The sequence below is a fragment of the Kribbella lupini genome (genome assembly GCF_039529595.1).
GTDB classification, from domain to species: domain Bacteria; phylum Actinomycetota; class Actinomycetes; order Propionibacteriales; family Kribbellaceae; genus Kribbella; species Kribbella lupini.
Genome location: NZ_BAAANC010000003.1, coordinates 1,112,532 through 1,169,129, shown reverse-complemented (window position 1 = coordinate 1,169,129; position 56,598 = coordinate 1,112,532). Strand labels below are relative to the sequence as shown.

Here is a 56,598-nt window from a genome sequence, read left to right as displayed (position 1 = left end):
CCGTCGAGATCGTCCGCCGTACGCGGGAACGGGTCGGGCCGTCGTTCCTGATCATCTACCGGCTCTCGATGGCCGATCTGGTCGAGGGCGGCCAGACCTGGGCCGAGGTGATTGCTCTGGGCAAGGAGATCGAAGCCGCCGGCGCGTCGATCATCAACACCGGCATCGGCTGGCACGAAGCGCGCGTCCCGACGATCGTCACGTCGGTCCCGCGGGCCGCCTTCACCCCCGTCACCGCCGCCTTCCGGCCGTACGTGAACATCCCGGTCGTCACCTCGAACCGGATCAACCTGCCGCAGGTCGCCGAGGAGGTCCTCGCCCGCGGCGACGCCGACCTGGTCAGCCTGGCCCGGCCTTTCCTGGCCGACCCGGAATGGGTGCTCAAGGCAACGCAGTCTCGCGCCGACGAGATCAACGTGTGCATCGCCTGCAACCAGGCCTGCCTGGACCACGTCTTCGCGAAGAAGCCGGCCAGCTGCATGGTCAACCCCCGCGCGGCCCGCGAGACTGAGCTGGTGCTGCTGCCAACCCGGCGTACGAAGAAGATCGCGGTCGTCGGCGCGGGCCCCGCGGGACTGTCGGCTGCCGTCACGGCCGCCGAGCGCGGGCACGCCGTCGAACTCTTCGAAGCCGACGACGAGATCGGCGGCCAGTTCGGCATCGCCCGCCGCATCCCCGGCAAGGAGGAGTTCGCCGAGACGATCCGCTACTACCGCCGCCGCCTCGACCTCACCGGCGTCAAACTCCACCTCGGCCACCGAGCCACCCCCGAAGACCTCGCAGGCTTCGACGAGGTGATCATCGCCACCGGCGTGGTCCCGCGCATCCCGGCGATCCCCGGCATCGACCACCCCAGCGTCCTCTCGTACGCCGAACTGGTCCGCGGCCAACGCCCGGTAGGCCGCTCGGTCGCCGTCATCGGCGCCGGCGGCATCGGCGTCGACGTCACCGAATTCCTCACCACGGACGCCTCACCCACCCTCGACCTGGCCCTGTGGAAGTCCGAGTGGGGCGTAGGCAACCCCGTCGAAGACCGAGCCGGCCTGATTGAAGCCCACCCCGACCCCTCGCCCCGAGAGGTCTACCTCCTCCAACGCAAACCCGGCAAGATCGGCACCGGCCTCGGCAAGACCACCGGCTGGGTCCACCGAGCCGCCCTGAAGAACAAACAGGTCACCCAACTCCGAGCCGTCAACTACGAACGCATCGACGACGAGGGCCTCCACATCACCTTCGGCCCCAAACACGAAAACCCCCGCACCCTCGCGGTAGACAACGTGGTGATCTGCGCCGGCCAGGAATCCGTCAACGACTTGGCCCAAGCCCTCAGCGCCCGCGGCCAATCGGTTCACGTCATCGGCGGCGCCGACGTAGCCGCAGAACTGGACGCCAAACGAGCCATAGAACAAGGCACCCGCCTGGCCGCCAAGCTGTAAGAGGTGCCTTGCTGTGCAGGCTTGATCACGGTCTGCGAAGCTGACAGGCTGGGTTAGGTAAGGCTATCCTCTGCTCCATGCGAGGGTCAGTGGGGCTGGCGGGCGCCGGGTTGCGGCTGGGGTACCACGGGCGACTGGTGGTGGACGACGCCGCGCTGGGGATCGAGCCGGCGGGGGTGACCGCGCTGGTGGGGCCCAACGGGAGTGGGAAGTCGACGCTGCTGCGGGCGATGGCTCGGCTGCACAAGCCGGACGCCGGGACCGTGCGGTTCGCCGACGGCGAGGACGCGCTCGCGCTGTCGCAGAAGGACTTCGCGCGGAAGGTGACCTTGCTCTCGCAGTCGCGGCCGACGCCGAACGGCGTGAGCGTGCGGGACGTGGTCGGCTACGGCCGGCACCCGTACCGCGGGCGCTGGCGCAACGACGACCCCGACGGCAACGCGGCGATAGAGCACGCGATGGACGTCACTGGTGTCACCGGCATGGCCGAGCGCGCCGTCGACGAACTGTCCGGTGGTGAGCTGCAGCGCGTGTGGCTGGCCACCTGCCTGGCGCAGGACACCGGCGTCCTGCTGCTCGACGAGCCGACCACCTTCCTCGACCTGCGCTACCAGATCGAGATCCTCGACCTGATGCGCGAGCTCGCCGACGAGCACGGCGTGGCCGTCGGCGTCGTACTGCACGACCTGAACCAGGCGGCCGACGTGGCCGACCGCATCGTCCTGCTCGACCGAGGGCGGGTCCGGTCCACCGGTACGCCGGCCGAGGTCCTGCAGGCGGACACGTTGACCGAGACCTACGGGATCCGGATCGACGTCAGCACCGACCCGGCCACCGGGCGGATCAGCACGCAGCCGGTCGGCAGGCACCTGCACCGGCACATCCTTCAAGACATCTGAGGACCCGATGAGAAGAGTCACCGTCCTGGCCGCGAGCCTGCTGCTCGCCCTGACCGCCTGCGGCACCAGTGAGCCGACCGAGCCGCAGGCCGCCGACCAGTCCGCCACTGCTCAGCCGGTCTCGATCACCGACGCGCGGAACAAGAAGATCGACCTGCCCAAGCCCGCGGCCAAGGTCGTCGGCCTGGAGTGGGGCGTGGTCGAGAACCTGATCACCCTCGGCGTCCAGCCGGTCGGCGTCGCCGACGTGAAGGGCTACACCACCTGGGTGACCGCGGCGAAACTCGATGCCGGAGTCAAGGACGTCGGGACCCGCGGTGAGTCCAGCGTCGACGCGATCGTTGCCCTCAACCCCGATCTGATCATCACCACCACCGACGAGGCCGCGAACACGATCATGCAGCTGGAGAAGGCCGCGCCGGTCCTCGTCGTCCGGGGCGCGGACGCCAAGAACGCGATCCCGCAGATGAAGAAGAACCTCGAGCTGGTCGGCGCCGCGATCGGCAAGTCCAAGGAGGCCGCCGAGGCGAACGCCGCATTCGACCAGGCCGTTGCCGACGGCAAGAAGAAGATCGCCGACGCGGGCAAGGCCGGCGAGGGCTTCACGATGGCCGACGGGTACAAGCAGGGCAGCACGATCTCGATCCGGATGTTCACCAAGGGATCGCTGCTCGGCGCGGTGGCCGGCGAGCTCGGCCTGAAGAACAACTGGACCGGTGAGGGCGACCCCGACTACGGCCTGGCGCAGACCGACGTCGAGGGCCTGACCAAGCTCGGCGACGGCAGCTTCCTGTACATCGCCTCGACCGCCGACGGCGGTGACGTGTTCGGCGGCGACCTGGCGAAGAACGCGATCTGGAAGAACCTGCCGTTCGTGAAGTCCAACAGCGTGCACCGCCTGTCCGACGGGATCTGGATGTTCGGCGGACCGAAGTCGACCGAGCAGTTCATCGACGCCACGGTGCAGGCAGTCACCTCTTGACCCAGCTCACCACCGAGCGGCCCCAGGTCGCCGAAGCGCTCCAGCCGGTACGACGGATCCGCGTCGCCGGGGTGTTCGTCATCGCGCTGGCCGCGGTCGTCGTCCTGGCCGGCGTGCACCTGACGCAGGGGACCTCGTCGGTCGGCGCCGGAGACCTGCTCCGGCTGGTGATCGGCCAGGGCAGCGACGACTCGGCCAACGTCCTGGTCGCGTCCCGGCTGCCGCGGCTGCTGGCCGGCGTACTGGTCGGCCTCGCGCTCGGCGTCGCCGGCGCGGGGCTGCAGTCGCTCGCGCGCAACCCGCTCGCGTCGCCGGACACGCTCGGCGTCAACGCCGGCGCGTACTTGGCCGTCGTGGTTGTCGCCGCGTTCGGGATCAACCTGCCGGTGCTGCCGGCGGGCGGGGTCGCGTTCGCGGGCGGGCTGGCGGCCGCCGTACTGGTGCTCGCTTTGTCTGCCGGTGGGACGTCCGGGCCGACGCGGTTGATTCTCGCCGGGTCCGCGGTGGCGATGGCGTTGTCGGGAGTGACGACGCTGCTGATGCTGCTGCGGCGCGAGGAGACGATCGGGACCTTCGCGTGGGGGAGTGGGACGCTCGTCCAGACCGATCTCGACGCCGTCGGCCAGATGGCGCCGATCGTCGCGATCAGTCTGGTCGCGGCGCTCTGGCTGGCGTCGCGGCTCGACATCCTGTCGTTGGGCGACGACACCGCGGCGGTCCTTGGAGTGCGCGTACGGCGTACTCGGGTGTTGATCACGCTCGTCACGGTGATGTTGTCGGCGGCCGCTGTGACGGTGGCCGGGCCGGTCGGCTTCGTCGGGTTGGTCGCGCCGGTGCTCGTGCGGCTGGTGGCGCCGTTGGTGCCGGGGCTGATGCGGCACCGGGTGCTGCTGCCGCTGTCCGGGCTGTCGGGGATCTTGGTGGTGCTCGCGGCGGACGTCGTACTGCGGGCTGTGCTCGGTGGGCAGGCCGGGGTCGAGATTCCGACCGGCATCATGACGATGCTCGTCGGCGCGATCGTGCTGGTGTGGCTGGCGCGTCGGTACCGCGACTCAGGCCCCAGCCGTACGCCGGCCGGCGCATCGTCCGGGCTGCGCAGCCTGCGGACGTTCTGGATCGTCGTTGGTGTGCTGGCCGTGCTGCTGGTCGGTGCGGTGGTGTTCGCGATGCTTTCCGGTGATGCGTTCCTGCGGACCGGCGATATCGCGAACTGGATCAACGGGCGGTCTGGCCGGGCAATCACTTACGTCCTCGATCAGCGTTTCCCGCGGGTGTTGTCGGCTGTCTTGTGTGGTGCGGCTCTGGCGATCGCTGGTGCGACCGTTCAGGCCGTGTGCCGCAATCCGCTGGCCGAGCCGGGCATCCTCGGCATCACCGGTGGTGCCGGCGTCGGCGCCGTCGTCACGCTGATGGTCGTGCCCACGGCCGGCATCTGGCTCCTGTCCGGCGTCGCCTCCGCGGCGGCGCTGGGCACTTTCGCGCTGGTCTATCTGGTCTCCTGGAGGGGTGGGCTCAGTTCCGACCGGCTGGTGCTGATCGGGGTCGGCGTCAGCTCGGCGACGACCGCGATCATCACCTTCGTCATCGTGTACACCAACCCGTGGAACATCACGATGGCGATGACGTGGTTGTCGGGCAGTACGTACGGCCGCACGCTTCCCCAGGTCATCCCGGTGACCGCGGCGCTGCTCGTTCTGACTCCGGTAGTCGTGCTGGCCCGCCGCGAGCTCGACCTCCTGTCTTTGGACGACGACGTCCCGAGAATCCTCGGCGTCCGCCTCGAACGCACCCGCCTGCTGGCGTTGGCCGCGTCCGCGTTGTTGACGTCAGCCGCGGTCTCAGCCATCGGAGTCGTCGGCTTCGTAGGCCTGGTCGCCCCGCACGCGGCCCGAGCTCTGGTCGGCGGCCGCCACTCGCGCCTCCTCCCAGTGGCAGCTCTCCTAGGCGCCGTCCTCGTCTCAGTAGCCGACAGCCTCGGCCGCACCCTGCTGGCCCCGGCACAGATTCCCGCGGGCCTACTCACCGCGATGATCGGCGCGCCGTACTTCGTGTACCTGCTGTGGAGAACGCGCACGACGAAGCCGTAGAAGTACAAAGAACAGTGTCTCTGGTTGCTGCTGGCTTTCTGGTGACCCTGTGCTGGTAGCTGAGGTAGGCGAGGCCCGACGCTGGTCAGGCAGATGCCGGGCTTCGCGACTTCTGGCACGTTACTGAGGTGCTGCACCGCCGTCCGTAGGCTTGCCGTGTGCAGATCTCCTTGGCGGATGCGTTGGGGCTGGTGGTTCGGGATCTGGAGCGGACGGGTGGGTTGACGCTGCGGGTGCTGGATGAGCCGGTGGACAACCTCTACGGGTACGAGTCGGTGTGGATGTTGTCCGGGCGCAGGGCGCGGACGGGGCTGTCGGCGCCCTTGGAGATGGGGTCGGCCGAGCGGGTGGTGCATGTGGCCGATCAGGTGCAGGAGTTTGTGCTGGAAGAGTTGGGGCGGTTGGGGCGGCCGGCGAGTTGGCCGGAGTGTGGGGAGCATCCGGGGTCGCATCCGTTGGAGGCGAGGCTCGCCGAGGGCGGTCCGGAGTGGGTGTGTCCTAAGTCAGGGCGCGCGGTGAGCGCGATTGGTGGGTTGCAGGGCTGACTCGTGTTCGTCGAGGAGGATTGCGGCGACGGACTCGGGGGACTCGTGCATGGCGTTGTGGGCGGTGGGGAGGTCGTGGACCTGCCACTCGGGATCTGCTTCGAGGCGGGTGCGGAGGGCGGCGAAGGGGGTGCGGTCCTCCCAGCCTGAGCAGTAGACGAACTCGCGTCGGGGGACTTGGGCGAAGGCGCCGGTGAGCCTGATCGTTTGCAGGAACGCGGCGAGGGGGTGGGGGCGGCGGCGGGGGTCGCCGCCGGCCGGGGGCTGGACGGCGTACCCGGTGGTCGCGGCGCCGGAAGCGAACACCTGCCGGAAGTGGTCGTTCGTCGCCGACCAGCACGACTCGCCGTCGCGCGGTACGTAGGCGTCGAGGTGCACCAGGCGGGAGATCCGGCCGCCGGCGCGGTCGGCGGCGGCGGCGATCACCATCCCGGCGTAGCTGTGGCCGACCAGGGTGACGTCGTCGAGCTGGTGGTGGTCGAGGTGCCGCAGTACGTCGTCCGCGTGCGTGTCGAGGTTGGCGGTCGCGACCGCCGCGGTGTCGTCGTCCGGCCGCAGACCGGTCAGGGTCAGTGCGTGGACGGCGTGACCGTCGCGCTCCAGCAATGGGACCACTGCGTCGAAGGCCCAGGAACCCTTCCAGGCGCCGGGGACGAGGACGTAGGTCGTCATGGTGTTCTCCTTCTGTCGCAAGCCGTGACCTGAAGTCTCGCCAGCTCGAGGCATGGCTCGCTACCGCTAAAATGCCAACTGATGCCTGTTCCCCGCCAATCTCAGGCCGCCGGTGCGACGTCAGAGATCTGGCCCTCCGGCGGTCGGCACCTGTGGCCGTCCGGCGGGACCAGCGCGGTGCAGTCCCACAGCAGGGGCCACCTGGTCTATGCAGCCGGCGGTGTCCTGGCAGTTCACACCGAGCGCGGTACGTCGATCGTTCCCGCGAACCGGGTCGCCTGGACCCCCGCCGGGTTCACGCACTACCACCGCGCTCACGGCGACACGGACATGCGGATCGTCTTCCTTGCGCCATCCATGGCCCGGCTCGTACCGGAGCATCCCGCCGTGTTCCAGACGTCCGGTCTCGCCCGCGAACTGCTGCTCGCGCTGACCGGCCCTCGCAATTACGACCACGCCACGCCTGGCTACAGCCAGACCGCGCGTGCTCGCCTGGTACGAGTGCTCGTCGACGAACTTCGCGAAGCACCCGAACAGCCGCTGCATCTGCCGGAGCCTCGCGACGACCGGCTGCAAGCCGTCACCCGGAGGCTGTACGAGACGCCGGCCGACAACGCCACGCTGGCTGAGCTCGGGACCTCGATCGGAGCGAGCAGCCGCACGCTCAGTCGGTTGTTCCACGCCGAACTCGGCATGACCTTCTACGAGTGGCGCACGCAGCTACGCATCTACCACGCGCTCGTACTGCTGGCCGACGGCCACGACACCACGCACACCGCGACCGCCTGCGGATGGGCCAACCCCAGCAGCTTCATCGCGGCGTTCACCGGCATCATCGGTACGACGCCGGGACGCTACCGAGCTGATCGCCGTACCGCAGCTCAACTCTGAGAGCTGACGTCAGCCGGCTGCTTTGGCTGCGGCCTTCTTGGCTTGCTTGTACTCGCGGACCTTGAGGAGCGAGTCGGCGTCCACCACGTCGGCGACCGAGCGGTAGCCGTCCAGGGCGTAGTCGCCGGCGGCGGCCTCCCAGCCGTCGGGCTTGACGCCGAGTTGCTTGGCGAGGAGGGCGACGAAGATCTGGGCCTTCTGCTTGCCGAAGCCGGGGAGTTCCTGGACTCGTTTGAGGAGTTCCTTGCCGGTGTCGGGCTCGGTCCACAGGCGGGTGACGTCGCCGTCGTACTTGGACTCGATCAGCGCGGCGAGCTCCTGCAGGCGGGCCGCCATCGAGCCGGGGAAGCGGTGGATCGCGGGCGGCGTGCTGCAGAGCGCCTTGAACTCCTCGGGGTCGGCGGCGGCGATCGCGGCCGGGTCGAGGTTGCCGAACCGGCTCAGCACCTTCCAGCCGCCGCGGAACGCGTGCTCCATGCCGTACTGCTGGTCCAGCATCATCCCGACGAGCACGGCGAACGGGTACTGGTCGAGGACGCGGTCGGCCTCGGGTTCGTTGGCGATCTGGAAGCCCATGGGGACCATGGTAGGACCCGCTGCTGGTGCACACTGGTGGTTCACGCTGCCGAGTCCGGAGGTCCCGATGAGCGAGCCTGTGAACGACTACCGCCGCCTCCCGGATGCGGTTCGCCTCGAGGACACGGTTACGTCCGTCCCGGGGACGCCTGCTGCGGACCCGGATGCCGGCCGCAACATCGACCAGGACCTCGCCGTTGGAGTTCGAGACCTCGGCTGAGGTTCTTCAGGCATTTCCTGTACGGCGTACTTGTGCGTCGTACGGGTTGGTTGTGCCCCTGAAGGTCCGTGGTGATGCGGCCGGTGAGGTCGCTGGGGGCTGAGGCCGCTGCGGCCGGAAAAGCGTGGGGTGACGAGTAGCAGCCGCGTCGGCGTGGGCTGTGGGCGCCCACCGCCGGTCGCCTGTCGCCCAGCGCCTGGCGCCACGGCCCGGCGCCCACCGCCTGTCGCCCACCGCCTGTCGCCCGGCACCTGGCGCCACGGCCCGGCGCCCACCGCGCGGCGCCTGTCGCCCAGCGCCCACCGCGCGGCGCCTGTCGCCCACCGCCTGTCGCCCACGGCCTGTCGCCCAGCGCCTGGCGCCACGGCCCGGCGCCCACCGCCCAGTGTCTGTCGCCCAGCGCCCAGCGCCCACCGCGCGGCGCCTGTCGCCCACCGCCTGTCGCCCAGCGCGAGGGCGCCCACCGCCGACTGCCCAGCGCCTGTCGCCCACCGCCTTTCGCTCACCGCATTTCGCCCAGCGTCCGGCGCCCACCGCCTTTCGCCCGGCGCCCGGCGCCCGTCGTGTTCGCGTGCGTGCGGGTTAACCCGTGGATCTGTGCCCGGTTTCGGGTCGGCGGGTGGGGGCGGGCCTATGCTCGGTCAGGCAGGTCGACGGGGAGGGAGCGCGGATGGACATCCGGGATCTGGATCGGCGGGCTGGTGCGGTGCTCGGCGAGGTGGTGATGCAGGTTCGGGCCGAGCAGCTGTGGTTTCCGACGCCTTGCCCGGACTGGACGGTGCGGGGGTTGCTGCGGCACATCGTGAGTGAGAACGAGGGGTTCGCGGCCGCGGCGGCGAACGGGTCGGCTCCTGTGCAGACGTGGAACGGTGGTCGGCTGGGGGACAACCCGGCGGGTGCCTACCGGCGGTCCAACGTGAAGGTCGCGGAGGCGTTCGCCGACGGTGGCGCGCTGGACCGGCCGATCGAGGTGCGCGAGTTCGGGACGTTCCCGCGGCGGGTGGCGCTGACCTTCCACCAGCTCGACTGCGTGGTGCACGCGTGGGACCTGGCGCGGGCGATCGACGTACCGTACGACCCGCCGGTCGACATGGTCGAGATGGCGCTCAGCCTGGCCCGCCGGATTCCTGACACCGACGCCAGTCGCGGCCCCGGCGCCGCCTTCGAGCGCGCGGTCAAGGTCCCCGGCGACGCCGGCGACTTCGAGACCCTGCTCGCCCTCCTCGGCCGCAACCCCGACTGGGTCTCCCCGCTCGACTAGACCCCCAGCTGCACCATCGGCAGCGACTTCGAGCCCGCGCAGCGCCGCGGGCCGACGTGCTGCACCGCTGGTGACCGACATCATCCTCGGGCCGCAGTGAGCCCGGCGTAGTCCGCGAGCTCGATCGCGTCCGGCTGGGCCGCGGCGGCCTTGGCCAGTACGCCGCGGAACGGCCGGGACGTCATCGTCGCGGTCATCAGGTCGCGCGCGCGAATCCCGAGTGCGGTCCGCGGCATCGCCATCGCGATCCCACCCGGCGGGAGCGCGCTGCGCTGGACGACGTACTCGCGCATCACCCGCTGGTACGCCGCGAACGCCCGCCGATGGACGCCCTCGGCAACCAGTTCCCCGGCGAGAACGTACGCGCCGACCAGCGACATCGCCGTACCGTGGCCAGCCATCGGCGAGCCGCAGTACCCGGCGTCGCCGAGCAGCACGACCCGGCCGCGCGACCACTCCGGTACGACGACCCGGCTGGTGCTGTCGAAGTAGAAGTCGTCGGCGGCAACCATCCCGTCGAGAATCTCCCGGGCGTGCCAGCCCGCGCCCTGGAACGTCTTGTGCAGCAGGGCTTTCTGCTCGGACACGTCACGCCGGTTGTAGCGGATCACCGGCGAGCGGAAGCTCAGCAGCGCGCGAGCGAACCGCGGGTCGTGATCGGGGCGCAGGCCGACCCAGCGGCCGCCGGGCGCGGTGTGGATCTTCATCCAGCCGTCGAGGTCCTCGGGCGCCGGGATCGTGAAGTACGAGCCGTAGCCGCCGAGGTGGTGCACGAACTCCTCCTCCGGCCCGAACGCGAGCGCGCGGACCCGCGAGTGCACGCCGTCGGCTCCGACGACGAGATCGAAGTCCCGCGTCGCTCCGCCGGTGAACGACACCCGGACGCCGTCGTCCGACTGCGTCAGGCCGCTGATCGAGTCGCCGTACAGGTACTCGACGTCCGGCGTCGCCGCGAGCAGCACCTCGGAGAGGTCGCCGCGCAGGATCTCGATCTCGGCGACCGGGCCGGCGCCGTCGAGCAGCTCGGCGGGCAGTGCGGCCGCGCGCTTGCCGTTGGCGCGCACGTAGGCGAGCCCTTTCTCGTGCAGCTGCCGGGCCTTGACCGCCGGCATCACGCCCATCCGCTCGACGACGTCCCGCGCGACGCCGCGGACGTCGACGGTCTGGCCGCCGGGACGCGGTCCGGGGGCGAGCTCGACCACGGTCGGGGTGAAGCCAGCGCGCTGCAGCCAGTACGCGAGGGCCGGTCCGGCGATGCCGGCTCCGCTGATCAGTACCTTCATCGTGTTCTCCCAGAGGGTAGTGCGCTGTACGGTGTACGCAGCAAGATGCCCGACCGGTTGAGCTGACGTCCACGTGCACTAGGGCACTCGAGGGAGAACGCATGACAGCGCCGTACCAGCTGATCGCCGCCGGGATCAGGGCGCGGATCAGCACCGGGGAGCTCGGCCAGGGCGAGCGCGTGCCGTCGACGCGCGAGCTGATGCGCGAGTACGGCGTCGCGATGGCGACCGCGACGAAGGCGCTCACCACCCTGCAGCAGGAAGGCCTCGTGCACTCCCGGCCAGGCGTCGGCACGGTCGTCGGACCCGCGAAGCGGACGCCGGTCCGGGCGGACGAGCCGGCGCTGAGCCGCGAAGAGGTGGTCCGGGTGGCGATCACGCTCGCCGACGCGGACGGGCTGGCCGCGTTGTCGATGCGGCGGATCGCGAGTGAGCTGGGGGTGTCGACGATGGGCCTTTACCGGCACGTCGGCGGCAAGGACGCGCTGGTGCTGCAGATGGTCGACCGGGCGATCGCGGACTTCCCGTTCCCGCCGAGCGAACCAGCCGGCTGGCGTGAGGGGATCGAGACGGCCGCGCGGTTGCAGTGGGCGGCGTACCGGAAGCATCTGTGGTTGCCGGGCGCGATCACGATCGGGCGGCCGCAGTTGCTGCCGAGTCTGTTGTCGCACACGGACGCCGTACTGCGTGCGGTCGGCAGCTTCGGAGTCGATCCGAGTACGGCGATGTACGCGGCGATCACGGTCTTCGGGTACGTGCGTGGAGTCGCGCTGAACCTGGAGCCGGAGGCGCTGGCCGAGCAGGACACCGGGCTGACCGCCGACGAGTGGGCGGAGGGGCAGGCCGACCGCCTCGCTGCGGTGGCACAAGGGCTGGCCGGGTTCGAGGCACTGCTGGACGGGTTCGATTTCGACTTCGACCTGGAGCAGTTGTTCGAGTTCGGGTTGCAACTGGTGCTCGACGGGTTGGGTGTCCGCCTCGAAACAGTGCGCTCGCGGCTACGCTGAGTGTCGTTCGTCGACGGTCGGGAGGTGGCGATGGATCCGGTGTTCGCGCCGGGGGTGCCGAACGAGGTACGCCGGTTGTTCGAGCGCAGGCCCGAGCTGTTCGTGCCCGCCGGTCAACCGCGGCCGAAGCGGCGTACGTCGTGGTCGGAGGCGCCCGGCAACACGTTCGGCACGATGCTGGTCTGGCTCGCCGTCTGCGTCGGCGGGTGGATCCTCGCGGTGATCGTGCTGGCGATCACGCTGCCGACCGCGGCCGCGGCCTGGGTCTCGCTCGCGCTGGCCGTGCTCGCGGTGGTCGCGACGGGCGGCATCGCCGTCCGGTCCGCGGTCGAGGACCGCGGGCGCAAGCAGGTCCGGATGCAGCACGGGAAGTACCTGCTGGCCGAGGACTTCGACGAGCCGTCGGCCAAGTTGCTCGGCCGGGCGCAGCGCGCGGTGAAAACGGTGCTCGAGGCAACGGTCACCCGGCGCGGCATGCTCGACGAGATGCAGAACGAGCTGGTCCTGCCCGAGCAGCTGTGGGACATCGGTCAGGTCCTGCACGAGCAGTCGGTGCTCCGGGCGCGGCAGCAGGAGGTCGCGCGCGGGATGGCGACGGCCGAGCTGGACGCCGTACTCGGTCCTCAGCGTCGTGCGCTGTCGCGCTCGGTCGACGCGATCAGGCGGAAGGTCGAGCTGCTCGAGCAGTACGCCGGACGTGTGCGCTCCGCCGATGCCGCGCTGCGTGCGGAGGCGGCGCTGGAGGACGGCGACCGCTACATCGAGCTGCTGGCCCGCACCGAGCCGGCCGGCGACACCGCCGTCGTCCAGGGCTTCGCCGACGAGGCCGCGGCGCTCAAGGACACCTTCACCCGATCCATCAAGGCGGCCCGAGACGCCGGCCGCACGCTGGCGCTGCCCGAGTAGGCTGTCGAGATGACGCGCACTGTGATTGTTGCCGGGGGCACCGGTGGGTTGGGTGGAGCGGTCACCGCCGAGCTGCTCGAGGGCGGTTGGCGGGTCGTCGTACCGGGTCGTGGTGAGCAGTCGCTGGCCGCGCTCGGGACACACGAGGCTCTGGCCCCGATCATCGCCGACCTCTCCGACCCGGCCGGCGCGGCGGACGTCGTCGCGTTGGCGACCTCCGACGAGAGCGCCCCGCTGCACGCGCTGGTCAACCTCGTCGGCGGCTTCGCCTCCGGCAAGCGCGTGCACGAGACCCCGGTCGAGGACTTCGAGCGCCAGCTCGCGGTCAACCTCCGCCCGCTGTACCTGATCACCCAGGCGGCGGTCCCGCACCTGATCGCCAACGGCGGCGGCGCGATCGTCTGTACGTCGAGCCAGAGCGCGCTCAAGCCCTTCCCCGGCGCGGCCGGTTACATCACCTCGAAGGCCGGCGTGATCGCCTTCGCCGACGCCCTGGCCGTCGAGTACGCCGCCGACCACATCCGGGTCAACACGATCCTCCCCGGCACCATCGACACCCCGACCAACCGCCAGGCCCGGCCGAACGCCGACACCAGCAACTGGACCCCGCCCAGCCGGATCGCCACCGCGATCCGCTTCCTGATCGACTCCGACGCGATCACCGGAGCGCACATTCCGGTCTAGCGCTGGTCGATCAGCAACTGGATGCCGTCCAGGATCCGATCCAGCCCGAACCGGAACGCGTGGTCGGCGTCCATCGCGGCCTGGAACTCCTCTCCGGTGGCCGTCCCGACGCGCCCAGCCACCGGGAACCGATCGGCCAGCCCCGCCATGTACCGATCGAGCAGCGGACCCGTCGTGAGCCACCACTCCTGATCCGTCAGCCCGCTCTCGCGCTGGGTCCGCAGGTGCTCGGCGGCCGCCCGCGCGGTCCCCTGCACATGGGTCAGGATCAGCGCCAGCGCCGAGTCCATCTCCACGTCGCCCAGCCCGAGCCCGTCCAGCGGCCGTAGCTCGGCCTCGTACTTGAACGTGATGTTCGGCCCGAGCGCGCTCCGGACGGCGGTAACCTCGTGGATCCAGGGGTGCGCCATCAGCACCTCCCAGTTCCGCCGTGCGACGAACTCCATCCCGGCCCGCCACCCGCCGGGCTGCTGAGCCGGCTCGTCGACGTCGGCGTACAGGTCGGCGTACACGGTGTCGAACATCAGGTCGGTCAGCTCGCCCTTGCCCGGGACGTGCGTGTAGAGCGACATCGTCCCCGCCTTCAGCTGCTCGGCGACCTGGCGCATCGAGACCGACTCCAGCCCGTGGGCGTCGGCCAGCTGGATCGCGGCGTCGACGATCGCGCGGACGGTCAGCCCGGAGCGGCCGGGCTTGCTGTGACTGCCCCAGAGCAGGGCCAGACTGCGCGCCGGATCAGGCGCCGCGGACTTCTTTCCACTCACCGGGAACAAACTCCAACCGCTCGTCGTTGACCCGATCGTACCGGAGCCGTACGGTGTACGGTACGCCGTACTGAAGTGTACGAACCGAAGAACGAGGTGGAAGTGGCTGCAGAACGCGTGATCGTCGCGGACGACGTGCGCAAGAACTACCCCGGCGGCACCGAGGGGGCGGGCCTGAACGGGTTCGACCTCGAGGTGACGGCCGGGTCGGTGGTGGGACTGCTGGGGCCGAACGGCGCCGGCAAGACCACCGCGGTCCGGATCCTGTCCACCCTGCTCGAGCTGGACTCCGGCCGGGCGAGCGTCGCCGGGTACGACGTCCGCCGGCAGGGCCAGGAAGTCAGAAAGCGGATCGGACTCGTCGGCCAGTACGCCGCGGTCGACGAGATCCTCACCGGCCGGCAGAACCTGGTGCTGTTCGGCCGGCTCAACCACCTGTCCCGCAAGGCGGCCCGCAGCAGGGCCGACGAGCTGCTCGAAAGGTTCTCCCTGCAAGGCGCCGCGGACCAGGCCGCGAGCAAGTACTCGGGCGGCATGCGCAGAAGGCTCGATCTGGCCGCCAGCCTGATCGTCGCCCCGGCACTGCTGTTCGTCGACGAACCGACCACTGGCCTGGACCCGGCTGGCCGGCGCGAGGTCTGGTCCGCCGTCCGGGACCTCGTGAAGTCCGGTACGACGGTGCTGCTGACCACGCAGTACCTGGAGGAGGCCGACCAGCTCGCCGACCGGATCTCGATGCTCAAGGACGGACGAGTCGTTGCCGAAGGCACCCCGGACCAGCTGAAGGCCCAGCTCGGCGGCGACTGGCTCGACCTCGTCCTGACCGACCCGGCGGACGTGCCGAAGGTCCGCTCGCTGGTCGACCGGTATGCCGACGGAGAGGTCCGGGTCGACGACCTGACCGTCAGCGTCCCGGTGCGGGACCGCACGAAGGCGCTGGTGGAAGTCGCCACCGCGCTGCACGCCGTACAGATCGAACCGGAGGACATCACGCTGAGACGACCGACGCTGGACGAAGTGTTCCTGCACCTGACCGGAGCGGGGGTGGCCGCATGAGGTGGGCGCTGGCCGACGGGTGGACGATCGCCCTGCGCACGTTGACGCACTGGCGGATGCAGCCCGGGGTGGTGATCTTCGGGTGGTTCTTCCCGGTGCTGATGCTGCTGATGTTCGGCGCGTTGCTCGGGGGAGCGATGGAGATGCCGGGCGGGACGTCGTACTACGAACTGCTGGTGCCGGGGATCTTCGCGCTGTCGATGCTCTTCGGGCTGGAGGGCACGATGACCGCGATCACAACCGACGCGGCGAAGGGGGTGACGGACCGGTTCCGGTCGCTGCCGATGAGCTCGGCGGCCGTCGTCCTGGGTCGGTGCATCGCGGACATGCTCGACTCGGTGGTCACGCTGATCGTGCTGGCCGCGACCGGGCTCGCGCTCGGGTGGCGGTGGCACGGGTCGCTGCTGGAGGCGTTGGCGGCGTTCGGGCTGCTTCTGCTGCTGCGATTCGCGCTGCTCTGGGTCGGGATCTTCATCGGGCTGTCGGTCCGCAACGCGCAGTCGGTGACCGCGATCCAGGTCGCGGTCTGGCCGGTCGGGTTCCTGTCCAGCGCCTTCGTGAACACGGCGACGATGCCGGACTGGCTCGGCGCGGTCGCGCAGTGGAACCCGATGTCGTCCACGGCGACCGCGGCCCGCGCGCTGTTCGACAACCCGGGTGGCTCGGCCGGGTCGTGGATCGGTGAGCACGCGCTGGCCGGCGCGGTGATCTGGCCGCTACTCCTGGTGGTCGTCTTCCTGCCGCTGTCGGCCCGCAAGTTCCGGAACCTGTCCCGCTAAACCGTCGCGGGTGGCGCGTGAGCCAGTAGACTTTGCATCGAGGTAAACCGATCGATCCCGCCCAACGTCTGACCAAGTGTGCGGCTTGGGTACCTGCTTCCCAGGCCACGGGGCATCGACAGGGGAACCATGGGTCGTCGTTCACGCGCCACCCGCGCGCAGGGGACAGGGACCGGCACGCCCGACGGGCGGCACAGCCGGGCCAGAACCGTGCCCCGATCACTCGGTCTGACGCTGATCAGCGCGCTCCTGCCCGGAAGCGGGCTGATCCTCGGCGGCCGTCGCCGGATCGGCGCGTTCGTGCTCACGCTGACCCTCGGACTGATCGGCTTCGGCCTGTACGTCGGGTTCTGGCGCCGCGACGACGTCGTCGAGTCCAGCGTCGTCCCGAACCGGCTGCTCGGGGCCGCGATCGCGATCGGCGCGCTCGCGCTCGGCTGGGTGATCGTGATCGTCGCCTCGCACCGGTTGTTGCGCCCGGCAACGGGTGGGCCGGCCGGCCGGGCCACCGGGGCGGTCTTCGTCGGGCTGCTCTGCTTCGCGATCACCGCGCCGGCGGCGGTCGGCGTACAGAGTGTGCTCGCGCAGCGCGATCTGGTCACCAACGTGTTCGTCTCGCAGGGCGACAGCAAGAGCGCGACGCGGCCCGAGACGGTGAACGTGAAGGACCCGTGGGAGGACAAGCCGCGGCTCAACCTGCTGCTGCTCGGTGGTGACGACGGCAAGGGACGGGTCGGCGTACGGACCGACACCGTGATCGTCGCGAGCATCGACACCAGGACCGGGGACACCGCGCTGATCTCGCTGCCGCGGCAGCTGACGTTCATGCCGTTCCCGAAGGACTCGCCGCTGCACAAGTTCTACCCGAACGGCTTCGGCAAGGAAGGGCTCAGCCTGACCGGCCGGCTGGAGTGGATGCTGACGGCGATGTACCAGAACATCCCCGAAGCGCATCCGGGAATCCTCGGTCCGTCCGACAACGAGGGCGCCGACGTGGTCAAGCAGTCCGTCGGCGAGGCGACCGGGCTCGACATCGACTACTACCTGCAGGTGAACCTGCAGGGCTTCGACCAGATCGTCGACGCGCTCGGCGGGATCACCGTGAACGTCAACGAGCGGGTCGCGATGGGTGGCATCAGCAGCTCGCACATCCCGCCCGGCCAGTGGCTCGAGCCCGGCCCGAACCAGCACCTGGACGGCTTCAAGGCGCTGTGGTTCGCCCGCGGCCGGTACGGCGCCGACGACGACCAGCGCCAGATCCGCCAGCGCTGCGCGATCAAGGGCATCGTCGACGCCGCCGACCCGAAGACGCTGGCCACGAAGTACCAGGCGATCGCGAAGGCCGGCAGGAACCTGCTCCGGACCGACATCCCGCAGGAACTGCTGCCGGCACTGGTCCAGCTCGCGCTGAAGGTGAAGTCCGGGACGGTGTCGAACGTCGCGCTGGACCAGTCGAAGCTGAAGCTGAAGTACCTGCACCCCGACTACGACGGCCTGCGCGAGACGATCGAGAAGGCCCTCGACCACGAGCCGGTCGCCACGACGCAGCCGCCGACCACTCCGCCGACCGGCAAGCTCAACCGGCCGGCCACGCCGCCGCCTGGCCCGACCGAGGATCTTCGCGACGCCTGCGCCTACCACCCGACGGGCGACGTGCCTTAGTCCTCTGCAGGGATGGGGATCGGGCGGCCGAAGAGGGCTTCGCCGACGGTGGCGAGGTGGGGCAGCAGGTCCTGCTCGGTCGCCTTGGCCAGCGTCGGCGTGCCGACGGCGGTGCGGAGAATGCCGATGCCGAGCAGCCAGGCGGCGAACAGCTCGGTCCGCAGCTCGGCGTCATCGTTGCCGTCGGCAAGTTCTTTGAGGACGCCGAGGTAGCCGTTGCAGACCTGCTCGCGGACGCGGTCGCGCATGTCCTCGTGACCCGCTGAGCGGAGCATCGCGATCAGCGGATGCTCGCCGGCGTACTCGGCCCAGTCCTCGAAGACGAGGTCGCGCAGGAGCTTCGCGGGGAGCTCGTCGACCGGGCCGTCGGGCAGGACGACGGGCGCGGACGAGGTCGCCATCGCCTCGGTGAACAGCTTCGACTTCGAGCCGAAGTAGCGGAACACCAGCGCCGGGTCGACGCCCACGTCCCCGGCCACGTCGCGCACGCTCGCGCCGTCGTACCCGTCTCTCGCGAAGCGGACGCGGGCGCAGTCCAGCAGTCGCGCGCGGGTCGCCTCACGGTCGCGTTTGTGCGCCATCCGGTCCTCCGACGGGGTCAAGTCATCGATCGTTGACATGGTAGCGCGGGAGTGTCTAGTCTCATGGCCAGGTAAGTCATCGATCGATGACTTAGGGATGGAGGCTGGGATGAAGAACGTCGTGGTGGCCGGCGGGACGACCGGGATGGGCCGCGTGATCGCACTGCACCACCTGCGGCAGGGCGCCCGGGTGACGGTGATCGGCAGTACGCCGGCGCGCGGCGAGCAGTTCCTCGCCGACGCGGTCGCGCTGGGGGCGGGGGAGCGGGCCGGGTTCGTCCGCGCGGATCTGCGCTCGGTGGCGGAGAACCACCGGGTCGTGGAGGAGATCGAGGCGCGTCACGATGCGCTGGACGGCTTGGTGCTGACTCAGCTGATGCCGTTCGTGAAGCGGCACGAGACGGTCGACGGGTTCGAGGGGGTGTTCTCGCTGTACTACGTGAGCCGGTTCATCCTGAGCTACCGGCTGACCGAGCTGCTCGAACGCGGAGACACCCCGATGGTCGTCAGCGTGGGCGCGACCGGCCTCACGAAGGGCGCGGTGAACTGGGCCGACCCGCAGTTCACTTCGCAGTACGGGATGGTGAAGGCGATGGTCAGCGCCGGCCGGGCCAACGACCTGCTCGGCGTGCACTACGTGCAGAACCACCCGGACGGGCGGACGAAGTACCTGCAGCTGCGCCCGTCGTACACCAACAGCGGCACCAACCACCTGCCGCAGCCCCATCGGACGCTGGCTCGGGCGCTCGGCAAGGTCTTCGCCAAGTCCCCCGAGGACAGCATCCGCGGCACCATCGCCCTGATGGACGACCAGCCCGCCGAGCGCCTCATCCTGCGCGCACTCGACAAGCCGGTCGATCCGTCGCTGCCGACCTTCGATCCCGCGGACGCCCAGCGACTCTACGAGCTGACCAAGGGCGTACTGACGGTCAGTTGAACAGGTCCGAGTCCGGGCCGAAGTCGGCCTCGTCGACGACCCGCCGGACCTCGACCTCGTCGTCCAGAGCCTCGGCAAGCCGCGCGGCCCACTCGATCGCCTCGTCCTTGCTGCGCACGTCGACGATGATGATGCCGCCGATCAGCTCCTTGGTCTCGGCGAACGGCCCGTCGGTGACCGTGCGCTTGCCCCCGCTCACCTTCACCCGCGCGCCAAGCGCACTGCGGTGCACCCCCTCAGCCACCAGCAGCACACCGGCCTTGGACAGATCCTCGACCAGCGCGCCGACATTCGCGGCCACCTCGTCACTCACCATCCGCCCGGCCTCGCTGGCTTCGTCGGCCTTGTTGATGATCATGAAACGCATCTGCTGCCACTCCCTCGTTCGTCGGACGATCACTTACTCTCACGTCGACCGGGTCACCAACAGATCGACACACCCGTACAAAACATTTCCGGTACGCCGGTACGCCGGTGAAGCGGGCCGCGGGTTGCCGGTCGGTTCATCGGCGAACAGGATCCGCAGGCGGGCAGGCGAGAGCCCGTCGTACCGGCGAGCCCGCCGTACCGGCAAGCCCGTCGTACCGGCGAGCCCGTCGTGCCCGCTCACCCGGCGTACCGGCTTGCTCTGACCCTGTGGGTGCTGTTCTATCGGTCGGGTGACGGTGACGGACACGCACGGGGCGATTGACGCGGTCTGGCGGATCGAGTCGGCCAGGATCGTGGCGGGGGTGGCGCGGATCGTGCGCGACGTCGGGCTGGCCGAGGAGTTGGCGCAGGACGCGCTGGTCGCGGCGCTCGAGCAGTGGCCGGAGTCCGGCGTGCCGCGGAACCCCGGCGCCTGGTTGATGGCGATCGCCAAACGCCGCGCGATCGACCTGATCCGGCGCAAGGAGACCTACCAGCGCAAGCTCGCCGAGATGGGGCACGAGCTGGAGATCGACGGTGAGTCGGTCGAGGACGACGTCGAGGCGATCCTCGAGGACACCATCGAGGACGACCTGCTGCGGCTGGTGTTCACCGCGTGCCACCCGGTGATCACCACCGACGCGCGGGTCAGCCTGACGCTGCGGCTGCTCGGCGGGCTGAAGACCGACGAGATCGCCCGCGCGTTCCTGGCGCCCGAGGCAACGATCGCGCAGCGGATCGTCCGCGCGAAGAAGAACCTGGCCAAAGCCGAGGTCGGCTTCGAGGTCCCGACCGGCGACGAGCTGTTGAGCCGCCTCGGATCCGTGCTCGAGGTCGTCTACCTGATCTACAACGAGGGCTACTCCGCGACCGCGGGCGACGACTGGATGCGCCCGACGCTGTGCAACGAGGCGATCCGGCTCGGCCGGCTGCTCGCCCAGCTGATGCCGCAGGAGCCCGAGGTGCACGGCCTGCTCGCATTGATGGAGCTGCAGTCGTCGCGTTCCAAGGCCCGCGTCGGTCCGAACGGTGAGCCGGTGCTGCTGCTGGACCAGGACCGCCGCCGCTGGGACCGCCTGCTGATCCGCCGCGGCCTGGAGAGCATCGACCGCGCTTGGGCCCTGGGCGGTGAGCCCGGTCCGTACCTGTTGCAGGCAGCCATCGCCGCCTGTCATGCGCGAGCCGCCGAGGCCGACGACACCGACTGGGCGCGGATCGCCGGCCTGTACGCCGTACTGGCTGCTGTCGTGCCGTCGCCCGTCGTCGAGCTGAACCGCGCGGTCGCGATCTCGATGGCGTTCGGGCCGGAGAACGGGCTGATCGCGGTGGACGCGCTGCTCGACGAGCCGGCGCTGAAGGACTACCACCTGCTGCCGAGCGTGCGAGGCGATCTACTGTTCAAGCTCGGGCGGCTGGAGGAGGCGCGCGCGGAGTTCGAGCGGGCCGCCTCGCTGACCCGGAACGAGCGGGAGCGAGCGCTGCTGCTGGACCGCGCCGCCGCCTGCTGAAACTTTCTCCGGGATCGTGTCGATCTCGGGCCGACGTGTTCGACGCAGTGGTGTGAGGCCGAGATCGCGGCCCGATGAGCGCTAGGAGAACACCCATGGACAAGGTCACCTCGGCCGACGGTACGACGATCGCCTACGACCGGCTCGGCGCGGGATCCGCGGTGGTTCTGGTTTGCGGAGGCTCGGTCGACCGGATGTCGAACGCGCCGCTGGCCGCGCTGCTGGCGGAGAACTTCACCGTGTACAACTACGACCGCCGCGGCCGCGGCGACTCCGGCGACGCGGCCGAGTACGCCGTCGAGCGGGAGTTCGAGGACCTCGACGCGATCTTCGCGGCGGCCGGCGGATCGGCGTGCTTGTACGGTACGTCGTCCGGCGCGGCGCTGGCGTTGCTGGCGACGGCGTCCGGGCGGCCGGTCTCGCGGCTGGCGCTGTGGGAGCCGCCGTACATCCTCGAAGGCGGCCGGCCGCGGCCGCCCGCGAACACCGCCGAGATCTTCCGGGACTTCGTCGCGGCCGGGCGGCGGGACGCGGCGGCGGAGTACTTCATGGCCGAGATCGTGGGGCTGCCGCCGGAGTTCGTGGAGATGGCGAAGGCGTCGCCGTGGTGGCCGGCGCAGGAGGCGATCGCGCACACGCTCGCGTACGACGCGACGGTGATGGGCGACTACTCGGTATCGGTCGACGCGGTCGCCAAGGTGAGCGTGCCGACGCGGGTGCTCACCGGCGGGGCGTCGTGGCAGTGGATGGTCGACGGCAACCAGGCGGTCGTCGCCGGGCTGTCGGACGGCAGTCACCGTACGCTCGACGGGCAGGAGCACAACGTCGACCCGGCCGTGATGGCTGCCGCGCTGAAGGAGTTCTTCGGATGAAGTTCCGGACGGTCCTGATCGGGACGACGAAGGTCGGCATCGAGGTGCCGCCGGAGATCGTCCAGTCCTTCGGCGCAGGCAAGAAGCCGGCCGTGCAGGTGACGATCGGCAGCCACACCTACCGCAGCACGGTCGCGGTGATGGGCGGCGCGTACATGGTCGGCGTCAGCGCCGAGAACCGGGCCGCCGCGGGCGTTCAAGGTGGTGACGAGGTCGAGGTCACGCTGGAGCTGGACACAGCACCCCGCGAGGTCGCCGTACCAGCAGACTTCGCCGAAGCTCTGGCGGCCAGCCCGAAGGCCAAGACCTTCTTCGAGACACTCTCCTACAGTCAACGCCGCTGGTTCGTCCTCGGCATCGAAGAGGCCAAGAAACCGGAAACCCGCGCCAACCGCATCGAGAAAGCGGTCGACCGACTGGCGTCGGGGCGCGGGCAGAGATGACCTGCGGTGCGTCCGGAGCCGTGTGCTCCGGACGCTGCAGGTGTTTCGGCTAGCCGACGGTGATCAGGCCGCCGGCGTTGGTGCGGGCGGCGTCGAAGCGGGCCTGGGCGTCGGCCCAGTTCACCACGTTCCACCACGCCTTGACGTAGTCCGGCTTGACGTTCTTGTACTGCAGGTAGAAGGCGTGCTCCCACATGTCCAGCATCACCAGCGGGATCTGGCCGGCCGGCAGGTTGCCCTGCTGGTCGTACAGTTGGTGGATCAGCAGCTGACCCTGCAGCGCGTCCCAGCCGAGGATGGCCCAGCCGGACCCCTGGATGGTGGTCGCCGCCGCGGTGAAGTGCGCCTGGAACGCGTCGAACGAGCCGAACGACTCGTCGATCGCGGCCGCCAGCTCACCGTCCGGCTTGTCGCCACCCTCCGGGGACAGGTTCTTCCAGAAGATCGAGTGGTTGACGTGCCCGCCCAGGTTGAAGGCGAGGGTCTTCTCCAGCCCGACGATCGAACCGAAGTCACCGCTCTCGCGGGCCGCGGCCAGCTTCTCGAGCGTGTCGTTCAGACCCTTCACGTAGGTCGCGTGGTGCTTGGAGTGGTGCAGCTCCATGATCTCCCCGGCGATGTGCGGCGCCAGTGCGCCGTAGTCGTAGGAAAGGTCGGGAAGCGTGTACGTGGTCAACTCTGCTCCTTCGTCAGGGCCCGCGCGGGGGCCGGTATTCCGATGTCCTGTGGCAGCTACACCAGCTTGAAACTTCAACCACGGTTGAGGTCAAGTCACCACGCGGGGCGGCGTGATTCCTTCACCTGTGCCCGGTGCGCAGCCGTTCACACAGGACGCGCCGGTCGCCTCCAGCTTCACATACTCCGGCCGCGCACCCACGCCGGAGGTCTCCCAGTCTCATCACAGCCCTCCGCGTCAGAGCCGCCACCTCTCGAACCACCCTCCGCAGCCCGGTCCTCACCTACCACCGCCAGACACCGAGCCAGTACGACGGGAGCCGCGCCCGCCACCACCACCGCGAGCGCTCCCGGGATCAGCAGCGCGACCGGCAGCCCGGCCTGCCCGGCGACAGCCCCGATCAGCGCGGGCCCGACCAGCCCACCGCCGTAGCTGATCGTCGTCACTGTCGACAGCCGCCGCCCAGACGCCCCGGAGCTGCCGAGCGCGCTCACCACCACCGGCCACACGACCGCCATTCCGGCGCCGGCCAGGATCCACCCAGCCATCGCCGTACCGACGCGAGCGGTCCCGATCACGCTCGCCAGCAGCACCAGCCCGTAGCCGAGCGTCGCCGTTGCCCCGGCGTACCGGATGGTCGCCGTCGCCCCGAGCCGGGCCCGTACCGGATCGCCGATGAACCGCACGACCGTCATCGCGACGAAGAAGGCGGTGTAGACGAGCGACCCGACCGCCGGATCGGCACCCAGCACCCGGGTCGCGTGAACGCCGGCCCAGTCCGTCGCCGCGCCTTCGGTCAGGAGCGCCGCCGCCCCGACGACCCCGAGGCCCACCACCAGACCGACCTGGCGCCGCTCGGCCGGCTCGTCGCTTTGCAGCTCAGCCTCCGATCCGTCGTGCGCTCGGCTCGTGCTCGGCAGGTTTCGACTGATCGCAACACCCGCGACCACCAGCACGGTTGCGAAGAGCACCAGCACCAGCTGCACGCTCAACCCAGCCTGAAGCCCCGCGGTCACCAGCGCCCCGCCGAGCACAGCCCCCAACGTCCACGTCCCATGCATCCCGGCCATCACCGGCCGTCCACTCGCGCGCTCGACCTCCACCGCCTGCAGGCTCAGCGCCACATTCAGCCCACCCGACAACACCCCGAACACGATCGCCGTACCGATCAGCACCTCACCCGAGGGTGCCGCCGCGAACAACACCGGCGCCGGCGCGGCCGCCCGTAGCGTCCACACCAGCAACCGGCGCGCGCCCCACCGATCAGCCGCCCGCCCGGCCAGCGGCATCGCGACCAAAGCGCCAACGGCCAAAGCCATCAGCAGTACGCCGAGCCGCCCGGCCCCCAGATCGAGCCGGGCGTCGGTCGCCGGCAGCGTCGCCCCCCACGCCGCATTCAGTACGCCGGTCAGCCCGTAGCAGCTCGCGATCCGAAGTCTCATGCCTCGACCATCGGCCGGAGAGCCGCCCGGACTCCAACACCTGTTCGGCGCTCATTCACACACCCACGGTGTAAGTCGCCCGAGCAGCGCCGCCGCGACTCTCGCGGCTAGTTGATCGTGTCGAGCACCAGCTTCCCCCTCGTCCGCCCCGACGCCATCCGCTGCTGCGCCTCGGCGGCCTCCGCGAGCGGGTACACCTGCTCGACCTCCACCTTCACCGCCCCGGCCTCGACCAGCCGCGCGATCTCCCCGAGCGCGTGCCCGTCCGGCTCGACCAGGAAGCCAGTGGCATGCACCCCAGCAGCCCGCGCCTTCTCGACCAAGTCCGCCGACGTCCCAGACGGTACGGCGACCAACCGCCCACCCGGCTTCAGCACCTTGATCGCCTGATCCAGCGTCGTCTCGCTCCCGATCAGATCGACCACCACATCCAGCTCCGACACGACCTCATCAACCGCAGTGCTCTGGTAGTCGACCAGTTCATCCGCGCCGAGCCCGCGCAGCCACTCGTGCTTCCCGGCGCTCGCCGTACCGACGACGTACGCCCCGAGGTGCTTCGCGAACTGCACCGCCAGATGCCCGACGCCACCCGCGGCCGCCGTGATCAGCACCCGCTGACCCGCCTCGACGTGCGCGGCCGCGGTGAGGATCTGCCACGCGGTCAGCCCGGCCAGCGGCAGCGCCGCCGCCTCGGCGTACGACAAGTTCGCCGGCTTGCGCGCGAACTGCCGCGACGGCGCGGTGACGTACTCGGCGTACGCCGACGCCGCCCGCGGGAACCACGGCATCCCGTAGACCTCGTCGCCGACCTCCAGCGTGTGCACCCCGTGCCCGACCTGCTCGACGACGCCCGCGACGTCCCACCCGAGCACGAACGGCGGCTTGCCGAGTACGCCGGCCATCCCGCTGCCCTCGCGGGTCTTGTGGTCGACCGGGTTCACCCCGGCCGCGTGCACCCGTACGAGCACCTCGGTCGGCAACGGCTCCGGCCGCTCCACCTCGACGAGCCGCAGCACCTCCGGCCCACCGAACTCGTCCTGGCTGATCGCCCTCATCCCGCTCCTTCCACCGTCCTGGTTCCTGACGCCGGAAGCTATCTTCTGGACCGTACTTTCCCGCAAGGACTGCTACTATCCATCGGGAAGTACTACCGCGACGGAGGGTTCGATGACCGCCAGCTGTGCCACCGGCCAGCACGACAAGCACGACGTGTACGCCGCCCAGTGCCCGTGCCGCGACGTCCTCGACCTGCTCGCGAACAAGTGGGCCGCCCTCGCGATCGGTGCCCTCGAGTCCGGCCCGCTCCGCTTCGGCGAGCTCCAGCGCCGCCTCGAAGGCATCAGCCCCAAGGTCCTCACCCAGACCCTGCGCCGCCTGGAGGACGCCGGCTTCCTGCACCGCGAGATCTTCCCCGCCGTACCGCTCCACGTCGAGTACTCCCTGACCGACCTCGGCCACAGCGTCTCCGTCCCGCTGGCTTCCCTCCGCACCTGGGTCGAGTCCCACCTCCACGAGATCACCTAGTCCGAACGCCCGGGCGGCGCTCCGGAGGCGCTGGGTGGTCGGTCGGTGACGCGTGGCGCGAGCACGCGGTGGGGGCTAATAGACTTCGGAGGTCGATCCCGGTGGCGAGCCCGGCCATCAGGGTCTTGAGATCCCCATACCGAACCCGAGGTTGTTGTCGTGCTCACCATGCAGGACGCGCTGCTCGCGCTGACGAAGTACTGGACCGACCGGGGCTGCATGGTGGTGCAGCCGTTCAACACCGAGGTGGGAGCCGGCACGCTGAACCCGGCCACCATCCTGCGGGTGCTGGGTCCCGAGCCGTGGCGGGTCGCGTACGTCGAGCCGAGTGTGCGCCCCGACGACAGCCGCTACGGCGAGAACCCGAACCGCCTGCAGACGCACACCCAGTTCCAGGTCGTGCTCAAGCCGGATCCGGGCAACCCACAGGAACTGTTCCTGGCCAGCCTGGAAGTGCTCGGCATCGACATCCACGCCCACGACGTGCGGTTCGTCGAGGACAACTGGGCCAACCCGGCGACCGGTTCCTGGGGACTCGGCTGGGAGGTCTGGCTGGACGGCCTGGAGATCACCCAGTTCACCTACTTCCAGCAGGCCGGCGGGATGACGCTGGACCCGGTGTCGGTGGAGATCACCTACGGCATCGAGCGGATCATGATGGCGCTGCAGGGCGTCTCGCACTTCAAGGACATCGCCTACGCGCCGGGCATCTCGTACGGCGAGGCGTTCGGCCAGGCCGAGTACGAGATGAGCCGGTACTACCTCGACGACGCCGACGTGGAGTCGCAGAAGCGGCTCTTCGAGGAGTACGCCGCGGAAGCGCGCCGGATGCTCGACGCGCGCCTGCCGGTGCCGGCGCACATCAACGTGCTGCGCTGCTCGCACACCTTCAACGTGCTCGACGCCCGCGGCGCGGTCAGTACGACGGAACGCGCGAAGGCGTTCGGCCGGATGCGCACGCTGGCGCGCGAGGTCGCGCAGCTGTGGGCCGAACGGCGGACCGAGCTGGAGTACCCGCTGGGCCAGGCCGAGCTGCCGGCCGCGGCGCCGGTGCCGACCGAGTTCCCGAAGGTCACCGGGACCCGTCAGCTGCTGTTCGAGATCGGTACCGAGGAGATGCCGCCGTCGGAGGTCGCGAAGACCGCCGAGTCGGTGCGCAAGGCCCTCACCGAGAAACTGGCCGCGACGCGGCTCGGCCACGGCAAGGTGACCACGTACGCGACGCCGCGGCGCGTCGTGGCCTTCGTCACCGAGGTGCAGGCGTTCGAGCCGGACGCCGAGAAGGTTGCCCGCGGCCCGAAGAAGGCCGCGGCATTCGATGCCGAGGGCAACGTTACGAAGGCGGCGGCCGGGTTCGCCCGCGGCCAGGGCGTGGACGCGTCCGAGCTGCACGAGCTGGACGTCGACGGTGTCACGTACGTCGCGGTGACCAAGCCCGACCCGGGCCGCGGTGCCGCCGAGGTGCTGAGCGGCGTACTGAGTGAGATCGTCACCGGTCTGCGCTCGGACAAGAACATGCGCTGGAACGACTCCAAGCTGTCGTTCACCCGGCCGGTGCGCTGGCTGGTCGCGCTGCTCGGTGACCAGGTCGTCCCGGTCGCCGCGTCGACGCTCACCGCCGGGCGCGTCACCCGCGTGCACCGGACGGCGGCCCAGCCGACCGTCGAGATCGCGGCCGCCGAGGGGTACCTGGACCTGCTCCGGATCCACGGCATCGAGGCCGACCCGGCTCGCCGGCGTGCGCAGATCGTCGAGGCCGCGCAGGAGTTGGCGGCAACGGTCGGTGGCAGCGTCGACGTCGAGGGCGAGTCGGCGCTGATCGACCAGATCGTCAACCTGGTCGAGGAGCCGACCGCGATCCTCGGTGGGTTCGAACCGGCGTACCTGGACCTGCCGGCCGAGATCCTGACCACGGTGATGCGCAAGCACCAGCGCTACCTGCCGGTGCGTGGCGCCGACGGCAAGCTCCTCCCGCACTTCGTTGCCGTAGCCAACGGTGCGGTCAAGCCGGACGTCGTCCGGGCCGGCAACGAAGGCGTCCTGCGCGCCCGGTACGAGGACGCCAGCTTCTTCTGGCGGGCCGATCTGCAGACCACGCCGGAGACGATGAAGGGCGAGTTGGACAAGCTGGCCTTCGAGCAGAAGCTCGGCTCGATGGCGCAGCGGGCCGGCCGGATCGGTCGGATCGCGCAGTCGCTGGCCTCTGTTGTCGAGCTGAGCGGCGACGACCTGGCCACCCTGAACCGTGCCGCCGAGCTGGCGAAGTTCGACCTCGGTTCGCAGATGGTCGTCGAGCTGACCAGCCTGGCCGGGACGATGGCGCGCGAGTACGCGCGTCGCGCCGGTGAGACCGAGGCGGTCGCGCAGGCGCTGTACGACATGGAGCTGCCGCGCTCGGCCGGTGATCCAGTCCCCGCGACGATTCCGGGTGCGCTGCTCGCGCTGGCCGACCGGTTCGACCTGCTGGCCGGGCTGTTCGCGGTCGGCGCGAAGCCGACCGGGAGCTCCGATCCGTTCGCGCTGCGCCGGGCCGCGGCCGGTGTGGTCGCGATCCTGCGCGAGCACCCGCAGCTGCGGGCGATCACGCTGCCCGTGGGTCTGGCGGCGGCCGCCGAGCAGATCGGTGCCCAGGGCATCGACGTACCGGCCGATTCGCTGGCCGAGGTGTCGGAGTTCTCCGTACGCCGGTACGAGCAGCAGCTGATCGACCGCGGCGACGACCACCTCCAGGTCGCCGCGGTCCTCCCGCTGGCGGAGGCGCCGGCCACCGCCGACGAGACCCTGGCCGAGCTCCAGCGCCAGGTCGCGACGGACGGCTTCGCCGAGCTGGTCGCCGTACTCCAGCGCGCCCGCCGGATCGTCCCGCCGGACACCGCCCCGACGTACGACCCGAGCAAGCTGACCGAGCCCGCGGAGGTCGTCCTGCACGAGGCCGTCCAGAAGGTCACCCCGGCCCCGACGACGCTGGCCGAGTTCGTCCCCGCGGCGAGCGTCCTGGTCGAGCCGATCACCAACTTCTTCGAGGAGATCCTGGTGATGGCCGAGGACCCGGAGGTCAAGGCGGCCCGCCTCGGCCTCCTCGCCACCATCCGCGACCTCGCCGCCCCGGTCCTCGACTGGCAGGCCCTGGGCACGAGCCTGAACTGACCGGCACAACCCACGAACGGGGTGTCCAGCCAACCGGCCGGACACCCCGTTCGCGTTCGAACCAGAAGAAGAACAGACCGCAAGAAACCGTCCTCGGCTTCGACTGGGGAGTGTTCGGGTGTCCTAGGTGTGGAGGTTGTTGTGCGGAGTGACGTGTTGGCGGTTCCTGGTGCGGAGTTGTACTACGAGGTGCGTGGGGACGGGCCGGTCTTGCTGTTCGTCTGCGGGGGTGTGTACGACGCGGAGGCGTTTGCGCCGTTGGCGGAGGTGTTTGCTGAGCGGTACACGGTGGTGACGTACGACCGGCGGGGGAACTCCCGGAGTCCGTTGGACGGGGAACCGGAGGCGCAGACGATCGAGACTCATGCCGAGGATGCTCGGCGGTTGTTGGAGGTCGTTTCTCCGGGGGAGCGGGCTGAGGTGTTCGGGAACAGCTCGGGGGCGATGATTGCGCTCGACTTGGCGGCTCGGTGGCCGGAGCTGGTGCGGACGGTGGTGGCGCATGAGCCGCCGTTGTTTCATCTGCTGCCGGATCACGCGCACTGGAGCACGTTGATGGACGACGTGGAGAGGACGTTTCAGGCGGAGGGGCCGTGGGCTGCGCTGGAAGTGTTCAATGCTGGGTTCGGTGGTGAGGAGACGGCTGCGGCTGAAGGGGACGAGCTGGGGCCGGGGTCCATTGCTGAGCCGGATGCCGAGGTTCAGGGGCGGATGCAGGAGAACTTCGGGTTCTTCATCGGGTACGAGGTGCCGTCGTTCGGGCGGTACCGGGTTGAGCTCGAGCGACTGCGCCACGTGCGGGTGGTGGTGGGGGTCGGGGACCTGTCGGCGGCTGAGCCGCCGGGGCGGGCGGCGGTGGCTTTGGCTGCGGGGTTGGGGCAGACGGCGGTGGTGTTTCCGGGGGACCACGGTGGGTTCGGGAGTGCGGCTGAAGGGTTTGCCGTCGTGCTGGACCGGGTGCTCAGAGAGGGAGCGTGAGCAGCGGGGCCAGGCGGTCGGCGATGAGGCGGTAACCCTCGGGGCCGGGGTGGAGGTCGTCGGCGTACAGGGCCTTGGCTTCTTCGGGGGTGAGGACTGTGCGGCCGTCGATCAGTTGGAGGTCGGGATCGGCCAGGGAGCGGGCGCCCAGTTCGACGCAGGCTCGGACGTCGTCGAGGGTGAGGCCTACCTCGTTGGGTTTGCCTTCGTGCTCGGGGGCCACGATCGGGGTGATCACGACGATCGGGGTGTGCGGGTGGCCGTCGCGGACGGTGTGGAGGAAGGACTCGACCTGGCCGGGGAGGGTGCGGCCGCTGAAGGTGGCGCCGCCGTAGATGTTGATGCCCAGGCAGAGGGAGATCAGGCGGGCGGGAGTGTCGCGGATGGTGCGGGCGGCGATCGGGTCGAGGTGGCACTCGCCGGCGAAGCCCATCGCGGTCAGGTCCCAGCCGTGGCGGCGGGCGACCAAGGCCGGCCAGGTTTCGGAGGGGCCGTAGGCGCCGGTGCACTGGGTGATCGAGCTGCCGTACGTGAGCCAGCGGGGGCCCGTCGGCGGTGAGGGGATGGCCTCGCCGGTGAAGTCGACAGCCCGTACGTCGATGGCGCCGGATTGGGGGAGCCAGATGGTCAGGTCGACCTCGGTGCCGGGGAGGTCGACGGTGAGTTGCTGTTCGCCGGTCTCCAGCTGGCACCGCCGGTACAGCTCGCCGTCGACGAGGAAGTCGACCGGCGCGAGTTTGGTGTAGATGCCGAGGGCGGCTCGGATCTCGAGGCGTACTTCGGTTGCCGTGGTACGCCAGGAGGCTCGTACGCCGGCCGGCGTCGCGGCGCGGGACCACAGCCGGTGGCCGGGACGGTCGGGGCGGCCGTGCCAGTCGTGCAGGCCGGGCGCCTGGCCGCGAGGGTCGAGGCGCCAGAAGGTCGACCAGCCGTCGGCGTCGACTTCACGGAACCGGTAGCCGGTCCAGAGGGCATCAGACATGGGTGTCTTCTGACGTGGTGAGGCGGGAGGCGGCTCGGGCGCCGAGGCTGGCGTCCACGTGGGCGAGCATGACGGCGGCCGCGGTCTCGCTGTCGCGGGCGGCGATGGCTTCGACCAGGGCGTGGTGGTCGGCGCGGGTGCGTTCCAGGTCTTCCTCGGAGCGGCCGTTCTCCAGGGCGAGGCGGCGGTAGCGATCGGCCTTGTCCCACAGGCCGTCCAGGGTCTGGATGAGCAGGTGGTTGTGGGACGCCTGGTAGATCGCGGCGTGGAAGCGCCGGTGCGTGTCCAGCTCGTACGACGCCGGGTCGGCTCGCAGGGGCAGCAACTCGGCGGCCGTCGCCCGGATGGCGTCCAGCTCGGCCCGCGTACGGCGCTCGGCGGCGAGCCCCGCGGCCAGCGGATCGAGTGAGCGGCGGATCTCCAGGAGGTCGCGCGCCTCCTCGGCGGTCAGCGCGGTCACGCGGGCGTCGCGATGCGCGTCGAGCTCGACGAGCCCGTCGCTCATCAACCGGCGCAGCGCCTCGCGCAGCGGCGTCGTACTGATGCCCAGGTCGCGGGCCAGCGCGCCCTGCTGGATCACCGCGCCGGCGACCAGCTCGCCGCTCAGGATCCGCGCGCGGACCAGCCCGTACGCAGCCTCCGCCTTGGTCGGGCGGCTCCCGTTCTGCTCGTCCATCGCACCTCCCTCCGACCGGGGCTCAAACTTATCGCAAGCCTACTTGCGCAGCTCGTTATAACGAGAATCCTGAGAATAACCCACGATTCCAACGGGTGAGATCAGCTCAGTCGATCTCTTGACGCATCAGGTTATAACGAAGCACAGTAGGCGCCACCACCTCGGAGAGGAACCCAGCGTGAACCCCACCCCCCGCAGCTACCGGCTCGGCATCCTGCTCGGCGACGGCATCGGCCCGGAGATCGTCCCGGCCGCGGTCGAGGTGATGGACGCGGCCGTCGCCGCGGCCGGCGCCGCTCCGATCGAGTGGGTCACGTTGCCGCTGGGCGCCGCGGCGATCGAGACGCACGGCAGCGCGCTGCCGCCCGCGACGCTGGAGACCCTGGGTGAGCTCGACGGCTGGCTGCTCGGCCCGCACGACAGCGCGGCGTACCCGGAACCGCACCGCTCCGAGCTGAACCCGAGCGGTGCGATCCGCAAGCACTTCGACCTGTACGCGAACATCCGGCCGGCCCGGTCGTTCGACGACCGTGGCACCGACCTGGTGGTGGTGCGGGAGAACACCGAGGGGTTCTACGCCGACCGCAACACGTTCGCCGGCACGGGTGAGTACATGCCGACCAAGGACGTCGCGATTGCGATGGGGGTCTTCACCCGGCCTGCGATCGAGCGGATCGCGCGGGAGGCGTTCGAGCTGGCGAAGCGGCGGCGCAAGCACCTGACCGTGGTGCACAAGGCGAACGTGCTGCGGGTGTCGACCGGGATGTTCCTCGCGATCTGCCGGGAGATCGCGGCGGAGTACCCCGAGGTCGAGGTCGACGACTTCCACATCGACGCGATGACCGTGCACCTGGTACGCCGGGCCGCCGACTTCGACGTCCTCGTGACGGAGAACATGTTCGGCGACATCCTGTCCGACCTCGCGGGCGAGCTGGCCGGGTCGCTCGGCATCGCGCCGTCGGTGAACGCGTCGGCCGAACGCGCGATGGCGCAGGCGGCGCACGGCTCCGCCCCGGACATCGCCGGGCGCGACCTGGCCAACCCGACCGCGATGATCGGCTCCGGCGGCATGCTGCTCGACTGGCTCGGCCGCCGCTGCGACGACCCCGCCGCGACCAAGGCCGCCCAGCTGGTCGACGAGGCACTCTTCACCACGATCCGCTCGGGAGTTTGCACCCGAGACCTCGGCGGCACCGCCGGTACGGCGGAGTTCGGCTCCGCCGTCGCCAAGGCGATCGTGAGTGGGGGTGGGGAAAGCGGAGCGGCCCCCGAAGCGGCTGGCTTCGCCGCCGCGAATGCGAGCGTGAGCGAGTCTGTCGCCGCGGCATCGGCTGGCTCCGCTGTCGCTGACGCGAGTACCGGCGGATCGGCCGGAGCGGTCTGATGATCGCTCCCGATTACCAACCTTTGCGGTGGTCGGCGCCCGATCATCTGCCGCGGACGCTGCGGATCCTGCTGGAGAACGCCCTGCGGCACGGGACCGCCAGTGACGGGCTCGTGAACTGGGTGCCGGGGGCAACCGGTGAGATTGAGGTGTATCCGTCGCGGGTGTTCCTGCACGACACCAACGGCGTTCCCGTGCTGGCCGATCTGGCGGCGATGCGGGACGCGATGGTGGAGCTCGGTGGGGATCCGGCGCGGGTGGATGCGTTGGTGCCGGCCGAGTTGGTGGTGGATCACTCGGTGATCGCCGATGTGTTCGGGCGGCCGGACGCGCTGGAGCGGAACGTCGAGCTGGAGTACCGGCGGAACGGGGAGCGGTACCGGTTCCTGCGGTGGGGGCAGCAGGCGTTCGAGCGGTTGAAGGTGGTGCCGCCGGGGGCGGGGATCATGCACCAGGTCAACCTGGAGAAGCTCGCGCGGGTGGTCGAGGTGCGCGACGGGCAGGCGTTCCCGGATCTGTGCCTGGGGACCGACTCGCACACGACGATGGTGAACGGGCTGGGCGTGCTGGGCTGGGGGATCGGCGGGATCGAGGCCGAGGCGGCGATGCTCGGGCAGTCGATCTCGATGGTGATTCCGAAGGTGGTCGGCGTTCGCCTGGTCGGTGCGCTGCAGGCGGGGTCGACAGCGACGGATCTGGTGCTGACGATCACCGAGCGGCTGCGGGCGCACGGGGTCGTGGGGAAGCTCGTCGAGTTCCACGGTCCTGCGCTGGCCGAGCTGCCGGTGCCGGATCGGGCGACGATCGCGAACATGAGCCCGGAGTTCGGGTCGACGGTGGCGTGGTTCCCGATCGACGAGCAGACGCTGGAGTATCTCCGCTTCACAGGCCGGGATCACGTCGACCTCGTCGAGAACTACGCCAAGGAACAGGGTCTTTGGCACGACACCACACAACTTCTGTACGACGAGGAGCTGACGATCGACCTGGGCGACGTGGTTGCCTCGATCGCCGGCCCGAACCGCCCGAACCAGCGCATCCCGCTGTCCGAGGTGGCCTCCGGAAAGTCATCGGTAGAAGGACTTTCTGATGACTCCGTGGTGATCGCGGCGATCACCTCTTGCACCAACACCTCCAACCCCAGCGTGATGGTCGCCGCCGGGCTGGTGGCGAAGAAGGCGGTGGAACTCGGCCTGGAGACCAAGCCCTGGGTGAAGACCACGCTCTCGCCTGGGTCCCGCGTGGTGATGGACTACTACGCCGCGGCCGGGCTCACGCCGTACCTCGAGAAGCTGGGCTTCCACCTCGCCGGCTTCGGGTGCATGACGTGCATCGGGGCGTCCGGTGGGCTGGCCGACGGCGTGGCCGAGAAGGTCAGGAGCGAGAACCTCTCGGTGGCCGCCGTGCTCTCGGGGAACCGGAACTTCGAGAGCAGGATCCAGCCCGATGTCCGGCAGAACTACTTGGCGTCCCCGCCGCTCGTCGTCGCGTACGCGCTGGCGGGACGGCTCGGGATCGACCTCACGAGCGAGCCGATCGCGGACGGCGTCTACCTGAAGGATCTCTGGCCGACCCAGGCGGAGATCGACGCGGTGATCCAGAGTGCGCTCAGGCCGGAGATGTTCACCAGCGCGTACGCCGACGTGTTCGCCGGCGACGCGCGGTGGAAGAACCTCGACGTCGAACCGAGCGAGACCTACCGCTGGGAAGACGAGTCGACCTACCTGCGGCGACCTCCGTGGCTGGAAACGAAAGCACCGGGCGATCTGAGAAACGCCCGGGCCCTCGTGAGGTTGGGCGACTCGGTGACCACCGACCACCTGTCGCCGGCCGGAGCGATCCCTCCGGACAGCGTGGCCGGAAGGTACTTGCGCGAGCTGGGCGTCAAGGAGCTCAACACCTACGCGTCCCGGCGCGGCAACCACCTGGTGATGATGCGCGGCGCGTTCGCCAACCTGAGGCTCCGCAACGCGCTGGCCAAAGGACGGGAGGGCGGCTTCACCACCAAGGACGGCGAGCTGCTGTCCGTGTACGACGCCGCCGAAGCGTACCGAGCGGACAACACGCCCGTGGTCGTTGTCGCGGGCAAGGACTACGGCACCGGCTCGTCCCGCGACTGGGCGGCGAAAGGACCGGCGCTCCTCGGCGTACGAGCTGTCCTCGCCCAGTCCTTCGAGCGGATCCACCGCTCCAACCTCGTCGGGATGGGCATCCTCCCGCTCGAGTTCCAGCCCGGCGAAGGCGACGACCTGACCGGCGAGCACCCGATCGACATCACCCTCGGCGACGACGGGTTCGCGACCGTCGAGTCCGGCGGCCGCAGCTACCGGCTGCGGATCCGCCTGGACACCCCGCGGGAGTCCGAGTACTACCGGCACGGCGGCGTCCTGCCCTACGTACTGCAGCGTCTGAAGGCAGGAGAGCTCTGAGATGATCCGTTCCGTCAACCCGGCCACCGGCGAGCAGTTGGCCTCGTTCGAGCCCGACTCCGACCAGTCGGTCGACGAGCGCCTGACCACTGCGACCACAGCGCAAAGTGCCTGGCGTCAGACCCCCATCGGTGAACGCACCGAACTGCTCCGCCGGATCGCGAAGACCCTGCGGGGCAAGTCCACGGACCTCGCCCTGCTGATCTCCCAGGAGATGGGCAAGCCGCTGACCGAGGCACGCGCCGAGATCGAGAAGTGCGCGATCACGTGCGAGTACTACGCGACCAACGCGATCGGCTTCCTGGCCGACGAGCCGGTTCGCAGCAGCGCGAGCCAGAGCCGGATCGTCTACGACCCGCTCGGTGTCGTGCTCGCGGTGATGCCGTGGAACTACCCGTTCTGGCAGTTCTTCCGGTTCGCCGCCCCGGCGCTTGCCGCCGGCAACGGAATCGTGCTCAAGCACGCCAACTCCGTCCCGCAGTCCGCGCTCGCGATCGCCGCCGTGCTCCACGCCGCCGGTACGCCGGAAGGCCTGGTCCAGGTCCTCCTGGTCGAGACCGGGAAGGTCGCCGAGCTGATCGCCGACGACCGGATCGCCGCCGTCACGTTCACCGGGTCGACCGAGGTCGGCACGGTCATCGCGGCCCAGGCCGGCGCCGCGCTGAAGAAGCAGGTGCTCGAGCTGGGCGGTTCCGACCCGTTCGTCGTCCTGGCCGACGCCGACGTCCAGGCCGCGGCCGAGACCGCGGTGAAGGCGCGGTTCATCAACGTCGGGCAGAGCTGCGTCAACGCGAAGCGGTTCATCGTCGAGGAGGCGGTCGCGGACGAGTTCGTCGACGCGTTCTGCGCGGCGACCGATCGCCTGGTCGTCGGCGATCCACTCGACGCCGAAACCACCATCGGCCCGCTGGCGCGTGCTGATCTCCGCGTCACGCTGCACGAGCAGACCCGCCGCTCGGTCGAGGCCGGGGCCAAGCTGCTGCGGGGCGGCGCGTCGGTCGACCGCCCCGGCTACTACTACCAGCCGACGGTGCTCGACCACGTCGTACCGGGGATGGCCGCGTTCGACGAGGAGACGTTCGGCCCGCTCGCGGCGATCACTCGCGCCGCGAACGCCGACGAGGCGATCCGCCTCGCGAACCAGACCGAGTTCGGACTCGGCGCGGCGCTGTGGACCAGCGATCCCGTGAAGGCCGAGCACTACAGCCGTCAGCTCGACGCCGGCGCGGTCTTCGTCAACGGGATGGTCGCCTCGGACGCCCGCTTGCCGTTCGGCGGGATCAAGCGGTCCGGGTACGGCCGGGAGCTCGGGCCGCACGGCATGCGGGAGTTCATGAACGTCAAGACGGTCTGGGTGGGCCCGGCGACCACGCCGGAGTCGGAGTGTCTCGTGATCAGGCCGGACGAGACGGACGTCTTCGACCGCGGCAACGGGGTCGTCACCACGCCGTACGTCGGGAGCTGGAACAGTGCCCACAATGGCGTGACCACCGGGACGACGACCTTCAAGGTCGGCACGCAGATCCCGCTGCACTCCCACAACGTGGAGGAGTCGGTGCTGATCCTGCGCGGCAGTGCGGTCGCGGTGATCGGCGGCGAGCGGGTCGAGCTGAAGGCCGGTGACGCGACGTGGGTGCCGGCCGGCGTACCGCACCACTTCATCAACGTGGGCGACGACGAGATGACCATCTACTGGGTGTACGGCGGCCGCGCGGTGACGCGGACGCTGACCGAGAGCGGCATCACCGTCGCGCACCTGTCGGACGGCGACCGCGGAGCCGTGGCCAGCCGCTAGGCCATTGCCAGGCGTTGTAATAGACACTACGGTAAATGCAGATCTTGTAACGAATGGAGTCAAGCGCGTGACGCAGTTGCAGACCATCGACCTCACCGCGGCCGCCCCGCGGGAGCGGGGCACCCAGTACGGCGAGGCCGCCCGCGCGCCGATCGAGCGCTCGCTCGCCTTCTACTCCGAGTCGGTGGCGCGCAAGACCGGCCTGCCGTGGGCCGAGGTGACCGCCCGGTCGACGCAGTGGGTGCCGCTGATCGAGGGCTTCGCACCTGACCTGCTCGAGGAGATCCGCGGGATCGCGCTCGGCGCGAACCGCAGCCTGGAGGAGATCCTCACGCTGAACGTGCGCGGCGAGCTGCTCCGCGGCGACGTGTTCGGCACCGCGACGAACAACAACGACGACGACGGTTGTACGTCGTTCGCGCTGCTGCCGGCCGCCAACCCGCTCGGCCGCGTGTACGCCGGCCAGAACTGGGACCTGTACTCCGGCGTCGCCGACACCGTCGTCGTCCTGCGGATCACGCAGCCCGGCAAGCCCACGATCATCGGCCACGTCGAGGCCGGCCAGGTCGCGCGCCACGGCGCGAACTCGGCCGGGATCGCGCTGAACGCCAACGGCCTCGGTGCCGGGTTCGGTCCGGGCGCGGGCATTCCGGGCACGGTCGTTCGTCGTACGGTGCTGGAGTGCTGGGACTTCCACGACGCGTTGCAGGTCATCTTCGACGCCAAGCAGAGCCTGTCCAGCAACCTGCTGCTCACCCACCGGGACGGCTTCGCGATCGACATCGAGACCACGCCCGGCCGCAACAACTGGATGTACCCGACCGACGGGCTGCTCGTGCACGGCAACCACTTCCAGTCGTTCGTCCCCGAGCAGGTCAACGACAGCTACAAGCCGTTCTCGGTCGACTCGCTCTACCGGTTGCCGCGGGTCGAGGAAGGCCTGGCCCGGCTCCGCGCCGACGGGACCAGCGAGGAAGCGGTCGCGCGGATCGTCCAGGCCACGATGAGCGACCACTTCGGCCACCCGAACGCCGTCTGCGAGCACTCCGACCCGCGCCGCCACGAGCTCGACCGCAACGAGACGATCGTGTCCAGCCTGGTCGACCTGACCACCGGCAGCTACCGGCTCACCCCGGGCCTGCCGTGCAGCAACAGCTACCAGCAGGTGCCCTGGAACCTGTACGACGGCCCGGGCCCCGAGGACCGGCCGGACGTCCCGGCGCCGACCGCCGTCCTCGCCGGTCGCGGCTGAACCGAATCCAGGCCGCAACCACCGTCCAGACAGGGAGATCCGCATGACCGAAGCACCGATCGCTGCACCGACCCCGGCCGAGATCGCGGCCCGGTCCGAGCGGGTCGCGCCGAAGCTCCGCAAGCACCTGCCGGTCACGCCGCTGGTCCGCTACGACGCGTTCAGCGAGGAGCTCGGGGCCGAGGTGCTGGTCAAGTGCGAGCACCAGCAGCGCACCGGGTCGTTCAAGGCGCGCGGGTCGATGGCGAAGATCCTCACGCTGACCGACGAGCAGCGCGAGCGCGGCGTGGTCACGGCGTCGACCGGCAACCACGGGCTCGGGGTCGGCAACGCGCTCGCGACGCTGGGCGGTCGCGGCATCGTCTACCTGCCGGAGAACGCGGCGCCGGGCAAGGTCGCCGCGCTGCGCCGGTTCGGGCTGGAGCTGCGGGCCGAGGGGTTCGACTCCGGCGTACTGGAGCCGAAGGCCCGGGCGTACGCCGCTGAGCACGAGCTCGTCTACGTGTCGCCGTACAACGACCCGGACACGATCGCCGGGCAGGGCACGGTCGGGGTGGAGATCCTCGAACAGCTGGCCGGTGAGCAGCTGGACGCGGTCGTCGTCGCAGTCGGCGGCGGTGGACTGGTCAGCGGAATCGCGTCGGTGCTGAAGAAGCACCGGCCGGGCCTGCAGGTGATCGGCGCGTCGCCGGTCCGCGAGGCGCCGATGGCGGCATCGATGGTGGCCGGGGAGATCGTCCAGGTCGAGCCGCAGGAGAGCCTCTCCGACGGTACGGCGGGCAGCGTCGAACCGGGCAGCATCACGTTCCCGCTGTGCCGCGAGCTGGTGGACGACTGGGTGCTGGTCAGCGAGGACGCGATCGCCGCCGCGCTGCGGATGGTGATCGACACCGAGCACCAGCTGATCGAGGGCTCGGCCGCGATGGCGTTCGCCGCCGCGCGCGCCCGGCGTACCGAGCTGGAGGGCAAGCGCGTCGCGGTCGTGTCCTGCGGCGGCAACATCTCGGCGAGCACGCTCGTCACGGCGCTGGGCTGACCAGAGCCACCAAGACCAGCAGCGCCCCGCGCCGCGTGCTCATACACCGCGGGGCGCTGCTGCTCCACCTCGACCAGGAGACCCGATGCCGACCGTGACCGCTCTGCTCAACGGCTACTCGTTGTCGACCGACCAGGGCAATCCGGCGTTCTGCTCGATCGTGCTGGTCGAGAGCGAGGGCCGGCGCCTGGTGTTCGACTTCGGGCACGTCGGCCGGCGCCGGGCTCTGCGTCGGGTGCTGGCCGAGCGAGGCCTCGAGCCCGCCGACATCGACACCGTCGTGCTGTCGCACGGGCACTGGGACCACATCCAGAACATCGACCTGTTCGATCAGAGCCGGGTGCTCGTGCATCCCGCCGAGCTGACGTTCCTGGCGAACCCGGCCGGGCCGCACACACCGCGCTGGACGAGCTCGGTGCTGGCCGGGCTGACGATCAGCGAGACCGCCGAGGGCGAGGAAGTGCTGCCCGGCGTCCGCGTGATCGAGCTGCCCGGACACACGCCCGGATCGATCGGGCTCACCGTTGCCACCGACGAGGGGACCGTCGTCCTGACCGGCGACGCCGTACCGACGCTGGACGTGCTGCGGTCCGGCCAGGCGTCCGGGCGGCCGACCGATCCGGAGCAGGCGAACGCGTCGATCGCGCGGGTCGCCGCTCTGGCGGACTTCGTCCAGCCGGGACACGATCAGTTCCTCCGGCGGAACGCCGCCGGAGACTTCGAGACAGCGCAGGCGCGGACGCCGTTGGTGTTCAGCGGCGCCGGCGGCGTGAAGGAGCGAGTGTGACGACAGCGGCCGGGCAGACGCCGAGCATGATCGAGGATCCGCCCGAGGTGGACATCGCCGCGGCGACGGAGCTGCTGCGGTCGGCGTACGGGATCAGCGCGGAGCTGCGGATGCTGCGCAGCGAGCGCGACCGCAACTTCCTGGCCGTGGCCGACGACGTGCGCGAGCTGGTGCTGAAGATCTCCAACACCGGCGACGACCCGGCGCAGATCGCGATGGAGAGCGCGGCGATGCGGCACGTCGAGGAGACCGATCCCGGCCTCCCGATCCCGCGGCTGCTCGCGGCGCTCGACGGCAGCTCGGTCGTCCTGGCGGAGGCCGGGGACGGCCGCCAGCACCTTTCCCGGCTGATGACGGTGATGCCCGGTCAGGTCGGCGACCTGGTCCGGCTGCCGAGCTGGTTCGCGTCCTCGTTCGGCACGGTCTGCGCCCGGTTGGTCAAAGCCCTGCAGGGCTTCGGTGACCCGGCCGCGCACCGCCGCCTGGACTGGGATCCGCGGATCGTCTCGTCGCTTCGTCCGTACGCCGAACGCCTGCCCGACGAGCGTCGCCGGGCGCCGATGCAGCGGCTGCTCGACCGCTTCGAATCCTTGCCTGCGGCAACGGACAGGCTGCCCGGCTTCGTCCTGCACGGTGACGTGACGTTGAGCAACGTGCTGCTCGGAGCCGACGGGATCGACGGGGTGATCGACTTCGGCGACATGCACCACACCGCACGGGTCGCGGACCTGGCGATCAGCCTGACCTCGTTGCTGCGCGAGTCCGACGACCCGTGGCCTGCCGCGCGGGAGTTCCTCGACGCGTACCAGCGGGTGCTTCCGCTGGAGCCGGAGGAGGTCGAGCTGATCGGTGAGCTGGTGCTCGCGCGGTGCGCGGCGAGCACACTGATCTCGGCCTGGCGGGCGCCGCTGTACCCGGGGAACGAGGAGTACCTGACCAGTCTCGTGGCGGGCAGTTGGCATGTGCTCGACCTGTGGGCCGACCTGGATCCGCGGGAGCTGGCGGACCGGTTCCACCGGATCTGTGGCACGTCGCGGGTGGCTGTTGCGGGAGATCCCGCCGCGCTGCTCGCGCGGCGGGACTCGGTGTTCGGTGGGCGGACGTTGTCGCCGCTGTTCTACCGCAAGCCGCTGCAGGTGGTCCGGGCCGAAGGCGCCTGGATCGAAGGGGCCGACGGCAAGCGGTACCTCGATGCCTACAACAACGTTCCGGTCGTCGGGCACGCGCATCCCGCCGTGGTGCAGGCGATCGCGCGGCAGTCCGCCGTACTGAACGTGCACTCGCGGTACCTGCACCCGCACGCGATCGAGCTGGCCGAGCGGCTGACCGCGTCGATGCCGGACGGCCTGGACACCTGCGTGTTCATGAACTCCGGCAGCGAGGCCAACGACCTGGCCTGGCGGATGGCGCGGATCGTCACCGGGCGGTCCGGGGCGATGGCCGCGGACCTCGCGTACCACGGCGTCAGTGAGGCGACGACGGCGTTCTCGACCAACACGTACCCGCCGTCCGCGCGACCGGCGCACGTCGGGACGTTCGAGGCGCCGCGGGTCGACGCCGACGGGCGGCAGCCGACCGAGCAGGACGCCAGGCAGCGGGTTCGCGAAGGACGCGAGCAACTGCAGGGTCACGACGTCGCGCTGCTCGCGGTCGACTCGGTGTTCAGCAGCGCGGGCATCCTGACGCCGACCGGCGAGTTCATGCGCGGGCTGCAGGACGAGGTCCACGCGGCCGGTGGGCTGTTCCTCGCCGACGAGGTGCAGGCCGGGTTCGGTCGTGGCGGGCGGCACCTGTGGCGGTTCGAGGACTACGGGCTGACGCCGGACTTCGTCACGCTCGGCAAGCCGATGGGCAACGGGCACCCGGTCGCCGCGCTGATCACCCGGCGCGAGATCGCCGAGCAGTTCGCCGGCGTGGACGAGTTCTTCAGCACCTTCGGCGGCAACCCGGTTTCCTGCGTCGCGGCCAACACGGTGCTCGACGTGATCGAGGAGTCGGACCTGGTCGCGCGCTCCGGCGAGGTCGGCGCTCAGCTGGCCGCGGGGCTGGCCGAGCTCGCACCCTCGATCCACCCGGCCGCTCGCGTGCGCGGTCAGGGGCTGATGGTCGGCGTCGAGATCCCCGACGAGGCCGGGGTCACCGCGGCCGACCTGGCCGAGCGGCTGCGCGACCTCGGCGTACTGGTCGGCACGACCGGTCCTGGTGGTCAGGTGCTCAAGATCCGTCCGCCGTTGATCTGGCAGACGCAGCACGTCGAGATCTTCCTGAAGGCGTTCGCACTACTGTGAGGGCGTGCGCGAACTAGTTGTGCTGGGCACCGGCAGCCAGGTGGCGTCGCGAGAGCGGAACCAGAACGGCTACTTCCTGCGGTGGGACTCCGAGGGGTTCCTGTTCGATCCGGGCGAGGGCACCCAGCGGCAGATGCTGTACGCCGGGGTCGCGGCCGGCGCGATCACGCGGTTGTGCGTCACGCACTTCCACGGCGACCACTGCCTCGGCGTACCGGGCGTGGTGCAACGGCTGTCGCTCGACGGCGTGCCGCATCCGGTGCACGCGCACTACCCGGCGTCCGGGCAGGAGTACTTCACGCGGCTCCGGTACGCGGCGTCGTTCTTCGAGCGGGCCGAGCTGCGCGAGGAGCCGATCGACGAGGAAGGCCTGCTGTCGGTCGGCTCGTTCGGGCAGCTCTGGGTACGACGGCTCGAGCACCCGGTCGAGGCCTTCGGGTACCAACTGATCGAGCCCGACGGCCGCCGCATGCTGCCGGAGCAGTTGGCGGCGTACGGCGTGAGTGGTCCCGCGGTCGGTCGCCTGCAGGCGGCCGGGTCGCTGGTGGTCGACGGTCGCACGGTGACGATCGAGCAGGTCAGCGAGCCGCGGCGCGGGCAGCGGTTCGCGTTCGTGATGGACACGCGGTTGTGCGAGGGCGTCTTCCGGCTGGCCGACGGCGCGGACCTGCTGGTGATCGAGTCGACGTACCTGTCCACGGAGGCGACGCTGGCCCGCAACTTCGGGCACCTGACCGCCCGGCAGGCCGCTCGCGTCGCGCAGGAGTGCGGCGTGCGGACGCTGGTGCTGACGCACTTCTCGCAGCGCTACACCGACATGAAGCCGTTCGAGGAGGAGGCGCGGGCGGAGTTCGACGGCGAGGTCGTGATCGCTGCCGACCTGATGCGGGTGCCGGTCCCGCCGCGCCGCTGAGTCCGGGAATCTTCTCCCCGGGCTTATGGTTGAGCGCGTTATACCCGCGTAAGCAAGGAGATGGCATGGCTGAGCAGCTGTACGGCGACGCGCACGTGAAGGCGTACGAGGACACCGACGGTGCGACCGGTTACGAGTGGGGCGATCACGGCGCGACGATCCTGGTGCTGACCACGATCGGCGCGAAGTCCGGCGAGGAGCGCAAGAACGCGCTGATCTACCGCCAGGTGGACGAGGGCTACGCGATCGTGGCGTCCAAGGGCGGCGCCCCGGTGCACCCGGGCTGGTTCCACAACCTGCAGGCCAACCCGGACGTGAAGGTGCAGATCAAGGGTGACCGGTTCGCCGCGCACGCCCGGGTCGCCACGGCCGAGGAGCGGGCCCGGATCTGGCCGCAGATGGTCGAGGTGTGGCCGGACTACGACACCTACACGACCCGCACCGACCGCGAGATCCCGATCGTCATCCTCGAACGGTCCTGAAGAACTCCCTGACGTCGGCGAGCAGGAGCTCCGGCTCCTCCAGGGCGGCGAAGTGGCCGCCCTGGTCGACGTCGGTCCAGCGCACGATCGTGTGCTCCTCCTCGGCGTACCGCCGGACGGAGACGTCGTGCGCGAAGACGATCGCGGCGGTCGGGACACCGGAGTTCTCCAGCTTCGGGCCCCAGGTGCCGCCCCCCGCGTAGCCGACGTACGCCGAACTTCCGGCCGAGCCGGTCAGCCAGTAGATCATCACGTTGGTGAGCAGCTTGTCCCGGCTGATGATCTGGTCCGGCAGCGTCGTCCGCGGGTAGGTCCACTCGCGGAACTTGTCCATGATCCAGGCCAGCTGCCCGACCGGTGAGTCGACGAGCCCGTACGCCAGCGCCTGCGGCCGGGTCGACTGGATCGCGATGTAGCCGAACTGCTCCTGCATGAACTCGCCGACCCGGGCGACCCGGTCCTGCTCCAGCGGCGTCAGCGTCGCGAGCTCCTCGTCCGGCAGCGGGTACGGCGGCAGCGAAGGCCCGCCGTTCACGTGCACGCCGACGACGCGGTCGCGATCCACCCGGGCGACAGCCGGCGACACGGCTCCACCAAGGTCACCACCCTGTACGCCGTACCGCTGGTACCCCAGCCGGCTCATCAGCTCGGCCCACGCCCGCGCGGTCCGCTCGATCGTCCAGCCGTTGCTCGAGATCGGCGTGGAGTAGCCGAAGCCCGGGAGCGACGGAACGACCACGTGGAAGGCGTCCTCGCCCTTGCCGCCGTGCGCGACCGGGTCGGTCAGCGGACCGATCAGGTCGACGAACTCGACGAACGAGCCGGGCCAGCCGTGGGTCAGCACCAGCGGCAACGCGTCCGCCTCGGCCGATCGGACGTGCAGGAAGTGGATCTGCTGACCGTCGATCTCGGTCGTGTACTGCGGGAACTCGTTGAGCTGCTGCTCGACCTTGCGCCAGTCGTACTCGGTACGCCAGTAGTCGACCAGCTCGCTCAGCCAGCTGACCGGTACGCCGGTGTCCCAGTCGTCGCCCGGCAGCGGCGCGGGCAGCCGGGCGTCGGTGAGCCGGCGCTGCAGGTCGTCGAGCGTGGTCTGCGGAACGTCGATGCGGAACGGTGTGATCGTCATGTCGTCGAGTCTTCCAACCAGTTAGGACAGCTTCGGTCCTAGCTGGGTGGCAGACTTCCGGACATGCTGGAAACCTCGGCGCGGCTGCTCAAGCTGCTCTCCCTGTTGCAGACTCCGCGCGACTGGTCGGGTACGACGCTGGCCGGCGAGCTGGGCGTCGGCGTCCGGACGGTCCGGCGGGACGTCGACAAGCTGCGCAACCTCGGCTACCCGGTCGAAGCGGTTCCCGGCGTCGCGGGCTACCGACTCGGAGCCGGGGCGTCGCTGCCGCCGTTGCTGCTGGACGACGAAGAGGCTGTCGCTGTGGCGATCGGGCTGCGCGGCTCGGCGGCCGGGGGAGTGGCCGGGCTGGAGGAGTCGTCGGTGCGCGCGCTGACCAAGCTGGAACAGGTGCTGCCGTCGCGGCTGCGGCATCGGGTCCGCCTGCTGCAGTCGGTCGCCGTACCGGCTGCTCAGGGTGCTGTGGTCGACCCGGAGGTGCTGCTGGCCGTGGCCGCGGTGTGCCGGGATCATCAGCGGCTGCGCTTCGACTACCAGTCGCACGACGGTACGGCGAGTGTGCGGACGACCGAGCCGCATCGGCTCGTGCACACCGGACGGCGCTGGTACCTGACCGCATGGGATCTCGATCGCGAGGACTGGCGGACCTATCGGCTCGACCGGATGACGCCGCGGATCCCGACCGGGCCGCGGTTCACGCCGCGCGAGGTACCCGAGCTCTCCTTGGTCGGCGCCGGGATCGCTTCGGGTGGCTATCGCTACCAAGCCGTCTTCCGGATGCAGGCGCCTGCTGTCGAGGTGGCCGACCGGCTGGCGTCGTCGGTGGCCACCGTGGAGGCCGTCGACGAGTCGACCTGCCTGGTGCGGACCGGCTCGAACTCCCTGGACGAGCTCGTCCTCCACATGGGGTTGCTGGGCTGGGCCTTCGAGGTCGTCTCGCCACCTGAAGTCGCCGACCATGCCCGTTCGGTAGCGGCGCGCCTGGCCGGGGCTTAGGGTCCCTCGCATGGAGGACCAGTACGTCGAGACGGTGCTCGGGCGGATTCGGCTCCGGGTCGGGGGCGACGGCCCGGCGATGGTGTGCTGGCCGAGCCTGCTGATGGACGGGACGCTGTGGGACGCACAGGCGGAGTACTTCGTTGACCGGTTCCGCGTCGTACTCGTGGATCCGCCGGGGCACGGTGGCAGCAGCCCGTTGACGCGGGGGTTCAGCTTCACCGAGTGCGCCCAGGTGGTGGTGCAGATTCTCGATGCCCTGGGCATCGACCGGGCGCACCTGGTCGGCAACTCGTGGGGCGGGATGATCGGCGGCACGTTCGCCGCGCTGCACCCGGACCGGGTCGATCGCGCGGTGCTGATGAACGCGACCGCTTCCCCCGCGGGCTTGCGGCACAAGGTCGAGTACCCGCTGCTGGTCGCCACCGCGCGACTGCTGGGCGGGATGCGCGGGCCGTTGGTGGGGCCGGTCCGCGATGCGTTCCTGGGGCCGACCAGCAAGGGCGAGCGTCCCGCAGTTGTTGCCTACGTCAACGAGTTGGCATCGCGGGCCGACGTCGCCTCGGTGCGGCACGCGGTGACGAGCGTGGTCCCGCGCCGGCCCGACCAGCGCGAGCTGTTCGGTTCGATCGCGGCTCCGGTGCTGGTCGTGGCCGGGCGGGAGGACGCGACGTTCCCGGTCGCGGAGACGAAAGCGATGGCCGACGCGATCCCGGGCGCGAGGTTCGCCGTACTGGAGAAGACCGCTCATCTCGCCGCGCTGGAGAACCCGGTCGAGGTGAACGCGCTGCTGGAGGACTTCCTGGTTCGGCCGGCTCGGCGGCCGGAGTAGTTGCCGTCGGCGTGTGTTGTGGGGCACACCGGATTCTCAGGTGATTCCTCTGTTGGTCCGATGGCGTTCTCAGGTCCGCGAGGTCTACTCGATCTCAGGAAGGAACAGCCTGAGGAGGCGCAGGGACGATGGACCAGCAGGGGCAGCACAATCAGCAGCAGCAGGGTTACCCGCCGCACGGCTACGTGTCGTACGGGTACCCGCAGCCGGGGCCGTGGCAGCCGCCGTACCAGCCGCAGCCGCCGAAGCGGCGCCGCCGGGTGCCGGCGATGATCGGCGCGTTGGGTCTGGCCGCCGCGCTGGTGGGCGGGTCGGTGGCGTGGGGCATCGACCAGCACGTCACGAAGTCCTCGCAGCTGGCCCAGGTGCTCAGCCCGTCCGGCGTCGCCGCGAAGGTGTCGCCCGGACTGGTGAACGTCAACACCGTGCTCGGGTTCGAGGGAGCGCGCGCCGCCGGGACCGGGATCGTGCTGACGCCGGACGGTGAGGTGCTGACCAACCACCACGTCGTCCAGGGCGCGACGCAGATCAGCGTGGTCGACGTCGGGAACGGCAAGACGTACCAGGCCGGCGTCGTCGGGTACGACGACGACCACGACATCGCCGTCCTGAAGCTGAAGGACGCCTCCGGGCTGGAGACGGCGAAGATCGGCGACTCCTCGTCGGTCAAGGTTGGCGACGACGTGGTCGGGATCGGCAACGCCGGCGGCAAGGGCGGTACGCCGAGCTACGCGGCCGGTGAGGTGACCGCGCTGAACCAGGCGATCACGGCGACCGACGAGTCGGGGCAGAACCCGGAGAACCTGACCGGTCTGATCGCGACCGACGCGAACATCCAGGCCGGCGACTCCGGCGGCCCGCTGGCGAACTCGGCCGGCGAGGTGATCGGCGTCGACACCGCCGGCTCCGGGAGCAACGGCAACCAGAGCACGCCCGGGCAGACGGCCTTCGACCCGACGGCTCCTGGCTTCGGCAACGACCCGGGGTTCGGCGGGTTCGGCGGTGGGTTCGGCGACGGCCAGGGCCAGGGCGATCAGGGCCAGGGTGACGGTCAGGGCCAGCAGGGCAACGGCCAGGGCGACCAGGGCAACGGCGCCGGCCAGACCCAGGGCTTCGCGATCCCGATCAACCAGGCGATGGCGATCGCCGACCAGATCGAGGCCGGTCAGTCCTCGGCCGACGTCCACATCGGCAACTCCCCGATGCTCGGCATCACCGTCCTGAACGACGGCGCCCAGGGCGCGGTCGTCAACGACGTGATCGCGAACGGCAAGGCGGACGAGGCGGGTCTGTCCGCCGGCGACGTGATCACCGCCCTCGGCGGTAAGACGGTCGACTCACCCGAGACGCTCGCCACCGCGCTCAACCAGCATCACCCGGGGGACAAGGTCTCCGTCACCTGGATCGACCAGACCGGTCAGAAGCACACCGCCGACATCGAACTGACCACCGGACCGGTCCGCTGACGCCCCCCACCCAGCGGACCGAACAAACCGGGCCCGGCCCGGCGCCTCCCCCCTCAGGCGCCGCCGGGCCCGGCTGCTGTCTGCGCGAACCCGTCTCGCCAGGACCTGTGCAGCGGAGTCCACTCCAGGTCCTCACGAGCAAAGGAGTTGTCGGCTCCCCGAGCCCAACCGTTCCGTTCCCCCTCGACGACCTCCGGCACCGGCGAACCCATGGCCCGCGCGAACGCCGGCGCCCACTCGCTGGCCGGAGCCGGTACGTCGTCCATCACGTTGACCACACCGGTCGGCCACGCGAGCGCCTCGACCGCAGCGCCCGCCGCGTCCTCGACGTGCAGGAAGCTGCTCACGTCAGCGTTGGCCACCAGCTTCCCGGGCTCGGTCATCAGCCCGCCGGGTGAGTACCAGGTCCCGGGGCCGTAGAGCAGGCCGTACCGAAGCACCACCCACTCCGGCAGCTTCGCCGCGAGCTCCTCCATCGTCGCCACCGACTCGACCGTCCCACGCCGGGTCTCCGACTGCGCCGCCAGATCGAGCGGTGTTCGCTCGTCGGCCGGTTCAGCGCCGGGTTCGTAGACCCACGCGATGCTCTGCACGACCATTCGCCGTACGCCGGCCGCCAGCGCCGCGTCGACGAGGTTGCGCGTCCCGGCCTTCCGGATCCGCGCGTTCGCCGCGAAGTCGAGGCCGCCGAGATCGGTCAGCTGGTGCATCACGACCTCGGGCTCGGCGGCGGCGACCGCCGTCCGCAGCCCGTCGGCGTCGAACACGTCTCCGACCACCGCCTCGACTCCCTGGGCCCACAGTCGTGCTGCGTCCGCCGTACGGCGGGTCAGTGCGGTCACCTGGTGCCCGTCGGCGACCAGCTTCGGGAGCAACTGGCGGCCGACGGCTCCGGTCGCGCCGGCCAGGAAGATCCGGCTCATCGGGGACCTCGCAGTAGTGACGGGGGATTCAGTCGGTGATCGGTCACCCCGCCACAGTAGGGACGCGGCGGCCCAGGGGCACGGGCCATTTCGGGCGTGGTTCGGCGGGCCACCGGCCGCCAGGCGGAACCGGGTCGCCTCGATGGTGAACACTTGTTTACCCTGGAGGTGAACGTTTCTCCTCTGCCCCCAGTGAGGACCCCGAGAGTGACCGTCCGGCCCACCGCCCATCCCCGCCTGATCCTGTCCGCCCTCGCGTCCTGCGGCGTGCTCGTCTCGGTGATGCAGACCATCGTCGTACCGCTGCTGCCCGAGCTGCCCGGCCTGACGCACAGCAAGCCCGCCGATGTCAGCTGGCTGGTGACGGTCGCGTTGCTGACCGGTGCGGTCTTCACGCCGCTGCTCGGACGGGCCGGTGACATGTACGGCAAGCGCCGGGTGCTGCTGGTCGCGCTGGTCTCGATGGTTCTCGGATCGTTGCTCTGCGCAACGAGTTCGGTGTTGCCGGTGCTGGTGGCCGGGCGCGCGTTCCAGGGGGCCGCCGTCGCTGTGGTGCCGCTCGGCATCAGCATCCTGCGCGACGAGCTGCCGGCCGAGCGGGTGATCCCGTCGATCGCGATCATGAGCTCGACGCTCGGCGTCGGCGCCGCGTTCGGGATTCCGGCCGCGACGCTGGTGGTCGAGTACGCCAACTGGCACACGATGTTCTGGATCTGCGCGGGGCTCGGCCTGCTCGACATCGCCGTCGTGCTGCTGATCGTGCCCGAGTCGAAGCTGCGGACCAGCGGGCGGTTCGACGTACTGGGTGCTCTGGGGCTGAGCGCGTTCCTGGTCTGCCTGCTGCTCGCGGTGTCGAAGGGCAGTGCGTGGGGCTGGGGATCGCTCGCGACGGTCGCGACCTTCGCCGGTGCGCTGGTGATCGTGCCGCTGTGGGCGTTCTTCGAGCTCCGTACGACGAGCCCGCTGGTCGATCTGCGGGTTTCCGCGCGACCCGCGGTCCTGTTCACGAACCTGGCCGCGTTGCTGATCGGCTTCGCCTTCTACGCCAACTCGTTGTCCACCGCGCAGCTCGTCCAGGAACCCGCCTCGACCGGCTACGGGCTCGGTGCCTCGATCGTGGTCAGCGGTCTGTGCCTGCTCCCGGGTGGGGTCGCGATGGTCCTGCTCTCGCCCGTGTCGGCCCGGATCTCCGCCGCACGCGGCCCGCGGTTCACGCTCGCGGTCGCCGCGGCGGTGATGGCGGTCGGGTACGTCGTGCGGTTGTTCACCAGTCAGAACCTGATCGCGATCGTGGCCGGCGCGACCGTCGTGTCGGCCGGGACCGCGGTCGCGTATTCGGCATTGCCCGCCCTGATCATGCATGCTGTGCCGGTGACCGAAACGGCCGCGGCGAACGGCCTCAACACGTTGATGCGCACGATCGGCCAGGCCGTCTGCAGCGCGGTCGTCGCGACAGTGCTGACCACGGTGGTGGCCACGAACGCCGGCCGCACGGCCCCGACGCTGGGTGCGTACCTGATCGTCTTCGTGGTCGCCGGTGCGGCGGCGTTGGTCGCGGTCGGCTTCGCCCTGCTGATCCCGGCCCGCCGCTCGGTCCGAGTATTAGCTCCAGCAGGTAGTACGCCGTGAACGATGCCGGGCGGAAGGCGATCGTCAAAGCCGCGCGGCGGGCGTTCGCGCGGCAGCCGTACGCGGCGGTGACGTTGCGGGGGATCGCCGCCGACGCAGGCGTCAGCGCGTCGTTGATCGTCAAGCACTTCGGTGGCAAGGACCAGCTGTTCGACGTGGTGGCCGACTTCAGTGACGCGGGTGAGCTCCTGCTGGCCGCGCCGAACGAGTCGCTGGGCAGGCATGCCGTGCTCACGCTGGTCCGCTGGCGGCGCGAGAACGAGAGCGACCTGCTGGTCCGGGTCGTGTTCGCCGCAGGCGGGGGCGACGAGCGGGCGATGATGCGGGACCGCTTCCGCGACCAGGTCGTCCAGGCCTTCGCCGATCGTCTCGACGGCGACGACAAGGAGCTCCGGGCCGACCTGATCGTCGCGCACCTGCTCGGCCTCGGCGCGCTGCTCGCCGTACGGAAGGACGGGCCCGCCGCGAGCGCCGATCCGGAGCTGATCGCGGACCTCTACGGACCGGCCCTGCAGATCCTCATCACGGAAAATGGACGATAGTCTCAATATCCGGACATTTTGTGCTGGTCTGAGCGCTCAACGCCAGTACGATCGTCCCTTGGGCCGAGAGGCGCTGCAACGGGCCGGAGGCCCGCCACGCTCGTCCTGAGTTACCACTGCAAGGGCGCCTCCGGGAATCTTCTGGAGGCAAAGGGTGACCACAAGCTCGTTGCGAGACCTGCTCGACCAGCGCATCGCCGTGCTGGACGGTGCGTGGGGCACGATGCTGCAGGGCGCGAAGCTGACCCCCGAGGACTACAAGGGCGACCGGTTCGTCGACCACACCCACGACGTCACCGGTGACCCGGACCTGCTCAACATCATGCGGCCCGACGTCATCCTCGACGTCCACCGGCAGTACCTGAACGCCGGCGCCGACATCACCACCACCAACACCTTCACCGCGACCAGCATCGGCCAGGCCGACTACGGCCTGGAGTCGCTGGTCCGCGAGATGAACCTGGCTGGCGCCCGGTTGGCGCGCCAGGCCGCCGACGAGGCCGGCGGCAAGTTCGTGGCCGGCTCGATCGGCCCGCTGAACGTCACGCTGTCGCTGTCGCCGCGCGTGGAGGACCCGTCGTACCGGGCGGTGACGTTCGAGCAGGTCAAGGACGCGTACGCCGAGCAGATCGCCGCGCTGCGCGACGGCGGCGTCGACCTGCTGCTGATCGAGACGATCTTCGACACCCTGAACTGCAAGGCCGCGATCGCCGCCGCCCGCGAGGTCGCCCCCGAGCTGCCGCTGTGGATCTCGGTGACGATCGTCGACCTGAGCGGGCGGACGCTGTCCGGCCAGACCGTCGAGGCGTTCTGGAGCTCGATCGAGCACGCCAAGCCGCTGGTCGTCGGCGTGAACTGCTCGCTCGGCGCGCGGGAGATGCGCCCGCACGTCGCCGACCTGGCCCGGTTCGCCGACACCTACGTCGCCTCGCACCCGAACGCCGGACTGCCCAACGCCTTCGGCGGGTACGACGAGACGCCCGAGGAGACCGCCGGGATGATCGGCGAGTTCGCCGAGTCCGGCCTGGTCAACATCGTCGGCGGCTGCTGCGGGACGACGCCAGCCCACATCGCCAAGATCGCCGAGTCGGTCCGCGGCCAGAAGCCGCGCGACCTGGCCCCGGCCGAGACCCGGACCCGGTTCAGCGGGCTGGAGCCGTTCAAGATCGGCGCCGACACCGGCTTCGTGATGATCGGCGAGCGGACCAACGTGACCGGCTCGGCGAAGTTCCGCCGGCTGATCGAGTCCGGCAACCACCAGGCCGCGGTCGACGTGGCGCTGGAGCAGGTCCGCGGCGGCGCGAACCTGCTGGACGTGAACATGGACGCCGACCTGCTGGACAGCGAGCAGGCGATGACCACGTTCCTGAACCTGATCGCGACCGAGCCCGAGGTGGCCCGGATCCCGATCATGATCGACAGCTCGAAGTGGACCGTGCTCGAGGCGGGCCTGAAGTGCGTGCAGGGCAAGGGCGTGGTCAACTCGATCAGCCTCAAGGAGGGCGAGGAGGAGTTCCTCGAGCGGGCCCGCCGGATCATGGACTTCGGCGCCGGCGCGGTGGTGATGGCCTTCGACGAGCAGGGCCAGGCCGACACCGTCGAGCGCAAGGTCGACATCTGCGGCCGGGCGTACGACCTGCTGACCGGGATCGGCTTCCCGGCCGAGGACATCATCTTCGACCCGAACGTGCTGGCCGTCGCGACCGGCATGTCCGAGCACAACGGCTACGCGCTGAACTTCATCGAGGCGCTGCCGCTGATCAAACAGCGCTGTCCGGGCGTCCACATCAGCGGCGGCATCTCGAACCTGTCGTTCTCGTTCCGCGGCAACGACATCGTCCGCGAGGCGATGCACTCGTCGTTCCTGTACCACGCCGGCAAGGTCGGCCTGGACATGGGCATCGTGAACGCCGGTCAGCTGGCGGTCTACGAGGACATCCCGAAGGACCTGCTCGAGCTGGTCGAGGACGTCATCTTCAACCGGCGCGACGACGCCACCGACCGCCTGGTCGCCTTCGCCGAGAACGTGAAGGGCAAGGGGACCCAGCGCGAGGTCGACCTGTCCTGGCGCGAGGGCACCGTCCAGGAGCGGCTGTCGCACGCGCTCGTGCACGGCATCGTGGACTTCATCGAGGACGACACCGAGGAGGCCCGCCTGCTGTACCCGCGGCCGCTGCAGGTGATCGAGGGCCCGCTGATGGACGGGATGAAGATCGTCGGCGACCTGTTCGGGGCCGGCAAGATGTTCCTGCCGCAGGTGGTGAAGAGCGCCCGGGTGATGAAGCGCTCGGTCGCCTACCTGGAGCCGTTCATGGAGGCCGAGAAGGAACTGGCTCGCCAGGAAGGCCGCGCCGAGGACGTCCGCGGCCAGGGCAAGGTCGTGCTGGCCACGGTCAAGGGCGACGTGCACGACATCGGCAAGAACATCGTCGGCGTGGTGCTCGGCTGCAACAACTACGAGGTGATCGACCTCGGCGTGATGGTCCCGGCCGGCAAGATCCTGGACACCGCGATCGAGGTCGGCGCGGACGCGGTCGGCCTGTCCGGGCTGATCACCCCGTCGCTGGACGAGATGGTCACGGTCGCCGAGGAGATGCAGCGGCGCGGGATGAAGTTGCCCCTGCTGGTTGGTGGCGCGACGACGTCGAAGCAGCACACCGCCGTCCGGATCGCACCGGCGTACGACCGGACCACCGTGCACGTGCTGGACGCGTCGCGGGTGGTCGGCGTGGTCTCCGACCTGCTCGACGACGACCGTTCCGCGGCCCTTGACATCAGCAACCGTGAGGACCAGGACCGGCTGCGCGAGCAGCACGCGAACAAGCACCGCGCACCCCTGCTGACCATCGAGCAGGCCAGGGCCAACGCCGAGCCGGTCGAGTACGGCGAGCTGCCGGTGCCCGCGTTCACCGGGCTGCGGCGGGAGACGCCGAGCCTGGAGACGCTGCGGGAGATGATCGACTGGCAGTTCCTGTTCCTGGCCTGGGAGCTGAAGGGCAAGTACCCGGCGATCCTGGAGAACGAGGTCGCCCGGGAGCTGTTCGACGACGCGAACACGCTGCTGGACGAGATCATCGCGAACAAGTCGTTCACCGCGCAGGGCGCGTACGGGTTCTGGCCCGCGCACCGCGAGGGCGACGACATCGTGCTGGACGACCGCGGCATCTCGTTCCCGATGCTGCGGCAGCAGACCGAGAAGCCGGCCGGCCGGCACAACCGCTGCCTGGCCGACTACATCGCACCCGCCGGCGACCACCTCGGTGGCTTCGGGGTCGCGATCCACGGTGCCGAGGAGCTGGCGGCGTCGTACGAGGCGAAGAACGACGACTACCGGGCGATCATGGTCAAGGCGCTGGCCGACCGGCTGGCCGAGGCGTTCGCCGAGTGGATCCACCTGGAGGCTCGCAAGGCCTGGTTCGAGCCGGACGTCGAGCCGGTGCTGGCGGACCTGCACGCCGAGCGGTTCCGCGGGATCCGGCCGGCGCTCGGGTACCCGGCGAGCCCGGACCACAGCGAGAAGAAGGAACTGTTCGAGCTGATCGAGGCCGAGAAGCTGGGCCTCGGCCTGACCGAGTCGTACGCGATGACTCCGGCCGCCGCGGTCTCCGGCCTGATCTTCGCCAGCGAGTCCGCGCGGTACTTCAGCGTCGGCCGGCTCGGCAAGGACCAGGTCGAGGACTACGCCAAGCGCCGCGGGCTGGAACTGGCCGAGATCGAGCGCTGGCTGCGGCCGAACCTGGCGTACGACCCGCAGTAGGTGGGACGGTGGGGCGCATGCTCAACGATCTCGGCGCCGGGTTGCGCCCCGCCACCCCTGCCGACGCCGACGCCGTGGCCGCGATCTGGTACACCGGCTGGCACGACGGCCACGACGGCAACGTCCCCGAGGAACTGACGGCTGTCCGCACCAAGGACACCTTCTGGACCCGCGCGGCGGAACGAGTCGCGGAAACGACGGTGGCCACTGTCGGGCAAGCCGTCGCCGGGTTCGTGATCGTCTCCGGCGACGAGGTCGAGCAGGTCTACGTCTCGACCGACCACCGAGGCTCGGGCATCGCCGGCGTCCTGCTGACCGAGGCCGAACGACAGGTCGCCGAGGCCGGCCACCCCGCCGCCTGGCTGGCAGTTGCCACCGGCAACGGTCGTGCCCGCCGGTTCTACGAACGCTCCGGCTGGACCGACGACGGCCCGTTCGACTACCAGGCCGCGGTGGACGGCGGCACGATCGCCGTCCCGTGCCACCGCTACGTCAAGAAGTTCACCGCACCCGCAGCCGCCGAGTAGCCGGTACGACGAGCAGCAGCGCCGCGCAGAACAGCCCGAGGATCGAGGCGAACACCATCAACGGCACCTCGCCCGTGACCCCCGCGAGCGGGCCCGCGACGGTCCGGCCGAGCGCCATCGTGACCAGCGACCCGGCGACGTCGTACGCGTAGACGCGGTTGAGCAGCTCGGGCGGGACCTGGGTCTGGACGGTGGTCGACCAGAGCACCGACCAGAACGCGATGCCCGCGCCCGCGATCGACCAGCCGATCATCAGGACCGTCAGGTTCGGGTGCAGCGCCGGGACCAGCGGGTAGATCGCGAACAGTGCCCAGCCGATCGCGCCGACTGCCAGCGGACGCCGCGGGCGGAAGCGAATCGCGAGCGTGCCGCCGATCGCGCCACCGGCGCCGAACGCCGCCAGCCCGAGTCCGAGCGCGGTCGAGTCGAGATGTCCGATCACGAGCTCGGCGCCGATCGGCAACGACGTACCGACCACGAAGCAGCCGTACAGGCCGAAGATCGCGATCACCGACCACAGCCAGGTCCGCGCCCGGAAGGCCTGCCA

General features: G+C 70.2%; 52 protein-coding genes (2 of these 52 running past the window's edge). 37 read left to right on the top strand and 15 right to left on the bottom strand.

Annotated elements, in window-relative coordinates; all coding sequences use genetic code 11:
- From ABD235_RS31800 to ABD235_RS31780, 5 genes are all read left to right on the top strand, one after another.
- On the top strand, positions 1–1,436 hold the 3' portion of the coding sequence (locus ABD235_RS31800; protein WP_344180897.1) for an oxidoreductase. The gene continues 592 nt to the left of window position 1, outside the view; only the last 1,436 of its 2,028 coding nucleotides appear in the window; the start codon falls outside the window, past its left edge; it ends in the stop codon at positions 1,434–1,436.
- Between the two features lie 77 nt (positions 1,437–1,513).
- Entirely contained in the window at positions 1,514–2,335 is an 822-nt protein-coding gene (locus ABD235_RS31795) for an ABC transporter ATP-binding protein (protein ID WP_344180894.1), read from the top strand.
- A gap of 7 nt (positions 2,336–2,342) precedes the next feature.
- Positions 2,343–3,317 (top strand): ABC transporter substrate-binding protein, encoded by a 975-nt coding sequence (locus tag ABD235_RS31790; RefSeq protein ID WP_344180892.1) that lies wholly within the window; start codon positions 2,343–2,345, stop codon positions 3,315–3,317.
- The gene (locus tag ABD235_RS31785) at positions 3,314–5,404 is read left to right on the top strand and encodes an iron ABC transporter permease (protein WP_344180891.1); all 2,091 of its coding nucleotides are present in this window, start codon (positions 3,314–3,316) and stop codon (positions 5,402–5,404) included. The genes ABD235_RS31790 and ABD235_RS31785 overlap by 4 nt, the downstream gene beginning before the upstream one ends.
- A 158-nt stretch (positions 5,405–5,562) precedes the next feature.
- Positions 5,563–5,949 carry a hypothetical protein gene (locus tag ABD235_RS31780; RefSeq protein WP_344180889.1) on the top strand — a complete coding sequence of 129 codons (387 nt, stop codon included), beginning with the start codon at positions 5,563–5,565 and terminating at the stop codon, positions 5,947–5,949.
- On the opposite strand, the gene ABD235_RS31775 is transcribed toward ABD235_RS31780, so the two are convergent.
- Positions 5,908–6,621 carry an alpha/beta fold hydrolase gene (locus ABD235_RS31775; RefSeq protein ID WP_344180887.1) on the bottom strand — a complete coding sequence of 238 codons (714 nt, stop codon included), beginning with the start codon at positions 6,619–6,621 and terminating at the stop codon, positions 5,908–5,910. The genes ABD235_RS31780 and ABD235_RS31775 overlap by 42 nt on opposite strands.
- A gap of 81 nt (positions 6,622–6,702) precedes the next feature.
- Between ABD235_RS31775 and ABD235_RS31770 the strand changes: the two genes are divergently transcribed.
- Complete coding sequence (locus ABD235_RS31770) at positions 6,703–7,512, top strand: AraC family transcriptional regulator (RefSeq protein ID WP_344180885.1); 810 nt, start codon at positions 6,703–6,705, stop codon at positions 7,510–7,512.
- Between the two features lie 9 nt (positions 7,513–7,521).
- Here the strand turns inward: ABD235_RS31770 and ABD235_RS31765 are convergent, their stop codons facing one another.
- Positions 7,522–8,088, bottom strand: coding sequence for an HhH-GPD-type base excision DNA repair protein (locus ABD235_RS31765; protein WP_344180883.1), 567 nt, complete (start codon positions 8,086–8,088; stop codon positions 7,522–7,524).
- A 67-nt stretch (positions 8,089–8,155) separates the two neighbouring features.
- Here ABD235_RS31765 and ABD235_RS31760 point away from each other — a divergent pair, with 67 nt between their 5' ends.
- Positions 8,156–8,308 (top strand): hypothetical protein, encoded by a 153-nt coding sequence (locus ABD235_RS31760; RefSeq protein WP_344180881.1) that lies wholly within the window; start codon positions 8,156–8,158, stop codon positions 8,306–8,308.
- 670 nt (positions 8,309–8,978) lie between these two features.
- A complete protein-coding gene (locus ABD235_RS31755) occupies positions 8,979–9,569 on the top strand; it encodes a TIGR03086 family metal-binding protein (RefSeq protein ID WP_344180879.1) in 591 nt (196 codons plus the stop codon).
- Positions 9,570–9,649: 80 nt separating this feature from the next.
- Here ABD235_RS31755 and ABD235_RS31750 read toward each other — a convergent pair whose 3' ends face one another.
- Complete coding sequence (locus tag ABD235_RS31750) at positions 9,650–10,852, bottom strand: FAD-dependent monooxygenase (RefSeq protein ID WP_344180877.1); 1,203 nt, start codon at positions 10,850–10,852, stop codon at positions 9,650–9,652.
- 101 nt (positions 10,853–10,953) lie between these two features.
- On the opposite strand from ABD235_RS31750, the gene ABD235_RS31745 reads away from it, so the two are divergent.
- Genes ABD235_RS31745 through ABD235_RS31735 form a run of 3 tightly spaced genes read left to right on the top strand, consistent with a single transcriptional unit; the run spans position 10,954 to position 13,449 of the window.
- Positions 10,954–11,859 (top strand): GntR family transcriptional regulator, encoded by a 906-nt coding sequence (locus ABD235_RS31745; protein WP_344180875.1) that lies wholly within the window; start codon positions 10,954–10,956, stop codon positions 11,857–11,859.
- A gap of 30 nt (positions 11,860–11,889) precedes the next feature.
- Positions 11,890–12,765, top strand: a complete 876-nt coding sequence (locus tag ABD235_RS31740) for a hypothetical protein (RefSeq protein ID WP_344181356.1) — start codon at positions 11,890–11,892, stop codon at positions 12,763–12,765.
- Between the two features lie 9 nt (positions 12,766–12,774).
- The gene (locus tag ABD235_RS31735; RefSeq protein WP_344180873.1) at positions 12,775–13,449 is read left to right on the top strand and encodes an SDR family NAD(P)-dependent oxidoreductase; all 675 of its coding nucleotides are present in this window, start codon (positions 12,775–12,777) and stop codon (positions 13,447–13,449) included.
- On the opposite strand, the gene ABD235_RS31730 is transcribed toward ABD235_RS31735, so the two are convergent.
- Positions 13,446–14,213 (bottom strand): TetR/AcrR family transcriptional regulator, encoded by a 768-nt coding sequence (locus tag ABD235_RS31730; RefSeq protein WP_344180871.1) that lies wholly within the window; start codon positions 14,211–14,213, stop codon positions 13,446–13,448. The two genes, ABD235_RS31735 and ABD235_RS31730, sit on opposite strands and share 4 nt — an antisense overlap.
- Before the next feature lie 102 nt (positions 14,214–14,315).
- On the opposite strand from ABD235_RS31730, the gene ABD235_RS31725 reads away from it, so the two are divergent.
- The 3 genes from ABD235_RS31725 (at position 14,316) to ABD235_RS31715 (ending at position 17,710) form a co-directional block, all read left to right on the top strand.
- A complete protein-coding gene (locus tag ABD235_RS31725; protein ID WP_344180869.1) occupies positions 14,316–15,269 on the top strand; it encodes an ATP-binding cassette domain-containing protein in 954 nt (317 codons plus the stop codon).
- Positions 15,266–16,048, top strand: a complete 783-nt coding sequence (locus ABD235_RS31720) for an ABC transporter permease (protein WP_344180867.1) — start codon at positions 15,266–15,268, stop codon at positions 16,046–16,048. Before ABD235_RS31725 ends, ABD235_RS31720 begins: the two co-directional genes overlap by 4 nt.
- A gap of 210 nt (positions 16,049–16,258) precedes the next feature.
- Positions 16,259–17,710 (top strand): LCP family protein, encoded by a 1,452-nt coding sequence (locus ABD235_RS31715; protein WP_344180866.1) that lies wholly within the window; start codon positions 16,259–16,261, stop codon positions 17,708–17,710.
- Here ABD235_RS31715 and ABD235_RS31710 read toward each other — a convergent pair.
- Positions 17,707–18,330, bottom strand: a complete 624-nt coding sequence (locus ABD235_RS31710) for a TetR/AcrR family transcriptional regulator (protein ID WP_344180864.1) — start codon at positions 18,328–18,330, stop codon at positions 17,707–17,709. The two genes, ABD235_RS31715 and ABD235_RS31710, sit on opposite strands and share 4 nt — an antisense overlap.
- A 70-nt stretch (positions 18,331–18,400) precedes the next feature.
- Here ABD235_RS31710 and ABD235_RS31705 point away from each other — a divergent pair, with 70 nt between their 5' ends.
- Positions 18,401–19,228 carry an SDR family NAD(P)-dependent oxidoreductase gene (locus ABD235_RS31705; RefSeq protein WP_344180863.1) on the top strand — a complete coding sequence of 276 codons (828 nt, stop codon included), beginning with the start codon at positions 18,401–18,403 and terminating at the stop codon, positions 19,226–19,228.
- Here ABD235_RS31705 and ABD235_RS31700 read toward each other — a convergent pair.
- Positions 19,221–19,595, bottom strand: a complete 375-nt coding sequence (locus tag ABD235_RS31700) for a YciI family protein (protein WP_344180861.1) — start codon at positions 19,593–19,595, stop codon at positions 19,221–19,223. The genes ABD235_RS31705 and ABD235_RS31700 overlap by 8 nt on opposite strands.
- Before the next feature lie 39 nt (positions 19,596–19,634).
- The gene (locus ABD235_RS31695; protein WP_344180859.1) at positions 19,635–19,838 is read right to left on the bottom strand and encodes a hypothetical protein; all 204 of its coding nucleotides are present in this window, start codon (positions 19,836–19,838) and stop codon (positions 19,635–19,637) included.
- A gap of 49 nt (positions 19,839–19,887) precedes the next feature.
- Between ABD235_RS31695 and ABD235_RS31690 the strand changes: the two genes are divergently transcribed.
- The 3 genes from ABD235_RS31690 (at position 19,888) to ABD235_RS31680 (ending at position 22,459) form a co-directional block, all read left to right on the top strand.
- Positions 19,888–21,144, top strand: coding sequence for an RNA polymerase sigma factor (locus tag ABD235_RS31690; RefSeq protein WP_344180857.1), 1,257 nt, complete (start codon positions 19,888–19,890; stop codon positions 21,142–21,144).
- A 95-nt stretch (positions 21,145–21,239) separates the two neighbouring features.
- Positions 21,240–22,016: an alpha/beta fold hydrolase gene (locus ABD235_RS31685; RefSeq protein ID WP_344180855.1), complete on the top strand. Its 777-nt coding sequence runs from the start codon at positions 21,240–21,242 to the stop codon at positions 22,014–22,016.
- Positions 22,013–22,459: a YdeI/OmpD-associated family protein gene (locus ABD235_RS31680; protein WP_344180853.1), complete on the top strand. Its 447-nt coding sequence runs from the start codon at positions 22,013–22,015 to the stop codon at positions 22,457–22,459. Before ABD235_RS31685 ends, ABD235_RS31680 begins: the two co-directional genes overlap by 4 nt.
- 49 nt (positions 22,460–22,508) lie before the next feature.
- On the opposite strand, the gene ABD235_RS31675 is transcribed toward ABD235_RS31680, so the two are convergent.
- From ABD235_RS31675 to ABD235_RS31665, 3 genes are all read right to left on the bottom strand, one after another.
- Positions 22,509–23,135: a superoxide dismutase gene (locus ABD235_RS31675; RefSeq protein ID WP_344180851.1), complete on the bottom strand. Its 627-nt coding sequence runs from the start codon at positions 23,133–23,135 to the stop codon at positions 22,509–22,511.
- 176 nt (positions 23,136–23,311) lie between these two features.
- Positions 23,312–24,577 carry an MFS transporter gene (locus ABD235_RS31670; RefSeq protein ID WP_344180849.1) on the bottom strand — a complete coding sequence of 422 codons (1,266 nt, stop codon included), beginning with the start codon at positions 24,575–24,577 and terminating at the stop codon, positions 23,312–23,314.
- 107 nt (positions 24,578–24,684) lie between these two features.
- Positions 24,685–25,632 (bottom strand): NADP-dependent oxidoreductase, encoded by a 948-nt coding sequence (locus tag ABD235_RS31665; RefSeq protein ID WP_344180847.1) that lies wholly within the window; start codon positions 25,630–25,632, stop codon positions 24,685–24,687.
- Between the two features lie 112 nt (positions 25,633–25,744).
- Between ABD235_RS31665 and ABD235_RS31660 the strand changes: the two genes are divergently transcribed.
- The 3 genes from ABD235_RS31660 to ABD235_RS31650 all read left to right on the top strand — a co-directional run bounded on the left by ABD235_RS31660 (position 25,745) and on the right by ABD235_RS31650 (position 30,226).
- A complete protein-coding gene (locus ABD235_RS31660; RefSeq protein ID WP_344180845.1) occupies positions 25,745–26,101 on the top strand; it encodes a winged helix-turn-helix transcriptional regulator in 357 nt (118 codons plus the stop codon).
- A 168-nt stretch (positions 26,102–26,269) separates the two neighbouring features.
- Complete coding sequence (locus ABD235_RS31655) at positions 26,270–29,248, top strand: glycine--tRNA ligase (protein ID WP_344181354.1); 2,979 nt, start codon at positions 26,270–26,272, stop codon at positions 29,246–29,248.
- A gap of 129 nt (positions 29,249–29,377) precedes the next feature.
- On the top strand, positions 29,378–30,226 hold the full coding sequence (locus ABD235_RS31650; protein ID WP_344180843.1) for an alpha/beta fold hydrolase: 849 nt from the start codon (positions 29,378–29,380) through the stop codon (positions 30,224–30,226).
- Here ABD235_RS31650 and ABD235_RS31645 read toward each other — a convergent pair.
- Both ABD235_RS31645 and ABD235_RS31640 read right to left on the bottom strand, forming a co-directional pair.
- Entirely contained in the window at positions 30,210–31,208 is a 999-nt protein-coding gene (locus ABD235_RS31645; protein WP_344180841.1) for a GDSL-type esterase/lipase family protein, read from the bottom strand. The genes ABD235_RS31650 and ABD235_RS31645 overlap by 17 nt on opposite strands.
- Positions 31,201–31,884: a GntR family transcriptional regulator gene (locus tag ABD235_RS31640; protein WP_344180839.1), complete on the bottom strand. Its 684-nt coding sequence runs from the start codon at positions 31,882–31,884 to the stop codon at positions 31,201–31,203. Before ABD235_RS31640 ends, ABD235_RS31645 begins: the two co-directional genes overlap by 8 nt.
- A 178-nt stretch (positions 31,885–32,062) precedes the next feature.
- Between ABD235_RS31640 and ABD235_RS31635 the strand changes: the two genes are divergently transcribed.
- From ABD235_RS31635 to ABD235_RS31595, 9 genes are all read left to right on the top strand, one after another.
- The gene (locus ABD235_RS31635) at positions 32,063–33,268 is read left to right on the top strand and encodes an isocitrate/isopropylmalate dehydrogenase family protein (RefSeq protein WP_344180837.1); all 1,206 of its coding nucleotides are present in this window, start codon (positions 32,063–32,065) and stop codon (positions 33,266–33,268) included.
- Entirely contained in the window at positions 33,268–35,697 is a 2,430-nt protein-coding gene (locus ABD235_RS31630; RefSeq protein ID WP_344180836.1) for an aconitate hydratase, read from the top strand. The genes ABD235_RS31635 and ABD235_RS31630 overlap by 1 nt, the downstream gene beginning before the upstream one ends.
- A 1-nt stretch (position 35,698) precedes the next feature.
- A complete protein-coding gene (locus tag ABD235_RS31625; RefSeq protein WP_344180834.1) occupies positions 35,699–37,492 on the top strand; it encodes an aldehyde dehydrogenase family protein in 1,794 nt (597 codons plus the stop codon).
- A 67-nt stretch (positions 37,493–37,559) separates the two neighbouring features.
- A complete protein-coding gene (locus tag ABD235_RS31620) occupies positions 37,560–38,744 on the top strand; it encodes a C45 family autoproteolytic acyltransferase/hydrolase (protein WP_344180832.1) in 1,185 nt (394 codons plus the stop codon).
- Between the two features lie 43 nt (positions 38,745–38,787).
- A complete protein-coding gene (locus ABD235_RS31615; protein WP_344180830.1) occupies positions 38,788–39,780 on the top strand; it encodes a threonine/serine dehydratase in 993 nt (330 codons plus the stop codon).
- A gap of 85 nt (positions 39,781–39,865) precedes the next feature.
- Positions 39,866–40,567, top strand: a complete 702-nt coding sequence (locus ABD235_RS31610; RefSeq protein ID WP_344180828.1) for an MBL fold metallo-hydrolase — start codon at positions 39,866–39,868, stop codon at positions 40,565–40,567.
- A complete protein-coding gene (locus tag ABD235_RS31605; protein WP_344180827.1) occupies positions 40,564–42,855 on the top strand; it encodes an aminotransferase class III-fold pyridoxal phosphate-dependent enzyme in 2,292 nt (763 codons plus the stop codon). The genes ABD235_RS31610 and ABD235_RS31605 overlap by 4 nt, the downstream gene beginning before the upstream one ends.
- Before the next feature lie 4 nt (positions 42,856–42,859).
- Positions 42,860–43,768, top strand: a complete 909-nt coding sequence (locus tag ABD235_RS31600; protein ID WP_344180825.1) for a ribonuclease Z — start codon at positions 42,860–42,862, stop codon at positions 43,766–43,768.
- Between the two features lie 65 nt (positions 43,769–43,833).
- Positions 43,834–44,250 carry a nitroreductase family deazaflavin-dependent oxidoreductase gene (locus ABD235_RS31595; RefSeq protein ID WP_344180823.1) on the top strand — a complete coding sequence of 139 codons (417 nt, stop codon included), beginning with the start codon at positions 43,834–43,836 and terminating at the stop codon, positions 44,248–44,250.
- Here the strand turns inward: ABD235_RS31595 and ABD235_RS31590 are convergent.
- Complete coding sequence (locus ABD235_RS31590) at positions 44,231–45,379, bottom strand: epoxide hydrolase family protein (RefSeq protein WP_344180821.1); 1,149 nt, start codon at positions 45,377–45,379, stop codon at positions 44,231–44,233. The genes ABD235_RS31595 and ABD235_RS31590 overlap by 20 nt on opposite strands.
- Positions 45,380–45,442: 63 nt before the next feature.
- Between ABD235_RS31590 and ABD235_RS31585 the strand changes: the two genes are divergently transcribed.
- The 3 genes from ABD235_RS31585 (at position 45,443) to ABD235_RS31575 (ending at position 48,673) form a co-directional block, all read left to right on the top strand.
- Positions 45,443–46,375: a helix-turn-helix transcriptional regulator gene (locus tag ABD235_RS31585; RefSeq protein ID WP_344180819.1), complete on the top strand. Its 933-nt coding sequence runs from the start codon at positions 45,443–45,445 to the stop codon at positions 46,373–46,375.
- A gap of 10 nt (positions 46,376–46,385) precedes the next feature.
- Positions 46,386–47,207, top strand: a complete 822-nt coding sequence (locus ABD235_RS31580; protein ID WP_344180817.1) for an alpha/beta fold hydrolase — start codon at positions 46,386–46,388, stop codon at positions 47,205–47,207.
- A gap of 128 nt (positions 47,208–47,335) precedes the next feature.
- Positions 47,336–48,673 carry a S1C family serine protease gene (locus ABD235_RS31575; RefSeq protein WP_344180815.1) on the top strand — a complete coding sequence of 446 codons (1,338 nt, stop codon included), beginning with the start codon at positions 47,336–47,338 and terminating at the stop codon, positions 48,671–48,673.
- Positions 48,674–48,726: 53 nt separating this feature from the next.
- On the opposite strand, the gene ABD235_RS31570 is transcribed toward ABD235_RS31575, so the two are convergent.
- Positions 48,727–49,596 (bottom strand): NAD-dependent epimerase/dehydratase family protein, encoded by an 870-nt coding sequence (locus ABD235_RS31570; RefSeq protein ID WP_344180813.1) that lies wholly within the window; start codon positions 49,594–49,596, stop codon positions 48,727–48,729.
- A 207-nt stretch (positions 49,597–49,803) separates the two neighbouring features.
- Here ABD235_RS31570 and ABD235_RS31565 point away from each other — a divergent pair, with 207 nt between their 5' ends.
- The 4 genes from ABD235_RS31565 to ABD235_RS31550 all read left to right on the top strand — a co-directional run bounded on the left by ABD235_RS31565 (position 49,804) and on the right by ABD235_RS31550 (position 56,051).
- Positions 49,804–51,225, top strand: coding sequence for an MFS transporter (locus tag ABD235_RS31565; RefSeq protein ID WP_344180811.1), 1,422 nt, complete (start codon positions 49,804–49,806; stop codon positions 51,223–51,225).
- Positions 51,222–51,767: a TetR/AcrR family transcriptional regulator gene (locus ABD235_RS31560; protein ID WP_344180809.1), complete on the top strand. Its 546-nt coding sequence runs from the start codon at positions 51,222–51,224 to the stop codon at positions 51,765–51,767. The genes ABD235_RS31565 and ABD235_RS31560 overlap by 4 nt, the downstream gene beginning before the upstream one ends.
- Positions 51,768–51,921: 154 nt before the next feature.
- On the top strand, positions 51,922–55,524 hold the full coding sequence (metH, locus tag ABD235_RS31555) for a methionine synthase (protein WP_344180807.1): 3,603 nt from the start codon (positions 51,922–51,924) through the stop codon (positions 55,522–55,524).
- Positions 55,525–55,541: 17 nt separating this feature from the next.
- A complete protein-coding gene (locus ABD235_RS31550; protein ID WP_344180805.1) occupies positions 55,542–56,051 on the top strand; it encodes a GNAT family N-acetyltransferase in 510 nt (169 codons plus the stop codon).
- On the opposite strand, the gene ABD235_RS31545 is transcribed toward ABD235_RS31550, so the two are convergent.
- Positions 56,026–56,598, bottom strand: the end of a protein-coding gene (locus ABD235_RS31545; protein ID WP_344180803.1) for an MFS transporter. Its footprint extends 639 nt past the window's final position; the window shows 573 of its 1,212 coding nt (coding positions 640–1,212); its start codon lies beyond the right edge, outside the window; its stop codon occupies positions 56,026–56,028. The two genes, ABD235_RS31550 and ABD235_RS31545, sit on opposite strands and share 26 nt — an antisense overlap.

Bases quoted from the DNA above. Each gene is read 5' to 3' on its own strand.
- ABD235_RS31795 (WP_344180894.1), top strand. From the start codon at position 1,514: ATGCGAGGGTCAGTGGGGCTGGCGGGCGCCGGGTTGCGGCTGGGGTAC.
- ABD235_RS31790 (WP_344180892.1), top strand. From the start codon at position 2,343: ATGAGAAGAGTCACCGTCCTGGCCGCGAGCCTGCTGCTCGCCCTGACC.
- ABD235_RS31775 (WP_344180887.1), bottom strand. From the start codon at position 6,621: ATGACGACCTACGTCCTCGTCCCCGGCGCCTGGAAGGGTTCCTGGGCC.
- ABD235_RS31770 (WP_344180885.1), top strand. From the start codon at position 6,703: ATGCCTGTTCCCCGCCAATCTCAGGCCGCCGGTGCGACGTCAGAGATC.
- ABD235_RS31765 (WP_344180883.1), bottom strand. From the start codon at position 8,088: ATGGGCTTCCAGATCGCCAACGAACCCGAGGCCGACCGCGTCCTCGAC.
- ABD235_RS31760 (WP_344180881.1), top strand. From the start codon at position 8,156: ATGAGCGAGCCTGTGAACGACTACCGCCGCCTCCCGGATGCGGTTCGC.
- ABD235_RS31755 (WP_344180879.1), top strand. From the start codon at position 8,979: ATGGACATCCGGGATCTGGATCGGCGGGCTGGTGCGGTGCTCGGCGAG.
- ABD235_RS31750 (WP_344180877.1), bottom strand. From the start codon at position 10,852: ATGAAGGTACTGATCAGCGGAGCCGGCATCGCCGGACCGGCCCTCGCG.
- ABD235_RS31745 (WP_344180875.1), top strand. From the start codon at position 10,954: ATGACAGCGCCGTACCAGCTGATCGCCGCCGGGATCAGGGCGCGGATC.
- ABD235_RS31740 (WP_344181356.1), top strand. From the start codon at position 11,890: ATGGATCCGGTGTTCGCGCCGGGGGTGCCGAACGAGGTACGCCGGTTG.
- ABD235_RS31735 (WP_344180873.1), top strand. From the start codon at position 12,775: ATGACGCGCACTGTGATTGTTGCCGGGGGCACCGGTGGGTTGGGTGGA.
- ABD235_RS31720 (WP_344180867.1), top strand. From the start codon at position 15,266: ATGAGGTGGGCGCTGGCCGACGGGTGGACGATCGCCCTGCGCACGTTG.
- ABD235_RS31710 (WP_344180864.1), bottom strand. From the start codon at position 18,330: ATGTCAACGATCGATGACTTGACCCCGTCGGAGGACCGGATGGCGCAC.
- ABD235_RS31705 (WP_344180863.1), top strand. From the start codon at position 18,401: ATGAAGAACGTCGTGGTGGCCGGCGGGACGACCGGGATGGGCCGCGTG.
- ABD235_RS31700 (WP_344180861.1), bottom strand. From the start codon at position 19,595: ATGCGTTTCATGATCATCAACAAGGCCGACGAAGCCAGCGAGGCCGGG.
- ABD235_RS31685 (WP_344180855.1), top strand. From the start codon at position 21,240: ATGGACAAGGTCACCTCGGCCGACGGTACGACGATCGCCTACGACCGG.
- ABD235_RS31680 (WP_344180853.1), top strand. From the start codon at position 22,013: ATGAAGTTCCGGACGGTCCTGATCGGGACGACGAAGGTCGGCATCGAG.
- ABD235_RS31670 (WP_344180849.1), bottom strand. From the start codon at position 24,577: ATGAGACTTCGGATCGCGAGCTGCTACGGGCTGACCGGCGTACTGAAT.
- ABD235_RS31665 (WP_344180847.1), bottom strand. From the start codon at position 25,632: ATGAGGGCGATCAGCCAGGACGAGTTCGGTGGGCCGGAGGTGCTGCGG.
- ABD235_RS31660 (WP_344180845.1), top strand. From the start codon at position 25,745: ATGACCGCCAGCTGTGCCACCGGCCAGCACGACAAGCACGACGTGTAC.
- ABD235_RS31655 (WP_344181354.1), top strand. From the start codon at position 26,270: ATGCAGGACGCGCTGCTCGCGCTGACGAAGTACTGGACCGACCGGGGC.
- ABD235_RS31645 (WP_344180841.1), bottom strand. From the start codon at position 31,208: ATGTCTGATGCCCTCTGGACCGGCTACCGGTTCCGTGAAGTCGACGCC.
- ABD235_RS31640 (WP_344180839.1), bottom strand. From the start codon at position 31,884: ATGGACGAGCAGAACGGGAGCCGCCCGACCAAGGCGGAGGCTGCGTAC.
- ABD235_RS31630 (WP_344180836.1), top strand. From the start codon at position 33,268: ATGATCGCTCCCGATTACCAACCTTTGCGGTGGTCGGCGCCCGATCAT.
- ABD235_RS31625 (WP_344180834.1), top strand. From the start codon at position 35,699: ATGATCCGTTCCGTCAACCCGGCCACCGGCGAGCAGTTGGCCTCGTTC.
- ABD235_RS31615 (WP_344180830.1), top strand. From the start codon at position 38,788: ATGACCGAAGCACCGATCGCTGCACCGACCCCGGCCGAGATCGCGGCC.
- ABD235_RS31610 (WP_344180828.1), top strand. From the start codon at position 39,866: ATGCCGACCGTGACCGCTCTGCTCAACGGCTACTCGTTGTCGACCGAC.
- ABD235_RS31595 (WP_344180823.1), top strand. From the start codon at position 43,834: ATGGCTGAGCAGCTGTACGGCGACGCGCACGTGAAGGCGTACGAGGAC.
- ABD235_RS31590 (WP_344180821.1), bottom strand. From the start codon at position 45,379: ATGACGATCACACCGTTCCGCATCGACGTTCCGCAGACCACGCTCGAC.
- ABD235_RS31585 (WP_344180819.1), top strand. From the start codon at position 45,443: ATGCTGGAAACCTCGGCGCGGCTGCTCAAGCTGCTCTCCCTGTTGCAG.
- ABD235_RS31580 (WP_344180817.1), top strand. From the start codon at position 46,386: ATGGAGGACCAGTACGTCGAGACGGTGCTCGGGCGGATTCGGCTCCGG.
- ABD235_RS31575 (WP_344180815.1), top strand. From the start codon at position 47,336: ATGGACCAGCAGGGGCAGCACAATCAGCAGCAGCAGGGTTACCCGCCG.
- ABD235_RS31570 (WP_344180813.1), bottom strand. From the start codon at position 49,596: ATGAGCCGGATCTTCCTGGCCGGCGCGACCGGAGCCGTCGGCCGCCAG.
- ABD235_RS31550 (WP_344180805.1), top strand. From the start codon at position 55,542: ATGCTCAACGATCTCGGCGCCGGGTTGCGCCCCGCCACCCCTGCCGAC.